The sequence below is a fragment of the Actinophytocola xanthii genome (assembly GCF_001921205.1).
Lineage (GTDB): Bacteria > Actinomycetota > Actinomycetes > Mycobacteriales > Pseudonocardiaceae > Actinophytocola > Actinophytocola xanthii.
Genome location: NZ_MSIE01000013.1, coordinates 56,907 through 114,577, shown reverse-complemented (window position 1 = coordinate 114,577; position 57,671 = coordinate 56,907). Strand labels below are relative to the sequence as shown.

The window sequence follows — 57,671 nt, the reverse complement described above, 5'->3', positions numbered from 1 at the left end:
AGGTAGACGCCGTTGGTGGTGGCCGCGCGCAGGCTCGCCCGCAGCGTCCCCCGGCTGGACGCGCGGTAGGTCTCCGCCGCGTTGTCCTGGGCGCCGATGCCGCGCAGCGCACGCACCCCCCGCACCAGGTCGGTGGCGAGCGCCGTGGTCTCGCCGGCGCTCTCCTGCGCGGCGGTGGACCGGCGGGTGAGCAGCGGGCTGAGCAGCTGGAGCCCGGCGACCAGCACGGGGACGCCGACGACCACGGTCAGCCCGAGCGGCACGTCCACGGTGAGCAGCGCCGTCGCCGACACGGCCAGGGCGACCAGCGCGGCCGCCCCCAGCGACACCCCGTGCACCACCTCCGCCGAGCGCTCCGCGTCGGACGTCGCGACCTGGAGCACCTCACCGGCCCGCATGCCGGTGCGGTGGCCGCGGGGGTCGAGCACCCGCTCCACCACCTCCACGCGCAGCTGGTGGGCCTCCCGCTGCTCGGCGACGACCAGGTGGCGGGTGCCGACCCGCCAGCACACGGTCAGCGCGCCGAACAGCGCGCACAACGCCAGCACCCACCAGACCAGGGCCGGCAGGTCGCCGGTGCCCACGGCCCGGTCGATGATCACCCCGATCATCACCGGGACCAGCGCCTCGGCGACCTGGTGCCCACACACCAGCACGGCGCCGCCGAGAAGGCGGCCCCGGTGCCGTGCCAGGGACCTGCGCAGCAGACGGCCACCGGTCAGCTCGCGCACGAGGTCCCCTTCCTGCCCGTTCCGGCCGACCGATCAGCTCGACCCCGCACATTCTGCGGGCCGTCGAGTACCGTCCGAAAGGCAGGTGCCGACGAACGAGGAGCATGCATGCCCGCCTGGTTGTCCGACGCCGTCCTCTACCAGATCTACCCGCAGAGCTTCGCGGACAGCGACGGCGACGGCATCGGCGACCTCAACGGCATCGAGTCCAAACTGGACTACCTGGCCTGGCTCGGGGTGAACACGGTCTGGCTCAACCCCTGCTTCGTCTCGCCCATGCTCGACGCCGGGTACGACGTCGCCGACTACTACCGGATCGACCCGCGCTACGGCAGCAACGACGACCTCGCCAAGCTGGTCGACTCCGCCGGCCGGCGCGGAATCCGGGTGCTGCTCGACCTCGTCCCCGGCCACACCTCCAACCAGCACCCGTGGTTCGTCCACTCGGCGAACGACCCCACCGACCACCGCTTCATCTGGTCGGACCGCCCGGAGCCGGGTTTCCAGCCCTCGCCGGGCAGCCGGGAGGGCTTCTACCTGCCGAACTTCTTCCCCGTGCAGCCCGCGCTGAACTTCGGCTACGGGCGGATGGACGAGTCGCAGCCCTGGCGGCAGCCGGTCGACGCCGAGGGTCCCCGGGCCAACCGGCAGGCGCTGCGCGACATCATGGACCACTGGCTGGCGACCGGCGTCGCCGGTTTCCGGGTCGACATGGCCTCGTCGCTGGTCAAGGACGACGCCGGCAAGGTGGAGACGGCGAAACTGTGGCGCGAGCTGCGCGGCTGGATCGACACCGCCCATCCCGAGGCGGTGCTGCTCAGCGAGTGGGCCCAGCCGCAGGTGTCGGTCCCGGCCGGGTTCCACGCCGACTTCTTCCTGCACTTCGGGTCCAGCCAGGCGTTCCGCTCGCTGTTCCACAACGGCGCCGTCTACGACGACACCTGGCGCACCCGGCCGTGCTACTTCGACCCGTCCGGGGCCGGCTCGATCGCCGACTTCCTCGCCGAGTGGGCGACCGCGACCGGCGTGATCGGCGACAGTGGGCACATCATCCTGCCCACCGCCAACCACGACTTCCCCCGACTGGTCGCCGGCAGCCGCACGGCCGACCAGGCCCGGGCGGCGATGGTGTTCCTGCTGACCTGGCAGACCCTGCCGGCCATCTACTACGGCGACGAGTTGGGCACGCCGTACCTGCCCGGGCTGCCCGACGTCGAGGGGAGCGTGCTGGGACCGCCGCGTGCCGGGTACAACCGGGCCGGGTCGCGGACCCCGATGCTGTGGGACGGCGGGGATCCGGAGGTCACGTACCTGCCCGCGCACCCGTCGGCCGAGCGGCCGAACGTGGCCGACGCGCGGGCGGAGCCGGGGTCGTTGCTGACGTTGACCCGTGAGCTGATCGCGTTGCGTCGGGCCCATCCGTCGTTGGGGGCGGGGGGCGCGGTGGAGATCGTGCACCCGGGGTATCCGTTCGTGTACCGGCGAGGTGGGGAGTTCACGGTGGCGGTGAACCCGAGCTTCGCGCCGAGGACGGTGGACGTTTCGGTGCCGGGAGAGCTGGTCCTGGGCCGGGACGTGCGACAGGAGAACGGGCGGCTGGTCCTGGACCGGTTCAGTTACGCGATCTACCGCCACTGATCCCGCGTCGTGGGACGTGATCGACGAGCGCCCCAGGGCACGTCCGCACAGCCCTCGATCGCGGTCTTCGCGCCCAGCCCGCCGCTGACCGCGTTGTCGGGACAGGCCAAGTACAACCCGGTACGAGGCCTGCCCTCCGCCTTGCCAGCGACGACCTGGATCACGAAGCCCATCGACCGGGACTGTGCGGACGCGCCCTAGGCTGGGGCGATGGTGAGCACGGCTGCGGCGACGGGAATCGCCCTGGTGGCGCTGGGGTTGGTGCTGACCCCGGGGCCGAACATGATGTACCTGGTCTCCCGGTCGGTCACCCAGGGTCGCCGGGCGGGCCTGATCTCGCTGCTCGGCGTGGCGGTGGGGTTCCTGGTCTACCTCGCGGCGGCGACGGCCGGGGTGACGGCGGTCCTGCTCGCCGTGCCGGCCGCCTACACGGCGCTGAAGATCGGCGGGGCGCTGTATCTGTTGTGGCTGGCGTGGCAGGCGGTGCGGCCCGGCGGCCGGTCGGCGTTCGCGGCGGCCGAGCTGCCGGTCGAGCGGCCGCGGCGGTTGTTCGTGATGGGGCTGGTGACCAACCTGCTGAACCCGAAGATCGCCGTGCTCTACGTGGCGCTGCTGCCCCAGTTCATCGACCACGGGCGGGGGTCGGTGGCGGCGCAGAGCCTGGTGCTGGGCGGGATTCAGATCGCGGTGGCGTTGGTGGTCAACGCGTTGATCGTGCTCGGGGCGGGGTCGCTCGCCCGGTTCCTGGCCAGGCGACCGCTGTGGCTGCGGGTGCAGCGGTACCTGATGGGCGGGGTGCTCGGCGTGCTCGCCGTCCGGCTCGCCGCGGACCGTTCTCCGGCAGCTGCCTGAGCTGGTTTCGCGCTCGACGGGGTCTTGGTGGTCCCGAGCCGCGGTGCTCTCCGGCTTTGGTGAGTGGCTCGGCTAGCGTGTTGCGCCATGGTGCAGACCGATCCGGCGGAGTTCGTCCGCCGCTTCGCCGACGCGTGGTCGGCGCCCACCGTCGAGGGGCTGATGGCCCTCACCCGGCCCGACGCCACGCTGACCCAGCCGCTGGCCGCGCCGGCCCACGGTCACGACCGGCTGGCCAACCTCTTCGACGAGTTGCTCCAGACGATCCCCGACCTGCGGGGCGAGGTGGTCTCCTGGGCGGCTGCGGACGAGCAGACGGTCTTCGTCGAGCTGAGGTTGGCCGGGACCTTCGGTCGGCGGCCGATCGAGTGGGTCACGGTCGACAAGATCGTGCTGCGGGACGGGCTGGTCGCGGAGCGGACGGCGCACTTCGACGGGTTGCGGCTGCTCGGCTCGATCGCCCGGCGCCCGCGGGGGTGGCCCGTATGGCTGCGTGCGAAACTCGACCGCTGAGCGAGTATCTGGGTGGACATTCGGCGCTCTTGTTAGTAACAATCAACGGGAAAAGTTCGATGAAACCGGTCAGCATCGGTAAGCGTCAGACGATTGTCAGAGCGAACCCGAACCGCACCGCACAGTATCGAGGAACATCATGTCCGTCCGCATCGCGCCACTGTCTGAAGGTCTGAACCACCGAGCCCTCTCCATGCTGCGCGCGGTCGTAGCCGGTCGGGCGATGATCAGCTGCAGCAGCGAGCCGGACCTGTTCATCGACGATGTTCCCTGCTGTGACCAGTACACCGCGCATACGCTGGCGCACGCCGGGCTGGTCGAGCCGGTGACCCGCGGTGCCATCGGCCAGCGCGTCCCGGCCCGCCTCACCGCCGCCGGAGAGGCCGCGATCGCGCCGGTCGCCGCCGCTGCCTGATCTTCCCCGCCGTCCCGAATGGGCGGCCATTCCGGTTCAACCGGATGGCCGCCCATTTTCGTTTCACTGCCAATTCGGTAGCAGTTCGGTAGCAGCCGAGTAGCGTCCGAGTAGTGTCTCGTACACGCTCCGTTGAACTTTATCTGGAGCGCTGGTCGAGTCTCAGTGGATGATTCTCAGGAATCTCGACGAGCACGATCCGCAGGCCGTCCGGGTCGGCGATCCACCCCTCGAGCAGCCCCCAGGGCTCCTCGCGTGGCTCCCGCACCAGCGGCACCCCGCGCTCGGCGAGCTCCCGAACAGTGGCGGCCAGGTCCCGGACCTGCAACCAGAGCACCACGTCGGCTCCCGGTCCCGCCTCGCCCTGTCCGGACACCTCCAGCAGGCCGTTGCCGAGGAAGAACACGGTCCCGCCGGGGAACTCCCGGTAGACCGCGAGACCGAGGGTGTCCCGGTAGAAGGCAAGCGACCGGTCCCGGTCCCGGGGACGCACGATGATCCGACTCCGCAGGAACTCCATCGGCCCAGCATGCCGGAGACGCAGCCCCCGGGAGGGGAGGCCGCCCCTCGCCCAGTCGAGCAGCGCGGCGACCGTGCCCGCGCCGGCGGTCCGCCCACCCGCGCGGATGGCGAACCCGAGCCCGACGTCCGTGCCACCGGCGTGCCGAGCCGCACGGTCAGCGCCGGCGTCAGGCGTGGCGGGTGTTCTCGTGGACGTCGAGCGTGGTCGCGTCCGCCTCGACATGCCCGCACCGGTAGCAGGTGTGGTGCAGCCGCTGCTCCCACTCGCGGAGCGACTCGCCCTCCCGGCGCTGCTGCCACGGCTTCAACCGCGCCTCGGCGAGCAGCTCCACCACGCGCTCACGCACGGCGGGCCTTCCGCGCGGCTCGGGCTTCCCGTCGCCGCGCCCGCTGCTGACAGGTCAGGCAGTGCCGGCGGTGCCGGTCCAACGCGTCCTCCCACCGCACCGACCAGTAGCCCAGCGGCGGCCCGACAAGCAGGCCACCAAGCGCGCCGAGTGCTCCGATGACGAGCAGCTCTTTCAGCATGGGGAAGCTCCTCCCTCCGTCCTGCGAGGACGTTAGGAGAGCGGCGGACCAGCACGGGGCACAGACTGTGCCCTCACTCGAGTGGGGCACCTACTGGCTAAGCGGCGATCCCGACCCGTTCGCACAGGTCACGGACATCGTCACGCAACCCGGTCGGCGGCCGGTCCCGCAGCTCGAGCAGCATCGCACGGGCGAAGCCGTTGTACCGGATCGTTTCGCTCGCGGTCCGTTCCGCCCTGTCGAGCAGCGCCCACACCGCGTCGCGCTCGTCGCGCTGGTGGTGCGCTCGGGCCACCTCGATCAGGTGTCGCGACTGTCGCGGCACCGACGCGATCGCGTCGGCGTCGACCGATCCCGCGGCCCGCAGCGCCTCGCCCGCTCGCCGCAGCTCAACCCCCAGCGTGGTCGCGTGCGCCGCGATCACCGGCACCGAGAACGAGGTTTGCACGTGCCGGTACCCAAGCCCGAGCCGACGTGCGACCGCCTCGGCTCGTTCGAGGTGTGCCCACGCCTCGCCATGCCGTCCACGGCGCGCGTGGACGAGAGCGATCTCCGCTTCGAGTGCGCCGAGCATGCCCCGCCAGTCGTCCGGAGCATCGGCGAGGTGTGGCCGAAGCTGCTGCGTGGCGTCGGTGGCGAGCCTGATCGCTTCCTCCCAGCGGCCGGCGTCGCGGAGCGCGCCGACCATGGCCCAGGTTCCACCGGCGACCGCGTACGGATCGTCCGCCTCCCGGCCCTCGGTCAACGCGCGGTCGGCGACCAGCCACACCAGTTCCGGTGCGGGCTGATAGGCGACGTAGAAGTCGGCGAGCTGGTACACGCCGGACAACACGCGGCGGGCGTTGCGGCGGTCCTCAGCGGCACGGGCGGCGTGCTGGGCGTCACGAACGAGGTCGGGCAGCAGCGCGCCCAACTGGGTCCGGTGGTCGGGGCTGGCGTGCCGCACTCGCCACGCCTGCTCCAGCCGGCGCGCCACGTGGTCGGCACGAGGTGTCTGCCCGGTCGGCGTCAGCTGGTAGTCCATGAGCGCGGCCCGCACAGCCCCGAGCGCGGCGTGCCGCTCACCGGCGAAGACACGCACCGGCACAGCCTCGCCGTTGCCGGTCAGCGCGGCGAGGTCGGCCAGCTCGAGCGCCTGCGCGAGCCGTAGCAGCATGTCGAGGCGCGGAACCAGGAGACGGCCCGTCTCGACCCCCTTGAGCCAACTGGCCGAGCGACCGACCCGGTCGGCGACGACCGTGCGGGACATGCCGGCCTGCCTGCGGTACCACTCGATGCGGCGTCCGACAGGAAGCTCGGGACCCGGAGTAGCCATGCCCACCTCATGTCCCCGGTGAAGAGGTACGTGGTCAGGCTACTCGGGATGCTCCGCCTCAGGCGACGAAGAGGTGCTCGGTGTCGTGGGAGGAGGCGGTGGTGCCGGTGAAGTCGCCCTGGAGGGCGTCGACGCCGATGGCGCGCCACCAGTCGTACTGGGCCTGACTGTCGACGTTGCCGACGATGACCGGGGTGCCGGAGTCGCGGATCAGTGGGACGAGTTGGCGGATGGACCTGGTGAACAGGGCGTTGTCGCCCTGGCGGGCCACTCGGCTGACGACCTTGCCGGCCATCTTCACCGCGTGGACGGGCAGGTCCTCCAGGCAGGCCAGGTCGCCGCGGCTGTTGCCGAACTCGTAGAGCACGACCTCCATGCCGAGGTCGGTGAGCACGTCGAGGTTGTCCTCGGCCAGGCCGTCGACCCGGCACAGCGCCTGGACCGGCATGCCCAGGCGCAGCCGCTCGGGCTCGAGGTGGGCGGCGGTGAGCACGCCGTGCACGGTGGCGATCAGGTCCGGGTCGCCGGCGAGCTCGGTGCTGAGCTCCACGTACAGCTTCGGCAGTGGCTCGTCGGAGCGTGCGGCCCAGCCGCTGAGCTGCGTACAGGCCTGGTCGAGCATCCAGCGGCCGATCGGCATGGCGAGGCCGGTCTCGGCGAGCGCTTCCAGGCAGCGGGTGTGGTCGAGCCGGCCGTAGTCGGGGTGGTTCCAGCGCAGCAGCGCCTGCAGCGCGACCGGCCGGCGGTCCGCCGCGGAGACCAGCGGCTGGTACTCCAGGGCGATCTCGCCGTTCTCCCAGGCGCCGGGCATCGAGCTGGCCAGCGAGAACAGCTCCCGGTCACGCTCGTTGGCCTCGGCGTCGACCACGCCCCACTGGCGGCGGCCGGTGGTCTTGAGCCGCTGCAGGGTGAGGTCGGTGGCCCGGAGGATCTCGGCGGGCAGCGCGTCGTGCGGGGGCCGGTGCATGACGGCGATGGTCGCGGTGGCCGCGACGCCGTGCTCGCCGATGTAGACCGGCTCGGCGAGCTCGTCGTTGATCCGGGCGGCCAGACTCGCGATGCTGGGGGTGGCGGGGGTGTTCTCGACCAGGACCGCGAACTCGTCGCCGTCGAAGCGGGCGACCGTCGCGCTCTCCTCGCCGAAGACCTCGCGCAGCCGGCTGGCGACGGTCTGCAGCAGGCGGTCGCCGGCATCCCGGCCGAGGCCGTTGTTGACCGTGCGGAACCCGTCCAGGTCCAGGTGGAACACCGTCACGTCGTCGTGGGAACAGCTGCCGCGTAACGCCTCTTCCAGCCGTCCGGTGAAGCGGGACCGGTTCGCCAGCCCGGTCAGCACGTCGTGGGTCGCCTGGAACTGCAGCTGCCCCTCGAGTAAGTGCTTGTCCGAGACGTCCTCCGCGGAGGTGACGAAGTAGCGCGGGGTGCCGTCGGGGTCGCGCAGCACCGACGCCGAGAGGAAGACCAGGGCCTCCTCGCCGTCCTCACGCAGCAGCCGCCGACGCTCACGGAACGGCAGCGAGTCGTCCTCCAGCAGCACCTGGTACCGCAGCCGCAGGTACTCCGCGTCCTCGGCGTGGAACAGGTCCTCCAGCCGCGCCGCCGAGAGCGGACCGCGGTGGCCGAGGATCGCGGCGAGGGCGCGGTTGGTGCGCAGCAGCGTGCCGTCCAGGTCGCTGATCGCCATGCCGACCGACGAGGTCGAGAAGATCTCCTCGAACCGGGCCTCGCTGTCCGAGAGCGCGCGCTCGGCGTTCTCCCTCGCCTGGATGAGCGCGCGGGTCAGCCCCTCCTGCTCGTCGAACAGCCGCTGGCGCATGCCGTCGCTGAAACCCCTCGCCATCGTGCTCAGCACGCGGACGAGCTTCTCGGCGGCGGCGTCGATGCCGTCCAACTCAGGCAGATGTGGCATGCCCTTACCCAGTACCTCGATCGACCTCTCGAGACTCTCGGAGCTGGTCAGGCCCAGCTCCACCAACCGCTCCGCCACGACCGCGGCTCGTTCCGGGCGGAACGGGTCGGCCGTCAGCGTACGAACGACATCGTCGAGCGCGCTGGTCAGCGCGTGTTCTATGTCGTCCCGGGACCGCGCGAGGTAGATGACCTGGTCCAGTTCCCGCGCCCACCGGGTGACCAGCTCAACGCGTCGCACCGGAGCCATCCGTAGGCCAAGTCATCGGGGTTTCTCGTCGTCCTTCGCCGTGAGTCGCGCGTTGACGTTACCAGTGCACTTGTCACGGGTTCTGCCTCCAAACGGGCGCTAGGCACCCGACTTGTTACCTACCCTAGGTGCTGAGCGCTAGCCCGAAAGAGTGAACTATTTTCGGTTAGGCCGTCTCGTATCCGCCTGAAACCAGAGAAAAGTCGTCACGGTATGCGACATCCGACGATTGGCGCCCTGCCAATAATACGAACGGGTTAACCATCGACGATGTGCTCCGGCCGGACCGGGGCTCGGGTCAACGCCCTCCCCGTCGCCGCCCGGATCGCGGCCACGATGGCCGGTGTCGAGGACAGGGTCGGCGGCTCGCCGACGCCGCGCAGGCCGTAGGGCGCGTGCGGGTCGGCGTACTCGAGGACCTCGACCGGCATCGGCGGGGTGTCGAGCACGGTGGGGATCAGGTAGTCGGTGAACGAGGCATTGCGCACCACGCCGTCGACGACCTGGATCTCCTCCATCACCGCGAGCCCGAGCCCCTGCACGGAACCACCCTGGATCTGGCCGACCACGGCGTCCGGGTTCATCGCCCGCCCGACGTCCTGGGCGCAGGCCAGCTCGACGACCCGGACCAGGCCGAGCTCGGTGTCCACGTCGACCACCGCGCGGTGGGCCGCGAAGGCGTACTGCACGTGCGCGAAAGCCCTGCCGGTCGCCGGGTCCAACGCCTCGGTGGGCCGGTGGCGCCACTCGACGGTCCGCTCCACGACGTCCTCGCCGAGCACCTCGACCAGGTCGGCGAGCACCTCGCCGGACGCCGAGACCACGGCCGCCCCGGCGAGCCCTGCGGCCCCCGGAACCCGCGCCAGCACCGCCTCGCGCACCGCCTCGCAGGCCGCCCGGACCGCACCGCCGGTGACGTAGCTCTGCCGCGAGGCCGAGGTCGACCCCGCGCTGCCGACGCTCGTGTCCGCCGGCAGGATCACCACCCGCGCCACGCCGAGCTCGGTCCTGGCGATCTGCGCCTGGAGCGTGACCAACCCCTGGCCCACCTCCGCGGCGGCGGTGTGCACCGACGCGACCGGCTCCCCGGCGGTCACCTCCAGCCGCACCCGCGCGGTGGAGTAGTCGTCGAACCCCTCGGAGAAACCCACGTTCTTCACGCCGACGCCGTACCCGACGCCGCGCACGACGCCTTCGCCGTGGGTCGTGTTCGACACCCCGCCGGGCAGCTCGCGCAGGTCCAGCGGACCGCCGCGCTCGGGCGGGAGCGGCCGGTCCCGGACCCGCTCGAGCAGCTCGGCGACCGGCGCGGCGGAGTCCACCACCTGCCCGGTCGGCATGACCGACCCCTGTTCGAGCGCGTTGCGCACCCGCACCTCGACCGGCGAGATCCCCAGTGCCTCGGCCAGCTTGTCCATCTGGGACTCGTAGGCGAAGCACGCCTGGACAGCGCCGAACCCGCGCATCGCCCCGCAGGGCGGGTTGTTCGTGTAGACACCGGTGCAGTCGATGTGGACATTGGGGACCCGGTACGGTCCGGCGCCGAGCGTCGCCGCGTTGCCGGTGACCGCGGCGGTGGTCGAGGCGTACGCCCCGCCGTCGAGGATGATCTCGGCCTGCACGTAGACCAGCTCGCCGTCGCGGGTCGCGCCGTGCTCGTAGCGGAGCACGGCCGGGTGCCGGTGCACATGGCCGAAGAACGACTCCTCCCGCCCGTAGACGATCTTGACCGGCTTCCCGGTCCGCAGGGCCAGCAGGCTGGCGTGGACCTGCATCGACAGGTCCTCGCGCGCCCCGAAGGCGCCGCCGACACCGGCGAGGTGCAACCGCACCTTGTCCGGGGCGAGCCCCAGCGCCAGGCAGACCTGGCGCTGGTCGGCGTGCAGCCACTGGGTGGCGACGTAGAGGTCGATCCCGCCGTCCTCGGCCGGGACGGCCATTCCGGACTCGGGACCGAGGAACGCCTGGTCCTGCATGCCGACCGTGTACTCGCCGGAGACCACGACCGGCGCGGTCGGCGCCGGGTCACCGAAGCGAATCCTGACCTGGCGCACCAGGTTCCCGCCCGGATGGTCCGGGTGCAGCACCGGCGCTCCGTCGGCGAGCGCCGCCTCCGCGTCGGTCACCGGCTCCAGCACCTCGTAGTCCACCCGCACCCGCGCCGCCGCGCGCCGGGCGGTCTCCGGGTCGTCGGCCGCCACGATCGCCACCGGCTCGCCCTGGTAGCGCACGACGTCGACGGCGAGCACCGGTTGGTCGGCGTGCTCGAGGCCGTAGCGGTTCTCCCCCGGGACGTCCTCGTGGGTGAGCACGACGTGCACGCCGGGCACGGTCAACGCCGGCCCGACGTCGATCGACCGGATCCGGGCGTAGGGGTGCGGGCTGCGCAGGGTCGCGCCCCACAGCATGTCCTCGTGCCACAGGTCCGAGGAGTAGGCGAACTCCCCGCGCACCTTCAGCGTGCCGTCCGGGCGCAGCGGGCTCTCGCCGACCCCGCCGGTGCCGGTCGAGGTCAGCGACTCCGTTCTCGTGTCGGTCCTGCTCATCGGCCGGCCTTCGCCAGCAGTCGGGCGCTCTCCCGCCGCAGCGCGGCCGCGGTGTCCTCTTCGGACACGGTGGCGCAGGCCCCGTCCTCGACCACGACCCGCCCGCCGACCAGCAGCGCGGCCAGCGGAGGCAGGGCGCCGAAGACCAGCGCCGCGACCGGGTCGGCGATGCCGGCGTGCTCGACGCCGTCGAGCCGCCAGACCGCGAGGTCGGCGAGCTTGCCGACCTCGAGGCTGCCGAGCTCGCCGGCCCGCCCGAGGCACTGCGCGCCGCCGAGCGTGGCCAGGCGCAGGGCGTCCCGTGCGGTCAGCGCGTCGGCCCCGCCCCGCAGCCGGGCGAGGTAGGTGGCCTGGCGCAGCTCGACACCCAGACCTCCGTCCTCGTTGGACGCCGCACCGTCCACCCCGAGGCCGACCGGCGCGCCCGCGGCGACGAGGTCGGCGACCCGCGCGATGCCGGAGCCGAGGCGGCCGTTGGACGTCGGGCAGTGGGCCACCCCGGTGCGGGTCGCGCCCAGCCGCGCCACCGCGTCGTCGGACAGGTGCACGCCGTGGGCGAGCCACACGTCGGCGCCGAGCCAGCCGGTCTTCTCCGCGTACTCCACCGGCGTGCACCCGAACTCCTCGAGGCACTGCCGCTCCTCGTCGAGGGTCTCCGCGAGGTGGGTGTGCAGCCGAACCCCCTTGTCCCTGGCCAGCTCCGCGGTGGTGCGCATCAGGTCGGTGGTCACCGAGAACGGCGAGCACGGGCCGATCGCCACCCGCACGGCGGCGTCGGGCGCGGTGTCGTGGTGGCGGTCGACGGCGTCGGCGGAGCCGGCGAGCGCGGCGTCGATGTCCTCGACAATCGAGTCCGGCGGCAGCCCACCCCGGGACTCGCCCCGGTCCATCGACCCACGGACCAGGTGAACACGGGCGCCGACGGAGGTCGCCGCGTCGATGACCGCCGCGGTCAGATCGCCGCCGGCACGCGGGTGCACGTAGTGGTGGTCAGCGACCGTGGTGCAGCCCGTGCGCGCCAGGCGCAGCACACCGGCCGTCGCGGCTGCCCGGGTGACCTCCTCGTCGAGCCCGGCCCAGATCGGGTACAGCTCGACCAGCCACCCGAACAGCGTCGAGTCCTGGGCCAGGCCTCGGGTCGCCCACTGGTAGAGGTGGTGGTGGGTGTTGACCAGGCCCGGGGTGACCAGGCAGCCGGTGCCGTCGATGCGCCGGTCGACCGGGCTGTCCGAGCGCGGCGCGGCGCCCGGCCCGACCGCCTCGATGAGCCCGTCCGCGACGACCACGTGCCCGGAGGCGTACTCCTCGCCGCTGACCGTGACGACCGCGGCGTTCTCGATCACGGTCCTCATGCGCGCTCCCCGGCGACCGTGCTCGCCGCGAGCCGAACAGCGTCCAGGATCTTCTCGTACCCCGTGCAGCGGCACAGGTTCCCGGCCAGCGCCTCGCGGATCTCCGCGTCGCTCGCGTGCGGGTTGCGGTGGACCAGGTCGTGCGCGGCGATGACCAGCCCGGGCGTACAGAACCCGCACTGCACGGCGCCGGTGCGGACGAACGCGTCCTGCACCGGGTCCAGCCGGTCCTCCCCGCCCAGACCCTCCACCGTGCGCACCGACCTGCCCTCCGCCTGGCCGGCGGCGACCAGGCAGGCGCACACCGGCGTGCCGTCGAGGTAGACCGTGCACGAGCCGCACTCGCCCTGCTCGCAGGCGTTCTTCGCGCCGGGCAGGCCCAGCCGCTCCCGCAGCACGTACAGCAGGCTCTCGCCCGGCCACACGTCGTCGGCGGTGTGCTGCTCGCCGTTGATCTCGAGGTTGACCCGCACCTAACGTCCTCCGCTCACGTCCTGCCAGGCCCAGCGCAGCGTGCGCCGGGCGAGCACGGCCAGCGCGTGCCGCCGGTAGGCGGCGCTGCCCCGCACGTCGTCGATGGGCCGTGCGGCCGCGGCGACCAGCTCCCCGAACTCCCGCGCGGTCGCCTCGTCCAGCGCCGCCGGCTCGTCCCAGGGCAGCGCCGCGGCGGCGAACTCCTCGGCCTCCGCCGCGCGCAGCGGAGTCGGCCCGGCCGAGCCGATCCCGGTGCCCACCGACCGGGCGGCCGTGTCCAGCGCGAGACCGAACGAACAGACCGCGATCACCATCGCGTTGCGCGTGCCGACCTTCGCGAACTGCTGCGGGCCGGCGGCCCTCGGCACCAGGACAGCGGTGATCAGCTCGTCCTCGGCGAGCGCGGACCGCTTGGGCCCCAGGAAGAACTCGCCGACCGGGACGGTCCTGGTGCCGCGGACCGAGGCCAGCTCGACCTCGGCGCCGGCGGCCAGCAACGGCGGGTGCGCGTCACCCGCCGGCGAGGCCGAGCCGAGGTTGCCGCCGACGCCGGCCCGGTTGCGGATCTGCGGTGAGCCGACCGTGCGTGCCGCCATGGCCAACCCCGGCAGGACCGTCCCCAGCTCCTCCACGATCCGGGTGTAGGACACGGTCGCACCGAGCCGCACGTGGCCGTTCTCCTCGCCCCACCGCGCCAGCTCGGCGACGCGCCCGAGGTCGAGCAGCGCCGGCGGGCGGCGCCGGTCGAAGTTGAGCTCCACCATGACGTCGGTACCGCCGGCGATCGGCACCGCGGCCGGGTTCTCGGCCTTCGCCGCCAACGCCTCCGCCAGGGAGGCCGGCCTCAGGAAGTCCACGGCTCACCACCAGGCCAGGCCGGGGTCCGGCGCTCCGTCGCGCAGGACTGTGCCCTCGATCAGGCCGTAGGGGCGGTCGGCCGCGAAGAAGACCTCGCCCGGGTTGTCCAGGCCGAACGGCTCCAGGTCGACGAGGAAGTGGTGCTTGTTCGGCAGCGCCAGGCGCACCTCGACCAGCTCCTCGCGGTGCCGCAGCACCCGCTCACCCATGGCGTGCAGGGTCTGCTGCAGCGACAGGGAGTGGGTGTCGGCGAACGCCTCGAGCAGGTGCCGGTGGGCCTGGCGGAACGACTCGGCCCAGGCGGCGTCGGCCCGGTCCGCCGGGTCTCCCCCGTGCCGCCAGCTCGCCGAGACCGCGGTGGCGAGGATGCGGTCGTCGGTCTCGGGAAGCGTGGTGAACCGGTCGCGGTGGAAGCCGTGGAACTCCGAGCCGGTGGTGTTGAGCAGGGTGAGGTCCGCGACGCCGGACACCACCCAGGCGGTCGAGCCGTCGTAGGCGACGGTGGCCGTCCGGGTGCCGGCCGCCCGCGCGAACGAGTGGTGCGCCGGCTGGCCGTCGACCGTGAGCCGCTCCCAGCGGTACTGCTCGAGCCGTACCCGGGCCCGGGTGATCGTGGGTGTCGTGTCCACGAAGTGCCGGGCCAGGCGCAGGCCGAACGCCTCGATCTCGCCGACGCCCTCGCGGGCGAACGCGTAGACGGTGTTCTTCTGCGTGTCGGTGGGCAGCACCCCGCTGTTGTCACCGGTGAGGTGCGTGGCCTCCAGGTCGCCGGCCAGCGTCGTGGTGACGTTGAGGTCGGTGACGGCGTGCCGCTCCGCGCCCCGGTCCACGCGGACCAGGCGCACCTCGGCCTTGCCGTACTGGTTCCCGCCCAGGTGGATGGCCACTTCAGCTCCCCCGGTAGGTCGTGTAGCCGTAGGGGCTGACCAGCAGGGGCACGTGGTGGTGCTCGGCCGGCTCCACGACCCGGAAGACCACACCCACCTCCGGGTAGAAGCTCTCCGCGCCGAGGTGGTCGCCGACGTCGAAGACCAGCCGGTAGACGCCCGCGGCGGGAACCTCCCAGCCGGCGAGGCGCCCGTCGGCGTCGGTCCGCCCCCGCGCGAGCGGCTCCCAGCCGTCGTCGCCGCGGGCCTCCAGGCGGACGGGCACGTCGGGGGCCGGCCGCCCCACGCTGGTGTCGAGGACGTGCGTGGACAGGCTCACGGAGCGAACGCCTTCCCCAACCGCAGGTCGACGATCTTGCCGAGCTCGGTCCGCACGACCGCCCGCTCGGTCTCCGGGTCGTTGCCCAGGCGCTCGCGGAGCCGGGTCAGCATGGTCTCGGCGGAGAGCCCGGTGGCACAGATCAGGAAGGCGTGTCCGAAGCGTTCCTCGTAGGCGAGGTTGCCGACGGCGAGGTCCTCGCGCACCTCCGGCCCGGCGTCGGCGGCGCCGGCCTGCTCGCCGCGGGACCAGCCGGCCTCCCGCCCGGAGCCGGCGGGCCGCTCGCCGATGCGGGGATGGGCGGAGAGGGCCTGCTCGACGTCGGACCAGTCCAGCTCCTCGAGCACCGCCGCCGAGACGCGGCGCAGACCGGGGAGGTCGGGGTAGGGGCGCCTGGCCAGCAGCTCACGCGCCCAGCGCACGGAAGCGCAGCAGGCCAGCAGCTCCCGCTCGGCCCGCTCCGGCTCGGCCCCGTTGAGCTCGTCGAGCGGTGAATCATCGGACATCCTGGAAACTGTACTGTGTTTTTTGGTCGCTCCCGCTCCTGCGCTAAGACACCGTCTTCCTCCGTCACGTCCTCGGCGCTGACGCGCCTGCGGGCGCTCCTACGTCCAGACGGTGTCCGCTCCGTCGCTCCCGCTCCTGGCGCTCCCGCTCCTGGCGCTCCCGCTCCTGGGAGGTGGCCGGGCCGGTGGCTCCGTTGCCACCGGCCCGGCCACCTGCTCATTCCTGGTCAGCCAGGAACGACGCGATCCAGGCGAGTGCCGAGTTCCAGTTGATCGCCACCTCGTTCGTCGAGTAGGACTGGATGTCGTCGACGTAGCAGAACTGGGGCGCGCAGCCGGCCAGCAGGTCGGCGGCGAACGGGTCCTGCAGGTTGCTGTTCGCCCCGCCGGCGAGGGAGCCCGACGGTGGGTTGGGCGAGTTCGGGTCGAGCTGCCGGGCGTAGATCCGGCTGTGCTGGTTCTGCGGGGTGACCGTGCCCCAGTCGGTGACGTAGGAGTGGTTGAGCGCGTTGCGGCCGAAGATGTAGTCCATCCCCTGCAGCGCGCCGTCCCGGTACCGCTTGTCGCCGGTGAGGTCGAAGGCGGTCGCGATCACGATCACGTTGTTGATGATGTTGCTGTTGCCGCCCCAGACGTAGTTCTCCGCTTCGCCCGGCATCGGCAGGCCGTACGCCTCGGCGTTGAGCGTCGCCAGGTACCGGTCGGCGGCACTGCGCACCGAGCCGCGCACCCAGTCCAGCTCGTGCTGGGGCAGGTCGCTGGGCACGGTGGCGAGGTTGAGCCGGGCGAGTCCCGCGGTCTCGGGCCAGGAGAACGCGGTGGTGCCGAGGGCCTCCTCGCTCCAGTGGTGCGGCGAGGCCATCAGGTCGTCGAGGTAGCCCTGCTCGCCGGTGGTCAGGTACAGCTCCACCGCCGCCCAGTAGAACTCGTCGCTGACGTCGTCGTCGTTGTAGGCGCCGCCGCCGGTGGCGTCGTTCGGGTCGGCCAGCAGGTTCGGGTTCGCCTCGGCCGCCGCGTAGGCCTCGCGGGCCGCCTCGAGGCAGGTCGCGGCGAAGTCCGCGTCGTAGGGGGCGTAGAGCCGGCCGCACTGCGCGGCGGTGGCCGCCAGGTTCAGCGTGGCCGCGGTGGTCGGCGGGTGCAGCTCGCGCGGCTCCGGGTCCTCGTGGGGCAGCAGCGGCAGGCCGGTCCAGTTCCGGTCGTGGATCTTGTGGTGCGCCATCCCGGCCAGCGGCTGACCGGCGGGAACCCGCATCCGCAGCAGGAACTCCAACTCCCAGCGCGCCTCGTCGAGCACGTCGGGCACGCCGTTGCCGCGCTCGGGCAGCCGCAGCGTGCTGTCGCCGAGGGCGCCGGGGGTCGCGCTGGGTGCGGTCAGGGTGCGCTCGTAGGTGCTGAGCAGCTGGGCGGTGGCGATGCCGCCGTTGACCACGTACTTGCCGTGGTCGCCCGCGTCGTACCAGCCGCCGCGCACGTCGAGCCGGTAGTCGCAGACCCCGGCCTGGCACGGGACGTCGATGTCACCCTGGTTCGGCGGCACGTTCAGGTGCCCCGCCGGGCGCGCGTACTCCTCGCCCACCAGGTCGCCGTCGATCTCGATGCCGCTGCGCTGCAGGTAGAAGAACTGCAGCGAGTCCGAGCGCAGCCCGCCGTAGAGGTTGCCGATGGTGAACGGGTAGCTGGTCTCCCCGTCGGCGGTCAGCGTGAAGCCGCTGCCCTCCGCGGTGACCGAGGAGAAGTCGATCGTGTGCACGTTCTGCTGCGAGGACGGGTCCACACCGCGCGGGGTGGATTGTCCCTCGGCGACGACGGTGCCGGACTCGTCGGCGAGCGTCCACTCGAACGGCTCGGTCGCCTCGGTCACGACGGTCGCGTTCTTCGGTCCGTCCGGCAGGTAGCCGACCTGGTTCACCCGGACCCGCGGCCCGGTGTCCGGCTCGTAGTCGGGGGGCTCGACGCCGCCGGTGAGCGAGACGTTGTCCAGGCAGAACGTCCACGGCTCCGCGCTCCCGCCGACCTGGAACGCGACCTGCTGGGCGGTGCTGTCGACCTCGGAGGTGAAGGTGTACGAGAAGTGCTGGAGCTCGGGACCGAGGATCGTGGGTTCGGACAGCTGCTCGGTCCAGGGCTCAACCTGCTCCTGGATCTTGGCGAGCACGCCCACCGGGATCGACGCCGACGCGTCGAAGGAGAGCTCGTAGCTCTCGCCCGCCTGCAGCGGGAGGTCGTTCTGGCCGATGATCGCGTCCCAGGGGTTCGCGGTCCCGCCGGGGATCTCGGCGCACAGTTGGCCGTCGACCACGGCAGCGGGCGCGTTCTCGGTCCACCACCACGGCGCGGTGGTGGTGTCGAAGGTGCCGTTGGTGATCAGCTCCTGTGGTTGGGCTGCGGCTGTCGGAGTGAGCACGGCGGCGGTGACAAGCGCCGCGGCGCCCGCCGCGACGAACGACGTCGAGCGGCGGTGGGGCTGGCGAGGCACGGCAGATCCTTTCCGTGGTGGCGACGATGACGCCCACGAGGCCGGAACATTGGGAGCGCTCCCAGATTTCAGCTACAGATAGTGGGCGCTCGGCTGCGAACTTGTCAAGCAGCCCGGGAATTCACCCTGGCATTCCGGGGCAACAGAGGGGTATTCTGGGAGCGCTCCCAGATTCGGCCCCCGGGAGCGGACGCGACGGAGCGGACACCGTCTGGACTGAGGAGCGCCCGCAGGCGCGCCAGCGCCGAGGACGCGACGAGGGAAGACGGTGTCTTAGCGCAGTCGCGTCCGCGACCATCAGATACAGCGCGGGACCTTCGGGGTCACGTGAACCGGGGGTGGCGACCCAACAACGGCGATAAACCCCCCGCAAGGCCGCGAACCCAACAGCACCACCCAACTCAGGAGCGGGAGCAGCCATCAAGTTCAGAAGTACGTTCGCACCAGGTCTACGACGGTCTCGTCCGCCACGATGGGGATCAACTGCCACTTGTCGAACGTGGTGCACGGGTGGGAGACGCCGAGGCCGACCCAGTCACCGACCCCGAGCCCCTCTGCCCCCTCGTACCGTACGAACGCGTGCTGGTCGTTCATCGCCGACACGCTGGCGGTGAACGGCACCGCGACGCCGTCCCGCCGCACCACCTCGGGCACCGGCAGCCCGTTGTCGTACGGCAGGTCGCGCCGCCCGGCGGTGAGCAGCGCGAGCCCCGGCTCGGGGCAGGACGTGACCTGTGCCCATGCCCGCAGCGCCGGCCGCAGCGGCGGCGCGTCGGCCAGCCGAGGGTGCGTGCCGAGCGGTGACTGGTAGGCGTAGATGCCGGAGTCGTGGGTGGCGTAGGCGCCGCCGCGCACCACCGGCAGCACTGCCGGGCCCGCGGGCCACGGCTCGCCGAGGACCTCGGCTACCAGGTCGAAGTAGGCGCTCCCGCCGGCGGTGACGATCACCCTGTCCAGCCCGTCGAAGTGCCCGCCCTCGGCCAGCTCGACCGCCAGCGCCCGCAGCTCGACCAGGTAGTCGCGCACCGCGGTCAGCGCCGCCGGGTCGGTCTCGTGGCTGACCGCGCCCTCGTAGCCGCTGACGCCGACCAGCCGCAGCGCCGAGCTCGCGGCCACCGCGGCGGCCACCTCGAGCGCGGCCGTGCGGTCGCGGACCCCGGTCCGTCCCCCGGCGACCCCCAGCTCCACCAGCACGTCCACCGGCCGTCGGGCGTCGGCCAGGGCGGCGGTCATCAGCTCGACGCCGCGTACGGAGTCCACCCAGCAGGCGAACTCGAACGTCGGGTCGCGGTCCAGCTCGGCGGCCAGCCAGCGCAGGGCGGCCGGGTCCACCAGCTGGTTGGCGAGCAGCACCGGGCTGACGCCGAACGCGCGGTAGACCCGCAGCTGCGCCGCGTTGGCGCAGGTCTGCCCCCATGCGCCATGGTCGAACTGCCGGGCGTAGAGCTGCGGTGCCATCGTGGTCTTGCCGTGCGGCGCGTGGGCGAGACCTCGCGCCCGGCACCAGTCGGCCATCGTCGCGAGGTTGTGCTCGAGGGCGGCGGCGTCGATGGTCATCACCGGCGGGGTGAAGCCGTCCTCGAACAGGTTCAGGCCCGCGTCCGCCACCTCGGCGATCGTCATGCCGGCGACGGAGGCCGGTAGGCCCTTGAACCGCCAGTCGACGCGTTCCTCCCGGATCGCGGCGACGGCGTCCCGGTCAACCCGCCCGGCCAATGGCCCTCCTACCGCGCTGTGGGCAACGCACCGGTGTGTAGCATCCCGCTGCCCGACCAGTCAAACGTGAGTCCGGATAGGACTCCTCGCGTGGAGGTGCCGGTGGACGTCCTCTGCCTCGGGGAGTCGATGGCGCTGTTCGTCCCGACCGAGGCGGGGCCGCCGGAGCGGGTGCGCATGTGGACCAGGACCGTCGGCGGCGCGGAGTCCAATGTGGCGTGCCATCTGGCCGGAATGGGCGTCGCCGCGGCCTGGGTGAGCGCGGTGGGCGACGACGCGTTCGGCCGGGCGGTCGCCGACTTCGTGGCGGGGTTCGGTGTGGACGTCTCGCGGGTGCGGGTGGACCCGTCCCGCCCGACCGGTCTGTACGTCAAGGAGAGCGACGCCGGCGGCAGCCCGGTGCGGTACTACCGGCGCGGGTCGGCCGCCTCGGCGATGGGGCCGGAGCTGGTCGCGGAGCTGCCGCTGGACCAGGTGCGGATCGTCCACACGAGCGGGATCACGCCCGCGCTGTCGGACAGCTGCCTGGCCCTGGTGCGTGAGCTGGTCGCCGCGCCGAGGCGGACCCACCTGCTCTCCTTCGACCTGAACTGGCGTCCGGCGCTCTGGCGCGACCGCGATCCCGCGGTGCTCCGTGAGCTGGCCGCCGCCGCCGACATCGTGCTGGTCGGCGCGGACGAGGCGTTGGCCGTCTGGGACGCGGACGGTCCGGCCGCGATCCGCGAGCTGCTGCCCGAGCCGGGCACGCTCGTGGTCAAGCAGGCCGAACAGGGCGCGACGCTGGTCGAGCGCGACCCCGACACCGGGCGTGACCGGCCCCCGGTGGTCCAGCCCGCGCTGCGGGTGGACGTGGTCGAGCCGGTCGGCGCGGGGGACGCGTTCGCCGCGGGCTTCCTCGCCGCGACCCTGGCCGGCGCACCGCCCCGACGCCGGCTTCGCGCCGGCCACCTGCAGGCCGCAGCCGTCCTGCGCACCACCGAGGACGTCTGCCCCCCGCTCCCCGCCGACCTGGTCACCCGCCTGACCGAGGCCGACGACGACGAGTGGGCGGCGGCGCACCTCCGCTGAACGCGCCGCCCCTGAGCCGCTCGTAGGCCTCACGGAGGTCCCTCCCCTCGGGCAACCCGCGTGCCGCCACGGCCTCGACCACCTCGGCGGCCCGCCAGTGGTTGGACGGCACCACGCGACCGGACCCGATGGCGCGGTACGCCGCCGCACACGCCTCGTCCAGCCGTCCGGTCACCAGCAGCGCCAACGCGAGGTCGAGGTTTGCCACGGCAACCCGACGCGTCCAGCCGTCGCCGCGCTCGGCCGGGGCGAGCCGGGCGATGACCTCCCGCGCGCAGCCCTCCGCCGCCGGATCGCCCACCCACGCCAACGTCGTGGCGAGGTAGGCGAGGGACTTGTCGGGGTCGTAGCGGTAGTGGTGCTCGGGTCGTTCCGGCCGTGCCAGGGGCGAGACGAGGCGCTCGACCTGGCCGAGCACCCGGTAGGTCTCCCGGGTTTCGCGAAGCCGCGCCCAGCCACGCCCCTCCTGCGCGGTGGCCTGGACCGCGACCGAGCTGCCTGCCGGCGCGAGCTCCTGCGCGGCACGGGCCAGCTCGACGGCGCGCCGGTAGTCGCCGTCGGTCAGCACCCGCCAGGCCTCGGTCTTCGAAGCACCAGGCGCGGATCTCGTCGTGCCCGGCCTGCCGCGCGAGCCCTGCTGCCGTCCGCAGCCGCGCGGTGGCGGCCGCCGTTTGCTTGAGATCGACGTGCACCGTCGCCGCGAGCAGCGACAGCCACGCACCCACCACGATCAACCGCCTCCGCTCCCCCAGCGTCATCCGCGAGTCGACCAGCGCCTCGACGTAGGACAGGTGGGTCCGCAACCGCTCCAGCAACTCCGCCGGCGGCGTCACCGGGTAGGCCATCGCCAGCTCGTCGAAGGCCAGCTCCAGCCGGGTCAGCGTCTCGTCACCGACGTCGCTAGCCACCCTCACCCTCTGGCTTTGAGGACGCTCCCTAGCGGCAACCCGGCGGGCCAGTTCGACGGCCGCCAGCTCGTCGTCCTGCCCCTGTGCGCGGGTGCCCCGACCGGTCAGCGGCGCACCGCGCAGACCGTCCACCTCGGCTCGCGCCGCGGCGAGCTCGTGCGAGCGGACATCCGCCTCGTACTCGCGCCTGGCGGCCTCGAGCCGGTGGAACGCGTCGAGGAGTTGGCCCCCGGCGCCGGCGAGATCGTCCGCCGTCCGCCAGAACGCCTCACCGCCCCGCGCCCGGCCTCGCTCGATGTGGGAAACGGTAGTGCGGTCGAGATAGGCGCTCGAGGCGAGCCGTGCTTGTGTGACCTCGGCCGCCTTGCGGAACGTCGCCAGCCGTTCCCCCAGTACCCGCTGGAACTCGAGGATCTCCGGGGGTTCCCCGGCCGTCTGCCGCACACTCCCATTGTCGCCGTTTCCGCACAGGGCGCCAGGTGACAACCGATGTGGGAAGCGCACCCACCCGGTTTCGCACCCTGGCGGTGCCGAGGTCTCCTGGTCCCGCCACACCCCAGACACAGCGGGAGACCAACCATGCAGAACGAAGGACTGACACGAGATGGCCGGTGAGCCGCATGCGGCGGTCTGGCTCGACATCCCCGGCAGCTGCCAGCTGCGGGCCACGTTCACCGGCGACATGGACGTCCATGTGATGATCGGACAGCCGACCGACGAGCTGAACATCCTCATCGCCCGTCCCGCTCTGGCGCGGCTGGTGGAGATCGCCATCGAGTTGCTGGCGGTGCCCGTGCCCGACAACCCCGAGACCGAGCTGCCGGGGCTCACGGACGCGCCCGGACAGCACCGGCCACCGAGGTGACGGGTCCGGTCGGCGGTCAGAAGCCGGTGCAGGTGGCCATGGCGAAGGGGCCGGACGCGGTGCCGGTCTCGGTCTCCTTGCCGTCCACCAGGACGCGGCAGGTGATCTTGCCGCCGGACTCGCCGGTCGTTGCCAGCAGGGAGCCGCCCTTGAGCAGGCCCTTCGCGGTGACCTTCTTGGTCCAGGGGACCTTGGCGCCGTTCTCCGCGTGGCTCTCGACGCCGTCGTCGCTGTAGGTGCTGTACTCGATGTCGGCGGTGGCGGTGTCGCCGGTGACCTCGTAGGTGATCTCGACCTCCCGGGCGGCCTCCTCCTCGAGGGTGTTGTCGGCCGTGTTGATCACGAAGCTCCAGAGCACGCACGCCCCGAGGCCCACGATCGACACGACCAGGCCGGCGATGGCGAGGCCCTTGTTCGACGCGGCCCCGCGGCGGACCCGCGCGATGCCGACAGCGGAGAAGATCACGCCCAGCACCACCAGGGGCCAGGCGAGAACCCCCAGCAGGGGGATCAACGCGATAAGGAGGCCGACCAGGCCGAGCACGAAACCGGCGGTGCCGAGGCCGTTGCGCTGTTCGGTGGGAGCGAGCTGGTTCACGGAACGTGTCCTTTCAGGTCGTTGTCGATGCGGCGGAATACAAGCAACGGCAACCGCCTCCGCACGTCGCCCGAACAGATCGCCTGGGGTCAACCGAAAGTCGTCAATCCCGGCCGAAAGGATGCGACCCGCGGTCGGGGCGTCTGCCCGTACGCTCTGCGGCCATGGGGCGAGCAGTGCGCGAGGTCGTGACGACCGTCTGCGTTGTGACGGCGAGCGTGGTGAGCAGCCTCTACGCGGTCGGCGCGGAGGGCTACGTACCGGGCCAGACGATGACCCGGATGAGCGCGCTGGCCTGGTTCGCCCTGCTCGCCGCGCTCGGCGCGGCGGTCATGCTCTGCTGGCGGCACCGCAGACCCGAGCTGGTCACGATCATCGCGCTCGTCCCGCCGCTGCTGGGAGCGGACTCGTTCGCCGCGCTCGCCGCGCTCGCCGCGCTGGCCGCCGGCCGCCAGGGACACCTCGTGCGGGCCGCGACGACGCTGGTGTTCGGGGTGACCGCGCTCGCGGTGTGGCGGGACACCGGGTACAACCAGGACATCACGATCGCCGGCCGGCTCATCGACGCCGAGAACACCGCGGTGCGGGTGGTCGGTGTCCTGGTGATCGCCGCCGTGCTGACCGCGATCCCCGTCGTGTTCGGCATCATCCGGCGCACCCGCCAAGCGCTCGCCGGGCAGGCCGCGCGAGAACGGGTGTTGCGCGAGGAGATGGCGCGGCGCGAGGAGCGGTCCCGCATCGCCCACGAGATGCACGACGTGCTGGGGCACCGGTTGTCGCTGCTGTCGTTGCAGGCGGGCGCGCTCGAGGTGAGCGAGGACGCCGCGGTGGGAGAGGCGGCGCGCAACGTCCGCACCTCGGCGAAACAGTCCCTCGAGGACCTCCGGCAGGTGATCGGCATGCTGCGGGACGGGCGCGCGATACCGCTGCGGGACGACAACGCGGCCGAGAGTCCGAGCACGACCCTCGGCGACCTGCCGGACCTGGTGGGACGCACCCGCGCGGCCGGTGCGCCGGTGACCGCCACGATCATGGTGGACCGTCCCGGGCAGGCGCCGGGGGCGCTGGGCACCGCCGTCTACCGGATCGTGCAGGAGTCGCTGACCAACGTCGTGCGGCACGCCCCGGGCAGCGCGGCCGAGCTGGTCGTGCGCGGCGGCCCGGGCACCGGGGTGGCGATCGAGGTCAGCAACCCGCTGTCCGACGCGGCGGAACCATCGCCCGGCTCGCGCTCCGGGCTCGCCGGGATGACCGAACGGGCCGCCGTCCTGGGCGGACACGTGAGCGCGGGGCCGACCGACCGGGGAACGTTCGTGGTCCGGGCCTGGCTGCCGTGGGAGTCACCGGACGAGCCCTGAGGGAACCGCATCGACTCCTGGTGCGACAACGCGGCCAGGCCGCCCGGGCGCGGACCGCGCGGCCGGAGATCCACCAGACGTGCCCTAGCATGTCCCGGTGGTCCAGGTCCGGGTGTTGCTGGTCGACGACGATCCGCTCGTCCGCACCGGGCTGTCCATGATCCTCGGCAGTGCCGAGGACATCGTGGTGGTCGGGGAGGCGGGCGACGGGGACGAGGTGCTCCCGGCGGTGGCCGCGCACGCCCCGGACGTCGTGATCATGGACATCCGGATGCGGCGGATGAGCGGGCTGGCCGCGACGGCGGCGGTGATGACGCTCCCCCGCCCGCCCAAGGTCCTCGTGCTCACCACGTTCGACCTGGACGAGTACGTGTTCGACGCGCTCACCGCCGGCGCCAGCGGCTTCCTGCTCAAGGAGGGCTCGCCGCGGGAGATCATCGAGGCGGTCCGGGTCGTCGCCGGCGGCGAGATGATGTTGTCGCCGCGCACCACGACAACGCTCATCGGACACTTCGTGGCCGGGCGGCTCGACCCGCGGCGGGAGCGGGCGAGGACCCGGCTCGCCGGGCTGAGCGAACGGGAGCGCGAGGTGGTCCGGGAGGTCGCACGCGGACGGTCCAACGCGGAGATCGCCGCGGCCCTGTTCCTCAGCGAGGCGACCGTCAAGACCCACATCACCCGCTCGTTCGCCAAGGTCGACGTCAGCAACCGGGTCCAGCTCACGATCTTCGCCTACGAGGCCGGCCTGGTCCCCGCCTGACACCTCGGATCCGGCCCAAGTGGTCGAACTCCCCTCGGCGCGCCTCGGGAAAGCCCTAACCTGTGCGGGGTGAACGCAAGACTGCTGCGGGTCGCGGGCTTCGGGCCCGGCTATCGGGACATCGGCTCGGCCGTGCGCGACGCCAGACCGGGGGATGTCGTGGAGGTCGCGGCCGGGACCTACCCGGGTCCGGTCGTGGTCGACAAGGAGATCGAGCTCCGTGCCCAGAACGGACCGGGCGGGGTGTGCCTCGTCGGCAACACCGACCACGCCGCCCTGACCCTGACCGCGTCCGCGACGGTGCGCGGCCTGGAGCTGCGCGGCGAGGGCTGCTGGACGGGCACCGTGGTGATCACCGGCGACGGGATCACCCCGGTCCTCGATGGCTGCTCGGTCACCGGCACCGGGGACAGCGGGATCAGCGTGGCCGAGCGCGCGACGCCGCTGGTGCGGGACTGCCACGTCACCAACGAGAACGGGGCGGGCATCAAGGTCGACGGTGCGGGCGGGACCTTCGAGCGGTGCGCGGTCCTCGACGCCGGCATGGCGGCGCTCGAGGTGGACGGGGGCGCCACGCCGACGCTCACCGCGTGCCGGCTGAGCGGCCCGAGCGGGTACGGGGTGGAGGTCCGCGGACGGGGAGCGGTCGTCGTCCTGCGCGACAGCGAGATCCTGGACACCGACCTCGCCGGGGTCTACCTGGAACGCGGTGCCAAGGCGGTGCTGACCGGGACCACCGTTCGCGGCACCGGCGGCAACGGCGTCTGGCTGGACGGGCGGGACGCGGTCGCCGAGCTGAGCGGGTGCACGATCGCCGAGAGCTCCGGCTCCGGGTGCGCTGTGTCCGCCGGCTCGGCGTCCATCATGGACTGCCGCTTCGTCGACATCGACATGGGCGCGGTCGAGGTGACCGGTCGGAACTCCGCCGCGTCGCTGCTCAGAACCGAGATCACCGGCGGCGGTGGCTACCCCGCGGTGTCGATGGGCAGCGGGGCCCGTGCGACGGTCGCGCACACGCGGATCCAGGACGTGTCGGGGAACGGGTTCAGCGTGGCCGACCGGGGAACCACGCTGGCCGCCGAGGACTGCGTGATCGAGAAGGCGTCGGACACCGGGATCACCCTCTACGGCGGCGACGCCAAGTTCGTCCGCTGCCGGGTCAGCGACGTCGACGACCACGGCGTGGTGGCCTTTTCCGAGTCGACCTCGACGTTCGAGGACTGTGTGGTCAGCGGCGCGAGCCGACACGGCTTCGACATCCACGGCGACCGGGCGACGCTGACCAGGTGCCGCGCGTTCGACAACGGGTACACCGGTTTCGAGCTGGCCGGCAGCCCGTCGGTCCAGGCCTGCTCCTCCTACCGCAACGGGGAGGACGACCAGGTCGGCCTCCCGCCGGGCACGGGGGACGCGGCGGGGGCGGGCGAGCCGTCCGCGCCCGCCGGCCCCGCCTCGGTCGCCGAGCTCCTCGGCGAGCTCGACGCGCTGATCGGGCTCGCCGAGGTCAAGGAGGAGGTCCGGACGCTGGTCGATCTCATCATGGTGGGTCAGCGCCGGGCCGAGGCCGGGCTGCGGACCCCGCCGTTGAGCCGGCACCTCGTGTTCACCGGCAACCCGGGGACGGGCAAGACCACCGTGGGGCGGCTGTACGGGCGGATCCTGGCCGCGCTCGGCCTGCTCGAGGCCGGGCACCTGGTCGAGGTGTCCCGGGTGGACCTGGTCGGCTCCTACGTCGGCCACACCGCTCCCAGGACCAAGAAGCAGTTCGACCGGGCCAGGGGCGGCGTGCTGTTCATCGACGAGGCATACGCGCTCACACCCGACCACGGGGGCGCCGACTTCGGCCGGGAGGCGATCGACACGCTGGTCAAGCTGATGGAGGACCACCGGGACGAGGTGGTGGTGATCGTCGCGGGGTACACCGCCGAGATGGCTCGCTTCGTCGCCGCCAACCCCGGCCTGGAGTCCCGCTTCAGCCGCACGATCGAGTTCCCCGACTACACCTCCTCCGAGCTCGTCCGCATCACCGAGCTGCAGGCCACGGCGCACGACTACCGCCTCGCCGAGTCCACCCGGACCGAGCTGCTGGCCTACTACGACAGCCTCGAGCGGGGACGAAGCTTCGGCAACGGCCGCACCGCCCGCCGCACGTTCGAGACCATGGTCTCCGAGCACGCCGTCCGGCTCGCCCGGTCGACCACCGCCACGGTCGAGGACCTCACGCTGCTCGTGCCGGAGGACCTCCCGGACGAATGGACCAACCGCGGCATGACGGAGGCAACGCGCGGCGCGTGACCCGGTGGTGAACTGTCCTGGCAGTGCTCGCGCCCGTCGCCCTCACACTTCTTGCACGGCAGGCGTAGCGGCCCCCGAGGCACAGTCAACCCGAACACCCTTCCTTCTCTTTGTGCTCCTGCAACCGCCGATCGGCATCGCGAGCGTCAACCCCGAACACCCAGGACTTGCAGCGGCACCGACGTGGGACTCGAACCGGATCGGGCACCGGGGGACATGGCGTACTGAGCCACGCCCGCATGGTTGCTCCCCGGACCCTGTCCGGTTTGTACCTGCTCATCGTTTGCCCCGCTGGTTGCTCCGATCCCGCTTGTCGGCCCTCCCGGCTGCGAAGATCAGGAGACCGGAGACAACGACGATGGAGCCGAGCCACAGCATCGAAACCCACCACGGTTGACCAGCCATGGACCGAGCATCGTCCCAGATATTGACGCGCTCGACGTCCTATCGCGTCACTCGAGTTGACGCCTCACGTCAAACCCGGCACCGTGCGGGTTATGTCGCGTGTAGATCGATCTGTGAGACAGCTCCGACAGCGGGAAGCACTAGAGATCAGGTTGGCTGGTCTTCGCGAGGGTGCCCACGTAGAGGACATCGCGGACCGGATCGCACGTCTCGACGATGTCCATCCGTTGCTCGCCTGGCGTTGGGCATGGTTGGAGTCGGTCAGAGCTGTCCGCTCGGATCGATGCGGCCTACGAGCAAGACGGACTAGCTCCGCCGAACCTCACCGACCCTGAGATCCTGCGATGGGAACACGGCCAACGCCGGCCGAACGATGAGCGGATCGACTACCTGTGCCGGGTGTACCGGACGAGGCCCGATCGGCTCGGCTACGGAGAGGATCACTCGGTGCCTGAGATCACCCACCTGGAACGTGCCGGCCTGACCGATATCTACGCACGCACCGACGATGAGAGCATGCGGGACCTGTTCGGCCGGATCGCATCCGCTCGACACCGTGTGAACGTGTTCGGGTTGACCCGCAACTTCTACGCCCGAGACCACGTGCTGCCGATGATCGAAGCGAAAGCCCGCACGATCCCGGTCCGCATGTACATGATGGATCCGACCACCGACTCACGACGAGACCGCTACCGCCTGGAGCCAGGCGAGGCAGCGATGGAGAACCCGGATCGCTACCTCCGGGAGGTGCTTCGGCCGTTGGTGGCTGCCGAGGAGCGCCTAGCCGACTTCACCGAGCGGGGAGGCGGGTTGCAGGTGTGGCTGTACAACTTCCCCTGCTCGTTCGCGATCGAGGAGATCGACGACCACTACCGCGTGATGCTCTACGGCCACGGCAAGCGGGGTACAGATGGACCGATCCTGATCTTCGGGCAGGACACCCCGTACACGGAGTACTTCGCGTCCCAGATGCGGTGGGTTGAGCGTCTCGCCGTCGAACCGTGGGAGCCCTGGACGTCCAAGGGGCTTGAGGTCTATCGGGCTGCCGACGTGATCGAGCCCGTGACCTGACCTCGAGTCAGGCGGGGGCAGCGAGTGTCGATTGGGCCTGCGGACCATCAGATGGCTGCCCCCGCATCGAGCGTACGCATCCTGACCAGTCGCTCTCGGCCGGGAGGAGGCGACGCGCGGCGCGTGACCCGGTGGCATACCGTCCCCGTGACAACGCCCTCCCCCCAGGCCACCAGGAGACCGCCCGTGAACCTGCTCGCCGAGCTCACCGTACGCCGTGCGCTGTGCATCATCCGGGCTCCCGCCATCCCCGACCCGGTCGGGCTGGCCGGCACGCTGGTCGAGGCCGGGCTGCCCGTCGTCGAGTTCGCGCTGACCACGCCGGAGGCTCCGCGCCTGATCGAACAGGCGTCCTCAGTGGACGGATTGATCCTGGGCGCGGGAACGGTGATGTCGGCCCAGGACGCGCGGGACGCCATCGCCGCCGGCGCCTCGTTCCTGCTCACCCCCGGCCTGCGGCCGGACGTCGCCGCGGAGGCCGCCAAGCGCGACGTGCCGCTCGTCCTGGGCGCGATGACCCCCACCGAGGTGGCCGCCGCGGTCGACCTCGGCTCCACCGCGGTCAAGGTGTTCCCCGCCGCCCGGCTCGGCCCCGCCTACTTCGGCGACCTGCACGGCCCGTACCCCGACGTGCCGCTGGTGGCCACCGGCGGGATCACCACGGAGAACGCGGCCGACTTCCTCGCCGGCGGAGCCCTCGCGGTCACCGCCGGCAGCGGCGTGGTCGCCCCCGCGCTGGCCGCCGAGTCCCGCCTGTCCGACATCGCCGAACGTGCGCGTGGCTTCGTCGCGGCGGTCGCCGGCGCGGGCTGACCTCGCGCGCGGCGGGCCGGTCCCGGGGTCGGGGATCAGCTCGTGGCGTTGAGGCCGCGGATGCGGCCGGGAACCCCGGGCCTGGTCTGCCAGGGCCGCGGACCGCCGCGGGGGCGGTACTCCACGCCGAGCGCGTCCAGCCTCGGCAGGTGGTGGCGCTCGAGGCGGCGTTCGAACTCCTCGAGCGAACGGCCCTCCGGCGCGGACCAGACGACCTCGGCGAACGCGGCGAGCCGGGGGAACGCCGCGTAGTCCACCCGCCTGGGGTTGTCCAGGTGCTCGGTCCACACCTGCGCCTGCGCCCCGAGCACCCGGGGCACGGCCGACGCCGGCATCGCGGCCGGGATCGGCTCGTAGGCGTAGACGTCGGCCAGCGTACGGCGGAAGCCGACCGGGATCGGCTCGTCGGTGTGGTCGGACTGGCGGTGGTCGAGGTAGGTCTCCTGCTCGGGGCACATCACGACGTCGTGCCCGGCCAGGGCGGCACGAACGCCGTGCTGCTCGCCGCGCCAGCTCGCGATGATGGTCTCCTGCGGCACCTCTCCGCTGTCGAGCAGTTCGTCCCAGCCCAGGGCGCGGCGGCCCAGCGCGGCGAGGTGCGCGGTGATCCGGCCGACGAACCAGCCGGGCAGCTGCGCGGCGCTGGACAGGCCGAGCTCCTCCATCCGCCGGCGGGCGGCCGGACTGTGCGCCCACTGGGTCAGCGGCACCTCGTCCCCGCCTACGCAGATCACCGGCGCCGGGAACACCGCCGCCACATGCGTGAACACCCGCCGGTAGAACTCGATGGTCTCGTCGGAGACGTTGAGCACGTTGTCGCTGATCCCCCAGCGGGTCAGCACCTGCAGGGCGGCGCCGGTCACGCCCAGCTCGGGATAGGACGCGATGGCCGCCTGGCTGTGGCCCGGCACGTCCACCTCGGGCACGACCGTGATGTGCCGGTCCTGGGCGTAGGCGACGATCTCCCGCAGGTCGTCGGTGGTGTAGTACCCGCCGTGCGGGCGGCCGTCGTGCTCGGCGGTGCCGTCCGGCTGGCGGCCGACCCAGGAGCCCTGCCGCCAGGAGCCGACCTCGGTGAGCCGCGGGAACTCCGGCACCTCGATGCGCCAGCCCTGGTCGTCGGTGAGGTGCAGGTGCAGGATGTTGAGCCGGTGCACGGCCATCAGGTCGATGAACCGGAACACCCCGGCCTTGGGCATGAAGTGGCGGGCCACGTCCAGCAGGCACCCGCGCCAGGAGAACCTGGGGTGGTCCTCGACCTGCCCGCACGGCAGCAACCACGGCCCGCCGTGGATGTTCGCGGCGCGGAAGGCGTCCGGGCCGAGCAGCTGGCGCAGCGCGGCCTCCGCGTAGTAGGCGCCGGCGGAGTCGGCGGCCAGCGTGGTGACCCCGGTCGGGGTGATCGTGATCCGGAACCCCTCCGGGTTCGGCACCCGGATCGGGTCGACCCGAAGGACGGTGGAGACCCTGGCCGGGATCTCGGGGCCGTCGATGCGGTAGTGGCCGGTGGCGGGACGGACCCGCACCGGACGGGGCAGGAGACCGTCGAGCGCGGTCATCCCTTCACCGAGCCACCCAGTCCCGAGACGAGGTGTCGCTGCACCGCGACGAAGAAGACAAGCACCGGAATAGTCATCAACGTCGCCCCTGCCATGATCGCCCCCCAGTCCTGTTCCTCCGGTTTGAAGAATACGAGCAGACCGAGCGGAAGGGTACGGGTTTCGGTGCCGGAGATCAGGAAGGTCTTGGCGAACAGGAAGTCGTTCCAGGCGTGCACGAACGACACCACGCTCGCGGCCACCAGGCCCGGGGCGACCAGTGGGAACAACACCTGCCAGGTGAACCGGAACCGGGAGGCGCCGTCCAGTGCGGCCGCCTCCTCCAGCTCCGCCGGGACCGCGGCGGTGAACCCGCGCAGCATCCAGATCGCGAACGGCAGGCTGAACGCGAGGTGCACCACCACCAGCGAGCCGAGCTGGTTGAGCCCGACGGCGGGTACGACGTCGCCGTAGAAACGCACCAGGAAGAACAGCGGGATCGTCAGGGCCTCGACCGGGACCATCTGCGCCACCAGCAGCATCACCAGCAGCACGGTCCGCCCGCGGAAGCGGAGCCTGGTCAGCGCGACCGCCGCGAGGAACGACGCCACCAGCGAGAGGGCGACCACGACGACCGCGACGAGGAGGCTGTTGAGGAAGTAGCGCCCGAAGTCCTGCGCGGTCAGCACCCGGCGGAAGCTGTCCACAGTGGGCGCGAGGGTCCACGGGCGCGGGTCGGCGGCCTGGATCTCGCCGGCCGGCCGGAGTGCCGAGAGAACCATCCAGTAGAGCGGGAACGCGACGACGAGCGCGACGGCCAGGCAGGCGACGTCGGCCGCACGGCGCCTCACGGCCGCCACCGCTGGGCTCGCACGTACAACCCGGTCACGGCGAGCAGCAGCACGGTCATCACGACCCCGATCGCCGCGCCGAGCCCGTACTGCTCACCCGCGAACGCCTTCTGGTAGGCGAAGACGTTGAGCACCAGGTTCTGCCCGGCGACGCCACCGCCGCCGGTCATCACGTAGATCTGGGTGAACACCTTGAAGTCCCAGATGATCGACTGGATCGTGGCGATGGCCAGCAGCGGCCGCAGGATCGGCAGGACCACCGAGGTGGCGGTGCGGACGGCCGAGGCTCCGTCCAGCGCCGCGGCCTCGACCACCTCCCGGGGGATCGCGGTGATCCCCGCGTACACCGTCACCATGACGAACGGGAACGAGCACCAGACGATCTCCGCCGCGACCAGCCCGAACGCGGAGAGCCGCTCGAAGGTCCAGGAGTGGCCGGACAGCGGCAGCCCCAGGCTCGACAGGACCTCGTTGACCAGCCCGAAGTCCTGGTCGAACAGGAACAGCCAGACGTAGGAGCCCGCCATCGTGGGGGTGGCCCAGGCGCCGAGCGCGGCGAGGAACAGCAGCGTGCGGGGCACCGGACCGGCCCGGCTCGCCAGCACCGCGAGCGCCGTGCCGACCAGCATCGTGGCGACCACGCAGACCGCGGCGAACACCACCGTCGCCGCCAGCACGTCCCAGAACTGCGGGTCGCCGAGCAGCGTGCGGTAGTTCTCCAGGCCGAGGAACACCAGCGGTGCCGCGCCGGAGGCCTGCGCCTGCCCGTAGTCGTGCAGCGAGATCACCACGAGCTGGTAGATCGGGTAGGCCATCAGCGCGAGCAGCACGACCGCGGCCGGGGCCAGGTAGAGCAGCGCGGCCCGGCCGTCGTCCCGGTGGGGCCCCTGCCGCGCCGATCGGGTGCGGTCGGCCGGCGCGGCAGGGGTGACTGGGGGCAGGGCCATCCGGGGGTGGCTCCCTAGCCGGCGAAGGCCGCGTCCATCTCGGCGGCCGCGGCCGAGGTCGCGGTGTCGACGTCCTGGCTACCGGTGGCCACCTGCTGCACGGCCGTCGGCAGCACCGCCTGGGCGTCGATCCTCGTCCATGCCGGTGTGGCCGGGACGAACCGGGTCCCGGCCTGGACCGTCTCGATGAACGGCCGCAGGAACGGGTCGGCGCCGGCGACCGCGTCCTGGACGTCGGTGAACGTGGGCATCGTGCCCATCGCGTCGTACAGCGCGCGCTGGTACTCCTTGCCGCCGAGCAGGCGGACGAACTCCCAGGCCAGCGTGCGGCGGTCGGTGGAGGCGAACACCCCGAGCAGGTTGCCGCCGGCGAACGCGGGGGCGATCTCGCCCGGCGCCGTGCCCGGCAGCGGCACGACGGCGAAGCGGTCCCCGACCGCTCCCTCGGTGACCGCCGCACGGTTGAAGTCGCCGCCGATCGTCATCGCCGCCTTGCCGCCGGCGAACGCGGCCACCGACTGGCTGCCGGTGAGCTGCGCGCACTGCTGGGGCGGGCAGATGTCCGGGGCGATCAGCTCGGTGTAGCGGGCGAAGCCCGTGCGCGCCGCCGGGCTGTCGATGGTGGCCGACCACGTCTCGCCGTTCCGTTCGGCGATGTCGCCGCCGTGGGCCCAGATGAACGGCAGCAACGCGAACAGGTACTTGCCGCCGACCGAGATGCCGTACAGGTCGGATCTCGCCGCGCGGATCGCGCGCGCCGTCTCGGTCAGCTCGGCGAGCGTGGTCGGCGGCTTGAGCCCCAGCTCGGTGAACACGTCGGTGCGGTAGTAGAGCGCGCGGGTGCCGGTGAACCAGGGGACGCCGTAGGTCCGTCCGTCCACCCTGGCCGTGTCGAGCACCTCGGGCACCAGGTCGGCGCCGTCCGGCCACCGTTCGAGGTCGTCGGTGAGGTCGGCGAACCCGTTGGAGGCGGTGTAGCCGGCGAGGTCGGTGTTGCCGAACTCGGCAACGTCCGGGGCGCTCTCGGGGTCGTTGAACGCGCCGTTGAAGCGGCTGGCGCGACCGTCCACCGGCAGGTACTCGACGTTGACCGTGACGCCCTCGTGCGCGGCCTCGAACTCGGCCACCGCCTCCTCGACGACGGCCTCCTTCGGCTCGTTGCTGGCTTCCTGGAAGAGCCAGACACGCAGCTCGCCGGTGGTCTGGTCGGAGCGCTGTCCCTGGTCGCCGCTGTTCGCCTGGGGTGGTGCGCAACCGAGCGCGGCGCCGGCGAGCGAGCCGAGAACCGCCGCGGCGACCGCACGTCTGAACCTCATCGGACCCCCGTCGCACGAACCGCACCGGCCTCTCGGATGCTAGGGGTGCGACGGGGGAACGCACAAGGTCTAAACCAATCTCGGCGGCCGGTGGTCGCCTCTGGCGTAGCGCACGAGCCAGCCGCGCGGGGTCAGCACGATGGTCCTGCGGCGCTTGTCGTTCTCGTGGTTGTCCAAGGTGGTGACGAGGTTCTGCGTCTCGAGCGCGGCGAGGTGGGTACGCATCGCGTCCCGCGTGTGGAAGCCGAAGTCCTCGAAGTCGCCCGTGGAGCACCGGCCGCGGCGGGCAGCGAGCTGGTCGAACACCTGCCAGGCCCGGTTGCCCAGCTCGGTCTCCCGGCGGTGCAGGTCGGCCCGGCCGGCAAGCCAGGCCTCGAACAGGGCGTCGAGCTCGCCGGGCGTGCCGGCCGTCTTCTCCCTGCTGTACAACCAGATCGAGAAGGCCTCGGCGTAGGTGAACGCCTCGCGGAGGTCGCGGCCGAGCACCTCGTAGAGCGTGCGGAACGAGGACGGGCCGATCGGTGCGGTGGCGTCGTCGGACGTCCGGTACCGGCGCAGCCGCCGCTCGACCGCCGCCTCGACGTCCTCGTCCGCAAGCGGCCCGAGCTCCAGTGGTGCGCCGAGGCGGGCGGGGAGCCGTGCGGACGCGCGCAGGCCCCCCCGCGCGCCACAGAGGACCCAGCGCAGGCCGCACCGGTCGAGCAGGGGGCCGCCGATCGCCTCGAGCAGGGTTCTCGCGCCGTGCGCCGTCTCCAGCGCCGCCAGGTTGTCGGCCACGCAGACGAAGCCGCCGGACCGCGGGCCGGGGAACAGCTCGTGGAGCCACCGGTCGACGGTCCCCAGGAGCCCGGCCACGGTGTCCCCCGGCGAGGTGTTCACACCCGCCCCCCAGCCCCTGACGATCGGCGACCGCAGCCAGTCCCGGACCTCGGCGGCGTCGGGCACCCGCAGCCCGCGGCGGCGCAGGGTCTCGCGCTCGCCGAGAATCGTGGTCGCGACCCGCAGGTAGACCCGCTCGACGAACAGGTCGACCGAGTGGCCGGCCCGCGGCTGGACCGGCTCCCCCAGCAACGGGAGGAACACCGGGGAGCTCGCCCCCTGCTCGACCTCGCTGCGCAGCCGGTGGCAGACGACCGAGACCAGGCTGGTCTTCCCGACGCCGTCGTCCCCCTCCACGGTGGGATGCGCGCCGGCGGCGCGGACCCGCGCCAACAGCTCCTCGAGCTCCGCGTCCCGGCCGGCCAGGAGCTGGTCGCCCTCCTCGCTCGGCGGGATCGGGTCGGTGGCGTAGGGGTTCGCGGCGAGACCGAACTCCGCCCACATCACGCCCACTCCGCTCGTCGGCGAAGACACCGAAACGAGCCGAGTATAGGTGCCGAACACGACGCCGCCGTGACCCCGCCAGGGTCACGGCGGCGGTTCACGGCGGCGGTTCACGGCGGCGGTTCACGGCGGCGGGGTCGCGCGGTGGGCTACTCGAAGATCTCGCCCTTCTCCGCCTTCGCCACCAGCGAGGCCGGCGGCCGGAACTGGTCGCCGTAGCGCTGCGCCAACTCGTTGGCGCGGGCCACGAACCCGGCCGGGCCGCCCGGGTAGTTGTTGATGTACTGGATCACGCCGCCGGTCCACGGCGGGAAGCCGATGCCCATGATCGAGCCGATGTTGGCGTCCGGCACCGAGCGCAGCACGCCCTCGTCGAGACACCTGACCGTCTCCAGCGCCGGGGCGAAGAGCATGCGCTCCTTCATGTCCTCGAACGGGATCTCGGCGCCGTCCTTGGTGAAGTGCTCGACCAGGCCCGGCCAGAGGGTGGTCCGCTTGCCGTCCTGCCCGTAGTCGTAGCAGCCGGCCCCCGAGGAGCGGCCCCGGCGGTCGAACTCGTCCACCATGCGGTCGATCAGGGGCTCGGCCGCGGGCACGACCCAGGTACCGCCCTCGGCCTCGATGCCGGCCCTGGTCTCCCGGATGATCTTCTGCGGCAGGGTCAGCGTCAGCTCGTCGAGCAGCTGCAACGGCGGGGACGGGAACCCGGCCTGCGCGCCGGCCTGCTCCACCGAGGCGGGGTGCAGCCCCTCGGCGACCATCGAGAGCGCCTCGATCATGAACGTGCCGATGACCCGGCTGGTGAAGAATCCGCGGCTGTCGTTGACGACGATCGGGGTCTTCTTGATCTGCTGCGCGACGTCGAACGCCTTGGCCAGCGCGGCGTCGCTGGTTTGCTCGCCGACGATGATCTCCAGCAGCGGCATCTTGTCCACCGGTGAGAAGAAGTGCAGGCCGATGAAGTCCTCCTGCCGCTTCACCCCCTCGGCGAGACCGGTGATCGGCAGCGTCGAGGTGTTCGAGCCGAGCAGCGCGTCCGGCGCGACGATGTCCTCGATCTCCGCGAACACCTTGTGCTTGAGCTCGGGGCTCTCGAACACCGCCTCGATCACCAGGTCGCAGCCGGCGAGGTCCTCGGGGCTCGCGGTCGGGTGGATCCGGGCCAGCGTCTCGTCCGCCTTCTCCCGGGTGGTCCTCCCGCGGGAGACCGCCTTGTCGAACAGCGCGACCGAGTAGTTCCTGCCCTTCTCCGCGGCCTCGAGCGAGACGTCCTTGAGCACGACCTCCATCCCGCCCCGGGCGCACACGTAGGCGATGCCCGCGCCCATCATGCCGGCGCCGAGCACGCCGACCTTGCGGGCGGTGTACTTCTCGTGGCCCTCCGGGCGCGAGCCGCCGGAGTTGATGTGCTGCAGGTCGAAGAAGAACGCCTTGATCATGTTCTTCGCGACCGGACCGGTGAGCAGCTCGATCAGGTAGCGGGACTCGATGACCAGCGCGTTGTCGATGTCCACCTGGGCGCCCTCGATGGCGGCGGCCAGGATGGCCTTGGGCGCCGGCATGTTCGCGCCCTTGAGCTGCTTGCGCAGGTTCGCCGGGAACGCGGGCAGGTTGGCCGCGAACGCGGGGTGCGAGGGGGTGCCGCCCGGGATCTTGAAGCCCTTCACGTCCCACGGCTGCGCCGCGTCCGGGTTGGCCCTGATCCACTCCTTGGCCTTCGGCAACAGCTCGTCCACGGTAGCCACGACGTCGTGCAGCAGGCCGAGGTCCTTCGCCGCGGCCACCTTGTGCCGCTGGCCCTGCAGCAGCACCGACAGCAGCGCGGTCTGGATGCCGAGCAGCCGCACGGTGCGGGTGACGCCGCCACCGCCGGGCAGCAGACCGAGCGTGACCTCGGGCAGTCCGATCTGCGAACCCTTGACGTCGGCGGCGATCCGGTGGTGGCAGGCGAGCGCGATCTCCAGGCCGCCGCCGAGCGCGGTGCCGTTGATCGCCGCGACGACCGGCCGGCCCAGCGTCTCCAGCCGGCGCAGCTGGGCCTTGATCGTGGTGATGTAGTCGAACATCTCCTGGGCGGCCTCGGGGGTCGCCTGGATCATCTCCTTGAGGTCGCCACCGGCGAAGAAGGTCTTCTTCGCCGAGGTGACGACGACACCGGTGATGTCGTCCTTCTCCGCCTCGAGCCGGTCGACCGCCCTGCCCATCGACTCGACGTAGGCGCGGTTCATCGTGTTGGCCGACTGGTTCGGGTCGTCCAGGGTGAGCACGACGATGCCGTCGGGGTCCTTCTCCCAGCGGATGGTGTCGGTCCCCGTCGATGTCTCGGTCATTGAGTGTCTTTCCTCGTTGCTCGGGAGTGTCGCTTCGGGAGTTCCGGGTCTCAGACGCGCTCGATCAGGGTCGCGACGCCCATGCCGCCACCGATGCACAGGGTGACCAGCGCACGGCGCGCGTCGCGGCGCTCGAGCTCGTCGACCATCGTGCCGAGGATCATGGCGCCGGTGGCGCCGAGCGGGTGGCCCATGGCGATCGCGCCGCCGTTGACGTTGAGCTTCTCGCTGGGGATGTTCAGCTTCTTCTGGTAGTTCAGCACGACCGAGGCGAACGCCTCGTTCAGCTCGAACAGGTCGATGTCCTCGACGCCGAGCCCGGTGCGTGCGAGCAGCTTCTCCGTGGCCGGAATCGGCCCGGTGAGCATGATCGTGGCGTCGGCGCCGGAGGTCGCGGTGGCGACGATCCGCGCCCGCGGGGTCAGCCCCATCGCGGTTCCGGCCTCCTCGCTGGCAACCAGCACCAGAGCCGCGCCGTCGACGATGCCGGAGGAGTTGCCGGCCGAGTGCACGTGGTTGATCGCCTCGACGTGGTGGTACTTCTGCAGCGCCACCGCGTCGAACCCGCCCATCTCGCCGATCGCGGCGAACGACGGCGGGAGCTTGCCGAGGGTCTCCACCGTCGACTCCGGACGCATGTGCTCGTCGCGGTCGAGGACCGTGATGCCGTTCTGGTCGACCACCGGCACCACCGACCGGTCGAAGTAGCCGCCGGCCCAGGCCTTGGCCGCCCGCTGCTGCGAGGAGACCGCGTAGGCGTCGACGTCCTCGCGGGAGAACCCCTCCATCGTGGCGATGAGGTCCGCGCCGATGCCCTGCGGGACGAAGTAGGTGTCGTAGGCGGTGACCGGGTCCATCGCCCATGCGCCGCCGTCCGAGCCCATCTTCACCCGCGACATCGACTCGACGCCGCCGCCGATCACCACCTCGTCCCAGCCGGCACGCACCTTCTGGGCGGCGATGTTCACCGCCTCCAGGCCCGAGGCGCAGAACCGGTTGAGCTGCACGCCGCCCACGGTGTCGGGGAGCCCGGCGGCGATGGCCGCGGTCTTGGCGATGTCGCTGCCCTGGTCGCCGACGGGGGTGACCACGCCCAGGAGCAGGTCGGAGACCCGGTCCAGGTCCAGCGTGGGGTTGCGCTTGCGCAGCTCGTCGAGCAGGCCCACGACAAGCGAGATCGGCTTGGTTCCGTGCAGCGACCCGGTGTTCTTGCCCCGGCCGCGCGGGGTTCGGATGGCGTCGTAGACGAAGGCTTCGGTAGGCACGCTCGGCGGTCCTCTCCTGGTGCTAATCCTGGTTAACATCGTGGCACCAGTTCTTCGGTTGTCAACGGTCCATCCCCCAAATGGTGGCGCATCCCACGCCGACACCGAGTACGCGAATCCCCGTTCACTTCCTGTGCCGAGTTGGCTGATTGCCAACGTGTTGGCGCTGGTCTACCGTCGCTGGTGCAGCTCACGCCGGGAGGATCTCGTGACGGGTACAGAACGCGTACCGGCCCGGCGGCCACGCAACCGGAAGGCGCAGCTCGCGGACTCGGCCGCGGAGTTGTTCCGCCGGCACGGCTACCACCAGGTCGGCGTCGCCGACATCGCCGCGACAGCGGGGGTCACCGGGCCCGCGCTCTACCGGCACTTCCGGAGCAAGCAGGACATCCTGGCCCACGTCCTGCTCTCCAGCATGGACGCGTTCGGCCTGGTCACCGAGGAGGCACTGGCCCGCCCTGGCACCCCGGAGGAGCAGCTCACCGCGTTGCTGGAGGCGGTCGCGGCGTTGGCGGTCGACCGCCGCGAGGTCACCGCGCTGTGGCGCTGGGAGGGTCGCCATCTCGACCGCGCCGACCAGACGAAGATCCGCCACCGGAGCGGTGAGCTGATGGCGCGGTGGGGCACCGTCCTGCGCGACGTTCGACCGGATCTCGAGCCGCGCGACGCCGAACTGCTCTGCTGGGCGGCGCTCAGCGTGTTCGGGAGCGTCTCGCTGCACCACGTGAACCTGCCCCGGCGCCGGCTCGAGGCGTTGCTGGCCACCCTCGCGCGGGCGGTGCTGGACTGGCCGGTGCCCGACACGGCGGCCGCGCCGGAGCCTGCGCGGCTCGCGTCCTGGCAGCTGCCCAGCGTCTCCCCGTCCCGGCGCGAGGAGCTGCTCACCGCCGCCACCCGACTGTTCCGCGACCGGGGCTACCACGCGGTCTCGATGGAGGACATCGGCGCCGCGGCCGGCATCGCCGGCCCGAGCATCTACCGGTACTTCCCCGGCAAGGCGGCGATCCTGGTCGCCGCCGGCTACCGGATGGCCGACCGGCTGGCCCGCACCGCGGAGGCGGCGGTCGGCGACGCGGTCGACCCCGCCGACGCCCTCGCCCGCCTCGCTGAGTCCTATGTGGATACCGTGCTGCGGTCGGACAACATCATGGCCACGTTCGCCAGCGAGCTCGCCAACCTGCCGGACCGGGACCGCAAGGAGCTGGTCCGCGTGCAGCGGAACTACGTCGCCCGGTGGACCGGCCTGGTCCGAGCCGTGTCGCCGGAGCTGTCCGAGGCGGACGCGAGGACGACCGTGCACGCCGCACTGACGGTGGTCAACGACCTCGCCCGCACGCCCCGTATCGTCGCTCGCCCCCGGATCGCCGCCGAGCTCACCTCGCTCGCGGTGACCGTGCTGTCCGCCAGGAAGTAGGTGCCGCGAATGTCCGCCGTGCTCAACGCTCCCTACACCGTCGACAAGAACCCGCTCGACGAGTGGCTGATGCGCCGCGAGTGGCCGCGCCGGGCCCTGGCCGCCCCGCCGCCCAGCAGCACGCTCAAGCCGGTCCCCGGCGACGGCGGCTTCCCCCTGCTCGGGCACAGCCTGGAGATGCTGCGGCTGGGCATCGACTACGCGATGGAGCGCTACCGCACGCACGGCCCGGTGTCCTGGGCGAACGCGTTCGGGGTGCGCGTGGTCTCGGCCTCCGGCCCGGACGCGACCCAGGCCGTCCTGGCGAACAAGGACAAGGCGTACTCCCAGAAGGGGTGGGAGTACTTCATCGGCCCGTTCTTCAACCGCGGCCTGATGCTGCTGGACTTCGAGGAGCACCTCTACCACCGCCGGCTCATGCAGCTCGCCTTCACCGCCGAGCGCCTCTCCGGGTACATGGGCCAGGTCGGCGAGGTCGTCCGCGCCGGGCTGGGCCGGTGGGCGGTTCGCGAGGGCTTCCCGGTCTACCCGGCGCTCAAGCAGCTCACCCTGGACGTCGCGACGAAGATCTTCATGGCGTCCTCGACCGGTGCCGACGCCGACCGACTGACCAGGGCGTTCGTCTCCACCGTGCGGGCGGGCACCGCGCTGGTCCGCCTGCCGGTGCCGGGTGGCCGCTGGGGAGCCGGCCTGCGCGGGCGGCGGATGCTCGAGGACTACTTCCGGGCCAGCCTGCCGGCCAAGCGCGCCTCGGACTCCGAGGACCTGTTCGCCGCCCTCTGCCACGCGAAGACCGACCAGGGCGAGGTGTTCAGCGACGACGACGTCGTCAACCACATGATCTTCCTGATGATGGCGGCCCACGACACGGCCACGATCGCGACCTCGTCGGTGGTCTACTACCTCGGCAAGCACCAGGACTGGCAGGCCCGCGTGCGCGAGGAGTCGCTGGCGCTGGGCGAGGCGCCGCTGACCGTCGACGCGCTCGCCGAGCTGCCCACCCTGGACCTCGTGCTCAAGGAGTCGATGCGGCTGGTGGCGCCGGTTCCCTGGATGATGCGCAAGACCGTCCGGGACACCGAGCTGCTCGGCCACCACCTGCCGGCCGGCGTGTTCGTCACCACGCTGTCGTGGATCAACCACATGCTGCCCGAGTACTGGACCGACCCGTACCGCTTCGACCCCGACCGCTTCGGCGAGGACCGCCGCGAGGACAAGTCCCACCGCTTCGCCTACATGCCCTTCGGCGGTGGGGTGCACAAGTGCATCGGCATGCACTTCGGCACCTACGAGGTGAAGACCCTCGTCCACGAGCTGGTCCGCCGCTTCGAGTGGTCGGTGCCGGCCGACTACGAGGTCCGCTGGGACCCGACCGCGCTCCCCGTCCCGCGTGACGGCCTCCCGGTCGCCCTGCGCCCGCGCTGAGTCGCCCGGGCGCGAGGGCGACCGGCGTCAGCGAACCGCCACCTCCGCGTCGAGCCGGCGCAGCCCGTCCAGCACCGCCGGCAGCGGCTCGGTGTGCACCACGCCGAGCCGCTGGGTGGCCCGGGTGAGCGCGACGTAGAGGTCGGCGACCCCGGCCGGCTCGGCGGCCAGGACGCGCTGCGGCTCGACGATGATCACCACGTCGTACTCGAGTCCCTTGGCCTGGCGCGGGGTCAGCACCGGGTGGTCGACGTCCAGCTCGAGGCCCTCCGGGACGAGCACGGCCAACGTGCCCTCCTCCGGCCGCTCCGCGCCGGCGAGCGAGGCGACGACCGAGGACAGCTCGTCGGGCTCGCAGGCGCGGGCCCACGGCAGCTCCCCCGCGTGCCGGACCGAGCGCGGCACCGGCAGCGTAGAGTCCATTGTGGACAGAACTCGGCCGGCTACCTCCATGATCTCCGCGGGCATCCGGTAGTTGATGGTCAGCCGGCGGTAGGTCCACCGCCCGGGGACGTAGGCGTCCAGCATCGACGCCCACGTCCGCGCCCCGGCAGGCGACTCGCGCTGGGCCAGGTCGCCGACGATCGTCATCGACCGGCTTGGGCAGCGCCGCATCACCACCCGCCAGTCCATCTCGGACAGCTCCTGGGCCTCGTCCACGACGACGTGGCCGTAGGTCCACTCCCGGTCGGCGGCGGCGCGTTCGGCCAGCGTGCGGTGGTCGCGCTCCTCCTGCCGCTCGGCCAGCCGCTCGGAGTCGATCAGGTCGACCGCGCGCAGCACCTCGCCGTCGGGGTCCTCGTCGGTGTCCAGGATGGTGAGCACGTCCCGGGCGTAGCGCCGCTCGGCCCGGCGACGCATCCGCTCGGTGACACCGTCGGCGGGGGTCAGCGGGCCGATCAGCTCGACCGCCTCGTCGAGCAGTGGAACGTCGGAGACCGTCCAGGCCGACCCGGCCTCCCGGTACAGCGCGTCCCGGTCGGCCGGGGTCAGGATGCCGTCACAGGCCGCGGCCAGCCGCTCGGGCGAGCCGTAGAGCTCCACCAGCAGGCCGTAGGGGGTCAGCCGGGGCCAGAGCCGGTCCACCGCGACCGACAGCGTGCGGCTGCGGGACAGCTCCGAGCGCACGTCGGCGGCCAGGTCGCCGGCCAGCTCGGGCACCTCGCGGGCGTCGAGCCAGTCGCCGCCGATCCGGTCCACCGCCTGCTCGGCCAGCTCCAGGATCAGCGAGTCCCGGAACACCGGCCGGGCCTGGTTGTGCCGCACGCCCGCGGCCCGCGCCCGCGCCCTGGCCCGCCCAGCGACCTCGGCGTCGATGGTGACCGTGACGTCGTCCAGCTCGATCTCGATCGGCGTCTCGGGCAGCTCCTGGCGGTCGGCCACCGCCGCGGTGAGCACGTCGACCATCGCGAGGCCGCCCTTGACCCGGCGTGCGTCGGGCGGGTCGGCGGCCGAGGTCTCCAGACCGGGGTGGAGCTCGCCGGGCGTGGCGAACACCGCGTCGGTCTCGCCGAGCGAGGGCAGCACGTCGCCGATGTAGCGCAGGAAGCCGGTGTTCGGCCCGACGATCAGCACGCCGCGCCGGGACATCCGCTCGCGGTGCGCGTAGAGCAGGTAGGCGACCCGGTGCAGCGCGACGACCGTCTTGCCGGTGCCCGGACCGCCGTCGATGACCACCACGCCGGTGTGGCCCAGCCGGATGATCTCGTCCTGCTCGGCCTGGATGGTGGCCACGATGTCGCCCATCGTGTCCGCCCTCGGCGCGTTCAGCGCGGCCAGCAGGACCTCGTCGCCGTCGGCCACGCCGTGGTCGAGAACGTCGTCGTGGAAATCGAGCACCCGCCGGTGCCGCGTGCGGAAATGGCGTCGCCGGGTGACCCCTTCCGAGTTCGCCGCGGTCGCCGTGTAAAATGGCCGTGCGACCGGGGCGCGCCAATCCGTCAGCAGCGGCCGGTAGTCATCCTCTTCGTCGAACAATCCGATTCGACCGATATAGAGCACCTCGCCGGAGTCCCGGTCGAGCCGGCCGAAGCACAGCCCGCTGTCGGCCACCCGCAGCCGGCCAATCCTGGCCGACAACGCGCTGGTTGCGACCTCGCGTTGCCACAGGTCCTCGGTGGTCTCGGTCGAGGCGTCCCGCAGTACCCCGCCCAGCTCCCCGGTGGCCGCCGCGCGTTCCGCGTCCAGTCGCCGGTAGAGGAACGCGATGTACTCGCGTTCCGCCGCCAACTCCGTGGCATACCGCGCCTTCGAATTCGCTGCCTTTGACAAATCCGTCCCTCATCCGGTATAATCGCCTCACTCGACAATTCCCGTGCAATACGGAATAAGTCGAGCAATTGATTATTGCTCGGATGTCAAGTCACGCCTTCGACGCCTCGGCGAGTGCCGCGTCGAGCATGGACGCCCACTGCCGCAGCACCCGCTCGCGCCGCCGGCTGTCGTCGCTGAGCAGGTTCGCCAGGGCCAGTCCGCGGGCCAGGTCCAGCGTCGCCTGCACGGCCTCGCGCACGCCGGCGACCGACTCGTCGACCCCGAGCAGCTCCAGCGCGACCCGGTGGGTCTCCCGGCCGACCTGGGCCTCGAGCACGAGCACGCGCTCACGCAGCCGCTCGTCGGAGGAGGCGGCGACCCAGAGGTGGATCGCGGCCCGGAACAGCGGCCCGGTGTACATGTGCTCGACCATGTCGATCACCGCGCGGATGCGCTCGGGGCCCGTCGGCAGGTCGGCGGCGTGCTCGCGCAGCTGGGCGAGCCGCTCCTGGGAGACGAACTCGACGGCCGAGAGGACGAGGTCCTCCCTGGTCGGGAAGTGGTGCTGGGCGGCGCCGCGGGACACCCCGGCCCGCTCGGCGACTACCGCGACCGTGCTCCCCGACCACCCCACCTCGGCCAGGCACTCGATCGCGGCCTCCAGCAGCCGGCGCCGGGTCGCCCGGCTGCGGTCCTGCCGGGGCTCCCGCAACCCGGGCCCCGGGTCGGGCTCGCTCATCAGTACGACTTCGGCAGGCCGAGGGTGTTCTGCGCGACGAAGTTGAGGATCATCTCCCGGCTGACCGGCGCGATCCGGTTCACCCGGGAGGCCGCCACGAGCGCCCCGACGCCGTACTCGGCGGTCAGCCCGTTCCCGCCGTGGGTCTGCACGGCCGCGTCGACGGCCTTGATCGAGGCCTCCGCCGCGGCGTACTTGGCCATGTTCGCCGCCTCGCCGGCCCCCGCGTCGTCCCCGGCGTCGTAGAGCGCCGCGGCCTTCTGGGTCATCAGCTCGGCCAGCTCCAGCTCGATCTTCGCCACGGCGAGCGGGTGCGCGACGCCCTGGTGCCCGCCGATCGGGGTGTTCCACACCTGCCGGTCGCGCGCGTAGTCCACGGCCTTGCCCAGGGCGTAGCGGCCCATGCCGATGGCGAAGGAGGCGGCCATGATCCGTTCCGGGTTGAGCCCGGCGAACAGCTGCATCAGCGCGGCGTCCTGCGAGCCGACCAGCGCGTCGCCCGGCAGCCGCACCCCGTCGAGGAACACCGTGAACTGCTTCTCCGGCGAGACGAGGTCCATCTCGATCGGCTGGTACTCCAGGCCCGGCGAGTCGGTCGGCACGATGAACAGCGCCGGGCGCAGCTTCCCGGTCCTCGCGTCCTCGGTGCGGCCGACGACCAGCACCGCGTGCGCCTCGTCCATGCCGGAGATGTAGACCTTGCGCCCGTCCAGGATCCAGCCGTCGCCGTCGCGGCGGGCGGTGGTGGTCAGCTTGTGTGCGTTGGACCCGGCGTCGGGCTCGGTGATCGCGAAGGCCATCCGCACCGAGCCGTCGGCGAAGCCGGGCAGCCAGGCACGCTTCTGGTCCTCGGTGCCGTACCGCGTGATGATCGTGGCGCAGATCGCCGGCGACACGACCATCAGCAGCAGCCCGCACCCGGCGGCGGCCAGCTCCTCGCAGACCGCGGCGAGGTCGCCGATGCCGCCACCGCCGCCGCCGTACTCCTCGGGCACGTTCACCCCGAGGTAGCCGAGCTTGCCCGCCTCGGTCCACAGCTCCGTGGTCTTCTCCCCGGCCCGCGCCTTGCGCTGGAACCAGGTACCCCCGTAGCGCCGGCCGAGGTCGGCCACCGCCGCACGCAGCGCCCGACGCTCCTCGGACTCGGTGAAAGCGTTCACGACTCCTCCTCCGCACTCGTGACGACCGCGAGCACCCGGCCGACCTCGACCTGGTCCCCGGCGGCCACCGCCAGCTCCGTGACGACCCCGGCGCCGGGGGCGTCGACCTGGTGCTGCATCTTCATCGCCTCGAGCCACAGCAGCGGTTGCCCCTGTTCGACCCGCGCTCCCCGTTCCACGGCGACCCGGACCACGGTGCCGGGCATCGGTGCGAGCAGCGACCCCGCGGCCACCTGCGAGGAGGGGTCGGCGAACCGCTCCAGTGGCACGAGCGAGACCGAGCCGAGCGGGGAGTCCACGACCGACAGACCGGGGTGGACGGAGACCTCGAACCGCCGGCGCAGACCCTCGACGTCGAGCAGGACGTGGTCGGGATTCGCGGCCACCAGCACCACCCCGGCCGGCTCGGTCCCGTTCACCGCGACCTCGGCGAGGCCGTCGCGGGTGTGGCGGTAGGTCACCTCGTACTCGGTCTCGCCGTGGGCGAAGCGTTTGCGCTGCGGGTGGGCCGCGACGTTGCGCCACCCGCTGGGGATCCTGCCCTGGACCCGCGCCCGCGCCCGGTTCGCCGCGGCGTCGGCCAGCGCGGCGGCGAGCACCGCGAGCGCCACCGTGTCCGGATCGGCCAGCGGCGCGGCGAGCGCGGCCAGGTCGTGCCGCTCGAAGAACGCCGTGTCGGTGTCCCCGGCGAGGAACGCGTCGTGGGTCAGCACGCGCACGAGCAGGTCGCGGTTGGTGGTGACGCCGTGGATCCTGGCCTGGCGCAGCGACGCGGCCAGCGCCCGCGCGGCCACGTCACGGGTGGGTGCCACGGACACCACCTTGGCCAGCATCGCGTCGTAGTGCGGGCTCACCACCGACCCGTCGTCCACCCCGGAGTCCAGCCTGATCCCGGTGCCGAGCGGGACGGTGAACTCCGCGGACACGCCGGGCACCTCGAACCGGTGCAGGGTGCCGGTGTGCGGACGCCAGCCAGCGGCGGGGTCCTCCGCGTAGAGCCGGACCTCGATGGCGTGCCCCAGCGAGGGCGGCGGACCGGCCGGCAGCGGCCGGCCCTCCGCGACCCCGAGCTGCAGGCCGACGAGGTCCAGCCCGGTCACGCACTCGGTGACCGGGTGCTCGACCTGGAGCCGGGTGTTCATCTCCAGGAAGTAGAACCGGCCGGTCTCGTCGGCGAGGAACTCGACGGTCCCCGCGCCGGTGTAGCCGATCGCCCTGGCCGCCGCGCGGGCCGCGTCGAACAGCTCCTCGCGCATCTCCGGCCGCCGGTCGACCAGCGGCGACGGTGACTCCTCGACGATCTTCTGGTGCCGGCGTTGGATCGAGCACTCGCGTTCCCCGACCGCCCACACCGAGCCGTGCTCGTCGCACACCACCTGCACCTCGATGTGCCGGCCGGTGGCCAGGTAGGGCTCGACGAACACCGTGTCGTCGCCGAAGGCCGAGGCCGCCTCGGCACTGGCCGCGTCCACCTCGTCGGCCAGCACGTCGAGCGAGCGCACGACCCGCATGCCGCGACCGCCGCCGCCCGCGGACGCCTTCACCAGCACCGGCAGGTCCTCGTCGGTGACCGTCGCCGGGTCCAGCCGGGGCAGCACGGGCACCCCCGCGTCCGCCATCATCTGCTTGGCGCCGACCTTCGAGCCCATCCGTTCGATGGCATCGGGTGGCGGACCGACCCAGGTCAGGCCAGCGGCGATGACGGCCCTGGCGAACTCGGCGTTCTCGGACAGGAAGCCGTAGCCGGGGTGGACCGCGTCCGCGCCGGCCGAGCGCGCGGCCGCGACGACCAGGTCGGCCCGCAGGTAGGTCTGGGCGGGGCTGTTCCCGGGCAGGCGCACCGCGGCGTCGGCCTCCCGCACGTGGGGTGCGTCGGCGTCCGCGTCGGAGTACACGGCGACGGTGGCGATGCCGAGCGTGCGGCAGGTGCGGAAAACCCGGCGGGCGATCTCGCCGCGGTTGGCGACCAACAACGTGGTGATCACGGCGTCACATCCGGAAGACGCCGAAGCCATCGGCGCCGCTGATCGGTCCGTTGTGGATGGTCGACAGGCAGATCCCGAGCACCGTCCTGGTGTCCCTCGGGTCGATGATGCCGTCGTCGTAGAGCATTCCGGACAGGAACATGGGCAGCGACTCCGCCTCGATCTGGTTCTCCACCATGGCCCGCATGGCCGCGTCGTGCTCCTCGCTGTACTCCTGCCCCCGGCTCGCCGCGGCCTGCCTGGCCACGATCGAGAGCACCCCGGCGAGCTGCTGCGGGCCCATCACCGCGGACTTGGCGCTGGGCCAGGCGAACAGGAAGCGCGGGTCGTAGGCGCGCCCGCACATGCCGTAGTGGCCGGCGCCGTAGGAGGCACCCATCAGGACCGAGATGTGCGGGACCGTCGAGTTGGACACCGCGTTGATCATCATCGCGCCGTGCTTGATGATCCCGCCCTGCTCGTAGGACTTCCCGACCATGTAGCCGGTGGTGTTGTGCAGGAACAGCAGCGGGGTGTCCACCTGGTTGGCCAGCTGGATGAACTGCGCCGCCTTCTGCGACTCCTCGCTGAACAGTACGCCGCGGGCGTTGGCGAGCACGCCGACCGGGTAGCCGTGCAGCCGCGCCCAGCCGGTGACCAGGCTGGTGCCGTAGAGCGGCTTGAACTCGTCGAAGTCGGAGTCGTCGACGACCCGGGCGATCACCTCGCGCGGGTCGAACGGCGTCCTGAGGTCGGCCGGCACGATGCCGAGCAGGTCCTCGGGGTCGTACCGGGGCTCGGCGTAGTCGGGCGCCGGCGGCGTCCCCTGCTTGCGCCAGTTCAGCCGGGAGACGATCCGGCGGCCGATGCGGATCGCGTCCCGCTCGTCGACGGCGAGGTAGTCGGCGAGGCCGGAGGTGCGGGCGTGCATCTCGGCGCCGCCGAGGGACTCGTCGTCGGACTCCTCGCCGGTCGCCATCTTCACCAGGGGCGGCCCGCCGAGGAAGACCTTCGCCCGTTCCCGCACCATCACCACGTAGTCGGACATGCCCGGCAGGTACGCACCACCGGCGGTGGAGTTGCCGAACACCAGCGCCACGGTCGGCGTTCCGGCCTTCGAGGCCCGGGTGAGGTCGCGGAAGATCCGGCCGCCGGGGATGAAGATCTCCTTCTGCGTCGGCAGGTCCGCCCCGCCGGACTCGACGAGGTTGATCGTCGGCAGTCGGTTCTGGGCGGCGATGTCGGCGGCGCGGTAGGACTTCTTCGCCGTCCACGGGTTGCTCGCGCCGCCCTTGACCGTGGGGTCGCTGCCGCAGATGAGGCACTCGACGCCCTCGACGACGCCGATGCCGGTGACCACGCTGGCGCCGACGCGGTAGTCGCTGCCCCAGGCGGCGAGCGGGGAGAGCTCGAGGAACGGCGAGTCCGGGTCGAGCAGCAGCTCGATCCGCTCGCGGACCAGCAGCTTGCCCCGCCCGCGGTGCCGTTCGACGTACTTCTCGCCGCCGCCGGCCACGGCCTTGGCGTGCTCGGCCTCGATCTCCGCGAGCTTCTCGAGCATCGCGTCCCGGTTCGCGCCGAACTCGGCCGAACCGGTGTCCACGGTGGACCGAAGGGTCGTCATGCGCTGTACCCCAACATTTTCGCCGCCAGGCCGGTCAGTATCTCGGTCGTGCCGCCGCCGATGCCCAGTATCCGCATGTCCCGGTAGTGCCGCTCCACCTCGGACTCCCGCAGGTAGCCGAGCCCGCCGTGCAGCTGGACGGCCTGGTCGACCACCCACTCGCCAGCCTCCACGGCGGTGTTCTTGGCGAAGCAGGCCTGGGCGAGGACCTCCTCGCCGGCGGCGTGCCGGGCGGCGACCGCGCGGGTGTAGGTGCGGGCGACGTCGGTGCGCCGGGCCATCTCGGCGAGGGTGTGCCGCACCACCTGGCGGGAGATCAGCGGCCGGCCGAACGTCTCGCGCAGCCGGCACCATCGCACGGTCAGGTCCAGCGCCCGCTGGGCGGTGGCGTGGGCCTGCGTGGCGAGCGCGAGCCGCTCGGTGACGAAGTGGGTGGCGAGCTGGGCGAAGCCGCTGCCGGGCTCGCCGACCAGGTTCTCCACCGGGACCCGCGCGTCGGCGAAGGACAGCTCGGCGGTGTCCGAGCAGTGCCAGCCCATCTTCTCCAGCCGCCGGCCCACGGTGAAGCCGGGTGTGCCGCGCTCGACGACCAGCAGCGACAGCCCGCCGGCGCCGGGACCGCCGGTGCGCACGAGCGTGGTGACGAACTCCGCCCGGCTGCCGGAGGTGATGAAGGTCTTCGCGCCGTTCACGACGAAGTGGTCCCCGTCGCGCCGGGCCGTCGTGCGCGCGCTCGCGACGTCGGAGCCCCCGTCGGGCTCGGTGACCGCGAGCGAGCAGACGAGCTCGCCGGCGAGCGCCGGCCGCACCCAGCGGTCGACCTGGCGGGGATCACCGGCGGCGACGAGGTGCGGCAGCGCGATGCCGGTGGTGAACAGCCCCGCCACCAGCCCGCCCGAGCCGCCCGCGAGGTGCACCTCCTCGGTGACGGTCAGCGCGTCCACCAGGTCGCCACCTCCACCGCCAACCGACTCCGGGAACGCCACGCCGAGCAGCCCGAGGGCCCCGGCGGCGCGGTGCAGCTCCAGGGGCAGCTCGCCGGCCCGCTCCCACGCGTCGAGGTGCTCGAGCACCTCCTGCTCCACGAACCGCCGAGTGGTCTCACGCAGAGCCAACCGTTCCGGCGTGGCGAACGGGTCCATCACGGGGCTCACAGTTCCGCCACCCCGGAATCCGAACCGTTGGTCACCTTGGGAGCCGAGGGGTCGGCCTGGGAACGTACTTGTGGCTGAGTTGCGTCGCGTTCCCCTGAGGCGCCGGTTGCGGAGGTGGATCCTTCGTGTGTCACAGCAGGGTCTCCGGGATGTCGGCGTGGCGGGAGCGCAGCCATTCGCCCAGCGACTTGGCCTGGGGGTCGAACCGGGTGGAGGCGGCCACGCCGCGGCCGAGCAGCCCGCGCAGGACGAAGTTGACCGCGCCGAGGTTGGGCAGCGGGTACCGCGTGATCTCCAGGTCCCGCGCCTCGGGGAGCAGCTCGCGGAGGCGGTCGACGGTCAGCTCCGCGATCAGCCACGGGTAGGCGGCGGGGTCGCGGACCCAGACGCCGAGGTTGGCGTCGCCGCCCTTGTCCCCGGAGCGGGCTCCGAGGACCCGGCCCAGCGGCACCCGGCGGGTCGGGCCGTTCGGGCGCTCGCCGGAGCGCTCGGCCGGCGGCTCGTCGGCGGTGGGGCCAAAGGCGGTGGGGCCAAAGGCGGTGGGGCCAAAGGCGGTGGGTGGCGCGATCGGCCGGCGCTCGCCGCTGGGCAGCACGGCGACCTGCTCGACCACTTGCTGCGGCACGTACTCCGGGCGGTAGACCCCCACGGGCGTGGGGTCGCCGGGCGGGGAGGTGAACGCGGCGCCGGGGTAGGAGGCCAGCGCCAGCTCGACCGCCGCACGGGAGAACGCCTTGGCCCGCCCGGCCTCCGGGGTCATGATCGTCGCGTGCAGCAGCGCGCTCGCCGCCTCCTCGGTGTCCGCGTCCGAGTGGTCGGTGCGGGCGAGTGTCCAGTGCAGACCCTCGGCGCCGACCGCGGCGGTGAGCTGGCGTCGCACCAGTGCGGCCTTCTCCTCGATGTCCAGTCCGCACAGGACGAACGTCATCCCGTTGCGGAACCCGTCCAGGGTGTTCACGCAGACCTTGGCCGTCTCCGGCGGCGCCTCCCCCCGCACGCCGCCGATCCCGACCCGGTCCTTGCCCAGCTGCGTCAGGGTGATCGTGTCGAAGCGGGCGGTCACGTCCGGGCCGAGGTAGCGCGGGCCGGCGATCTCGTAGAGCAGCTGGGCGGTGACCGTCTCCACGGTGACCGCGCCGCCGGTGCCCGCGTGCTTGGTGACCACCGCCGACCCGTCCGCGGCGATCTCGGCGATCGGGAAGCCGGGGCGGTCGAGGTCGTCCAGCTCGGTGAAGAAGGCGAAGTTGCCGCCGGTGGCCTGCGCGCCGCACTCGATGACGTGCCCGGCGACCGTCGCGCCGGCGAGCGCGTCGAGGTCCTCGCGGCCCCAGCCGTGGTGCGCCGCCGCGGGCCCGACGACGAGCGAGGCGTCGGTGACCCGGCCGGTGACCACGACGTCGGCTCCTGCCCGCAGGCACTCCGCGACGCCCCAGCAGCCGAGGTAGGCGTTGGCGGTCAGCGCACCGGGAAAGCCGTGCCCGAGCAGGTCGTCGCCCTCCACGTGGGCCACCTTGGCGTCGAGCCCGAGCCGACCGGCCAGCTCGCGCACCGCCTCGGCGAGCCCGGCCGGGTTCAGCCCGCCGGCGTTGGCGACGATCCGCACGCCCCGGTCGAGCGCGAGCCCCAGCCCTTCCTCGAGCTGGCCGAGGAAGGTCCTGGCGTAGCCGCGCGCGGGGTCCTTCATCCGGTCCCGACCGAGGATGAGCATGGTCAGCTCGGCGAGGTAGTCGCCGGTCAGCACGTCGAGCTCGCCGCCGGTGAGCATCTCGGTGAGCGCCTCGAAGCGGTCTCCGTAGAAGCCGGAGGCGTTGCCGACCCTGACCACGCCTGGGCCGGAGGTCACCGCACGGCCCTTGCCTCGCGGCCGGTGCCGGGCGGGCCGGCGAAGGCCTGGGCGATGTCCAGCCAGCGGTCGGCATCGGGGCCGGTGGCGCGCAGCGCCGTGTCGGCCCGGTTGATCCGCTGGGTGGCGAGCAGGCAGAGGTCGAGGGCGGGCCCGGTGACCCGCTGGGCGGCGTCCTCCGGCCCCCAGGTCCACAGGTCACCGTCCGGGGCGGTCAGCTCGACCCGGAACGGCTCGCCCGGAGCCGGCAGCGTCCGCACGGCGAAGGCCCAGTCGCGGGTGCGCACGGCGAGGTGCGCGACGTGCCGCAGCCGGGCGGTGGGGGTGCGCGGCGTCCCGGTGGCGTCGGCGATGTCGTTGCCGTGCGCCCAGGTCTCCATGAGCCGCGCGGTGGCCATGGACGCCGCGGTCATCGGTGGGCCGTACCAGGGCAGCCTGGTCCCGTCCGGAACGCCCAGGATCGCCTCGGCCAGCTCGGCGCGCCCGCGCCGCCACCGCTCGAGCAGCTCCGCGGGCGGCGTCCTCGCCCCCTCCTCGGCGGCCTCGTCGACCAGCGCGTCGATCCGCTCCAGCGGCGTGGTCGAGGCCAGCTCGGTCAGCTCGGCCTGGAAGGCGGCCGGGTTGGTGACCGCGAGCAGCGCCCGCTGGTCGGTCCAGGCGAGGTGGGCCACCTGGTGGGCGACGGTCCACCCGGCCGCCGGCGTGTCCGCCGACCAGCCCGACGCGGGCAGGCCCGCGACCAGGCCGTCGATCTCGTCCCCCTCGGCGCGGAGATCCGCGACGAGCGCGTGCAGCTCGACCACGGATCCACCCTGGCATGGGCCGACGGACAAATCAAGCACGCATGCTTGTTTTCGCCCCGGGAGTAGACCTGCTTCCGGGGCGGCACGGGTCAGGCCCGGCGCTCGCCCCTGGCGCGCTGCCAGTCCGAGACCGTGGCCAACCCCGCGGAGATCTCCTCGTCGAGCAGTGCGACGCGGGCGTCGACCATGTCGTCGCCGAGCAGGGACCGGGCCAGTGCCGAGCCGTCCAGGGCGTCGCGGGCCGACCAGGGGGTGTCGTGCAGCCGGGCGCCGGCCGGCGGGCGCGGGTCGTGCTGGATGCCGTACAGGCCGGCGGCGAGCAACGCGGCGACCACGAGGTGCGGCTGGGCGTCGGCGCCGGCGAGCCGGACCTCCACGCGCAGTGAGTCGCCGGAGCCGGCCAGCCGCAGCGCCGCCGTGCGGTCGTCCGGGGCGCACCGCAGCTCGCGAGGGGCGAACGGGCCGGTGCGCAGCCGGACGAAGGAGTTCCAGGTAGGCGCCCAGACCGCGGTCAGGTCGGGGGCGGCGGCCAGGATGCCGGCCACGAACCGGTCGAGCAGGCCCGGCTCGTCGAAGCGCGGGCGGCCGAACCGGTCGGACAGCGAGATGTGCACGTGGCAGGAGCTGCCGGTGCCGGTGGACTCGGCGGCGAGATAGCCGGCCCGGACGTCGCTGGCCGCGGCGGCACGGCGGATCACCAGCTGCTGCAGCATGGCGTCGTCGCAGGCCGCCAGCGCGTCCCGGTGGCCGAGCACGCTCTCGTACTGGCCGGGGTGGCACTCCCCCCGCCGGGACTCCACGCCGAGCCCGAGCTGGTCGACGTCGGCGTTGACCGCGGCGAGCAGCGGGCGGAGCGGGTCGAGGGTGGCGTAGTCGAGCCCGCCCGTGGTCAGCGGCCTCCCCGCCGGGTCGGTGAACGTCACCTCGTGCTCGATGCCCACCGACGGGACCAGGCCGAGCTCCTCGGCCGCGGCGAGCTGGGCCCGCAGGGCCGTGCGCGGCGCGATCGGCACCGCCCGACCGTCGGGCCACTCGACGTCGCAGACGACCAGCCAGGTGCCGGCCTCGCCCGGCAGCGGGGCCAGCGTGGCCAGGTCGGGCCGCATCAGCAGGTCGCCGTAGAAGGTGGTGTAGGGCTCGAAGACGGGGGCGACGACGGCCTCCCGGGCGGGGTCCCAGGCGAAGACGTAGCTGCACACCCCGTACCCCGCGTCGAGCACGGTGTCGGCGAAGAACCGGGCGCTCAGCTCGACCGCGGCGAAGCGGGCGTGCGGGTCGGGCACCAGCAGCAGGACCGAGCGCACCGAACCCCCGGCCACCTCGGCACGCAGCGCGGCGGCCAGCTCGGCCCAGGTGGCGGTGCGCGCGCCGAGGGTGCGTGGGCCGCGCGGGCGGTGGTGCGGGATCACCAGGAACCGTCCGGGGCGGGGCCGGCCAGGGGGTTGGCGGCACGGCCGTAGCGGACGTCGAACTCGTCGTCCCGGTTGACCTTGTCGAAGCCCTGCCCGGCGAGGTGCTCGCGGTTGAGCGTCACCCGCTCCACGTCCGGCGCGAACAGCCGGCAGGAGTCGAAGCGCGCCGCGAGCTCGGGGTGCTCGTCCCGGTAGCGGCCGACGACCTCCCGCACGGTTTCCCACAGCCGCGCCCGGGGCAGGCCGAGGTCGTCGAGCAGGACCTCGGCCCAGAACCGCAGCTGGCCGGCGAACACCGAGCTGAACAGCGACTGGGCCAGCAGGTGGCCCGGCCAGCGCAGCATGTCGGCGTTCGCCTCCGGGGCGAGCGAGGCGTACTCCGGCAGCTCCTCGTCGAGCAGGTCGACGCCCTGGGCGAAGTCCTTGATCGCGACCCGCAGCGGGGTGCCCCGCTCGTCGGTGACCAGGATCAGGTTCTGGCCGTGCGGGCAGAAGCCCACCCCATAGCTCAGCAGCCAGTGCAGCAGCGGGGTCAGCAGCAGGTCGAGCAGGCGGTGCAGCCAGGCCTGAGCGTCCATTCCGGACAGCTGGATCAGCCGGACGAGCACCGCCTCCCCGTCCGGGCCGCGGTAGGGCAGCGCCGCGAAGGAGACGGCTCGCTCGCCGGACGCGATCCTGGCGCGGACCGGCTCGCGCCAGAGCGCGCCGAGCGTCTCGTGGAAGCGGTAGGGCAGCTCGTCGAGGTGGCCGAGCAGCGGGTGGCGCACCGAGACGCTGGCGACCTCGCCGAGCAGCTCGAACCGGTACCGCTCGGACAGCAGCGGGTCGGCCGCGCTGAGCTCGCGCAGCCACGTGGTGACGGCGGGTGCGGCCAGCGTCGCCGCCTGTGCCAGTCCTCGGTAGACCAGCGTGTTGCGCACCGACACGGCGGTCTTCACGTCCCTTCGGTCTGGCCGGGACGCGTTCGCCAGCGTCCGGATCGTCTGGTGTGGACGGTACCGGTCGCGGCTCTCGCCGAGCGGGACGAGGACACCCTCGGCGAGCTCGCCGGCGTAGAGGGTGCCGAGGATCTCGTCGGCCTGCCACGGGTGCACCGGAACGAGCACGAAGTCGTCCGGATCGGACAACCGGGCGCGGAACTCACCCAGCTGGTCCCCCAGCTCCTCGCTGAGCAACCGCTCCTCGGTCAGCTCGGCCACACAGCGGAACGAGGCGTGGTCGCGGTGCACGGCGAACCAGCGCAACGGGAACTCCCGGCCGGCCTCCGGCGCGTAGTTCGCCCGGTCGGTGGCCGAGAAGCCGACCCGCCCCTTGTTCAGCACGAGCCGCGGATGGCCGGTGAGGTGCCCGTCGGCGGTGTTGTAGTCCATCGCGAGCAGCTCGGCGGCGGTGGGCGCGTGCTCGAGCCGGGCCGCCTCGTTGGCGACGGTCGCGGTGAGCTCGGACAGCACGTCTGCCAGCCGGAGCCCGGTCAGGCCCAGCCGCTCGCGGGCGTCCACGACCAGCCGCCGCGGGTCGACCGCCGCCTCGCCGTCGCGGGTCGCGCTGCCCGGCTCGACGTGCCAGGACTCGAACGCGCCGCGCCGGGCGCGGAACCGGTAGGCGACGCCGCCCGGCAGCTCGAGCAGCCACCCGTCCCCGTCGGGAACCGGCTCGAGCAGACCCTCGTAGCTCAGCTCGCCGAGCATCTTGTGCACCACCAGCGCGCCGGCCGAACGCCAGCGTCGCGCCGTCCCCGGATCGTGGCTCACTGATCTCCCTCCAGACCGAAGGTGGTGAACGCGGTGCGGTCCGGGAGCGGGTAGACCGCCCGTCCGCACACCGTGTTCAGGATGCGGGCCGAGCGCCACGCGGCCAGCCCGAGGTCGGGCGCGCCGACCCCGTGCGTGTGCCGCTCGGCGTTCTGCACGAACAGCGAGCCGCCGGCGTCCAGCGCGACCCGGTAGTCCTCGTCGACCACGAGACGTCCGGCGTCGTCGCGCTCGAGCCGGTCGGCGAGCGGGCCGAGCAGGCCGCTCAGGTCCCGCTCGCGGTAGCCGGTCGCGCACACCACCGCGTCGGTGGACACGCTCGCCGTCCGGCCCTGCTCGACGTGGCGCAGCTCGAGCTCGACCCGGCCGCCCCGCCCGGCGGCCGAGGTGACCTCCACCCCCGGCACGAGCGCGACCTCGGGCCAGCCCCCGCCGACCGTGCGCTGGTAGAGCTCGTCGTAGATCTCGGCGATGGTGTCCACGCTGATCGCCTTGTACAGCTGCCACTGGGCCGGCACCAGCCGGTCGCGGGTCGCCTCGTCCAGGCGGTGGAAGAAGCGCACGTAGTCCGGGGTGAACTGCTCGAGGCCGAGCTTGGAGTACTCCATGGGT

Annotated in this window: 50 protein-coding genes (2 of these 50 cut by a window edge); 14 read left to right on the top strand and 36 right to left on the bottom strand. The window is 72.5% G+C overall.

The features are described 5' to 3' along the window. A protein-coding gene (locus tag BU204_RS09090; protein WP_075125147.1) for an ABC transporter ATP-binding protein crosses the window boundary here: on the bottom strand, window positions 1-731 show its beginning. It extends 958 nt beyond the left edge of the window; 731 of the gene's 1,689 nt are visible here — the first part of the coding sequence; the start codon lies at window positions 729-731; its stop codon lies off the left edge, out of view. A gap of 108 nt (window positions 732-839) precedes the next feature. Here BU204_RS09090 and BU204_RS09085 point away from each other — a divergent pair, with 108 nt between their 5' ends. Continuing rightward, window positions 840-2,369: an alpha-amylase family glycosyl hydrolase gene (locus BU204_RS09085; protein ID WP_075125146.1), complete on the top strand. Its 1,530-nt coding sequence runs from the start codon at window positions 840-842 to the stop codon at window positions 2,367-2,369. On the opposite strand, the gene BU204_RS38975 is transcribed toward BU204_RS09085, so the two are convergent. Then, window positions 2,357-2,542, bottom strand: coding sequence for a hypothetical protein (locus BU204_RS38975; protein ID WP_143229390.1), 186 nt, complete (start codon window positions 2,540-2,542; stop codon window positions 2,357-2,359). The two genes, BU204_RS09085 and BU204_RS38975, sit on opposite strands and share 13 nt — an antisense overlap. A 37-nt stretch (window positions 2,543-2,579) precedes the next feature. Between BU204_RS38975 and BU204_RS09080 the strand changes: the two genes are divergently transcribed. From BU204_RS09080 to BU204_RS09070, 3 genes are all read left to right on the top strand, one after another. Beyond that, window positions 2,580-3,221, top strand: a complete 642-nt coding sequence (locus BU204_RS09080) for a LysE family translocator (RefSeq protein ID WP_075125145.1) — start codon at window positions 2,580-2,582, stop codon at window positions 3,219-3,221. 87 nt (window positions 3,222-3,308) lie between these two features. Further along, a complete protein-coding gene (locus tag BU204_RS09075; RefSeq protein WP_075125144.1) occupies window positions 3,309-3,734 on the top strand; it encodes a nuclear transport factor 2 family protein in 426 nt (141 codons plus the stop codon). A gap of 139 nt (window positions 3,735-3,873) precedes the next feature. After that, window positions 3,874-4,149 (top strand): hypothetical protein, encoded by a 276-nt coding sequence (locus tag BU204_RS09070; RefSeq protein WP_075125143.1) that lies wholly within the window; start codon window positions 3,874-3,876, stop codon window positions 4,147-4,149. 139 nt (window positions 4,150-4,288) lie between these two features. Here BU204_RS09070 and BU204_RS09065 read toward each other — a convergent pair whose 3' ends face one another. The 14 genes from BU204_RS09065 to BU204_RS09000 form a co-directional block, all read right to left on the bottom strand. Continuing rightward, window positions 4,289-4,669, bottom strand: coding sequence for a VOC family protein (locus tag BU204_RS09065; protein WP_075125142.1), 381 nt, complete (start codon window positions 4,667-4,669; stop codon window positions 4,289-4,291). 169 nt (window positions 4,670-4,838) lie between these two features. After that, the gene (locus BU204_RS09060) at window positions 4,839-5,018 is read right to left on the bottom strand and encodes a hypothetical protein (RefSeq protein ID WP_075125141.1); all 180 of its coding nucleotides are present in this window, start codon (window positions 5,016-5,018) and stop codon (window positions 4,839-4,841) included. Then, a complete protein-coding gene (locus BU204_RS09055; RefSeq protein WP_075125140.1) occupies window positions 5,011-5,199 on the bottom strand; it encodes a hypothetical protein in 189 nt (62 codons plus the stop codon). Before BU204_RS09055 ends, BU204_RS09060 begins: the two co-directional genes overlap by 8 nt. A 97-nt stretch (window positions 5,200-5,296) precedes the next feature. Continuing rightward, window positions 5,297-6,514, bottom strand: a complete 1,218-nt coding sequence (locus BU204_RS09050; protein ID WP_075125139.1) for a helix-turn-helix domain-containing protein — start codon at window positions 6,512-6,514, stop codon at window positions 5,297-5,299. A 58-nt stretch (window positions 6,515-6,572) separates the two neighbouring features. Further along, on the bottom strand, window positions 6,573-8,663 hold the full coding sequence (locus BU204_RS09045; RefSeq protein WP_158073422.1) for a putative bifunctional diguanylate cyclase/phosphodiesterase: 2,091 nt from the start codon (window positions 8,661-8,663) through the stop codon (window positions 6,573-6,575). Between the two features lie 266 nt (window positions 8,664-8,929). Further along, window positions 8,930-11,218 (bottom strand): xanthine dehydrogenase subunit D, encoded by a 2,289-nt coding sequence (pucD, locus tag BU204_RS09040; RefSeq protein WP_075125137.1) that lies wholly within the window; start codon window positions 11,216-11,218, stop codon window positions 8,930-8,932. Continuing rightward, a complete protein-coding gene (locus tag BU204_RS09035; protein ID WP_075125136.1) occupies window positions 11,215-12,570 on the bottom strand; it encodes an 8-oxoguanine deaminase in 1,356 nt (451 codons plus the stop codon). The genes pucD and BU204_RS09035 overlap by 4 nt, the downstream gene beginning before the upstream one ends. After that, window positions 12,567-13,043 carry a (2Fe-2S)-binding protein gene (locus tag BU204_RS09030; protein WP_075125135.1) on the bottom strand — a complete coding sequence of 159 codons (477 nt, stop codon included), beginning with the start codon at window positions 13,041-13,043 and terminating at the stop codon, window positions 12,567-12,569. The genes BU204_RS09035 and BU204_RS09030 overlap by 4 nt, the downstream gene beginning before the upstream one ends. Continuing rightward, window positions 13,044-13,901: an FAD binding domain-containing protein gene (locus tag BU204_RS09025; RefSeq protein ID WP_075125134.1), complete on the bottom strand. Its 858-nt coding sequence runs from the start codon at window positions 13,899-13,901 to the stop codon at window positions 13,044-13,046. Between the two features lie 3 nt (window positions 13,902-13,904). Then, complete coding sequence (pucL, locus tag BU204_RS09020) at window positions 13,905-14,789, bottom strand: factor-independent urate hydroxylase (RefSeq protein ID WP_075125133.1); 885 nt, start codon at window positions 14,787-14,789, stop codon at window positions 13,905-13,907. Between the two features lies 1 nt (window position 14,790). Next, window positions 14,791-15,108, bottom strand: a complete 318-nt coding sequence (gene uraH, locus BU204_RS09015) for a hydroxyisourate hydrolase (RefSeq protein ID WP_075125132.1) — start codon at window positions 15,106-15,108, stop codon at window positions 14,791-14,793. Further along, the gene (uraD, locus tag BU204_RS09010) at window positions 15,105-15,614 is read right to left on the bottom strand and encodes a 2-oxo-4-hydroxy-4-carboxy-5-ureidoimidazoline decarboxylase (protein ID WP_075125131.1); all 510 of its coding nucleotides are present in this window, start codon (window positions 15,612-15,614) and stop codon (window positions 15,105-15,107) included. The genes uraH and uraD overlap by 4 nt, the downstream gene beginning before the upstream one ends. 217 nt (window positions 15,615-15,831) lie before the next feature. Beyond that, window positions 15,832-18,090, bottom strand: coding sequence for a glycoside hydrolase family 9 protein (locus tag BU204_RS09005; protein WP_075125130.1), 2,259 nt, complete (start codon window positions 18,088-18,090; stop codon window positions 15,832-15,834). 426 nt (window positions 18,091-18,516) lie between these two features. Continuing rightward, a complete protein-coding gene (locus BU204_RS09000) occupies window positions 18,517-19,806 on the bottom strand; it encodes an alanine racemase (protein WP_075125129.1) in 1,290 nt (429 codons plus the stop codon). Window positions 19,807-19,896: 90 nt separating this feature from the next. Here BU204_RS09000 and BU204_RS08995 point away from each other — a divergent pair, with 90 nt between their 5' ends. After that, window positions 19,897-20,874, top strand: a complete 978-nt coding sequence (locus BU204_RS08995; protein WP_269844634.1) for a sugar kinase — start codon at window positions 19,897-19,899, stop codon at window positions 20,872-20,874. Here BU204_RS08995 and BU204_RS40665 read toward each other — a convergent pair. After that, the gene (locus tag BU204_RS40665) at window positions 20,819-21,442 is read right to left on the bottom strand and encodes a hypothetical protein (RefSeq protein WP_075125128.1); all 624 of its coding nucleotides are present in this window, start codon (window positions 21,440-21,442) and stop codon (window positions 20,819-20,821) included. The two genes, BU204_RS08995 and BU204_RS40665, sit on opposite strands and share 56 nt — an antisense overlap. Before the next feature lie 355 nt (window positions 21,443-21,797). On the opposite strand from BU204_RS40665, the gene BU204_RS40660 reads away from it, so the two are divergent. After that, complete coding sequence (locus BU204_RS40660; protein WP_198942811.1) at window positions 21,798-22,265, top strand: hypothetical protein; 468 nt, start codon at window positions 21,798-21,800, stop codon at window positions 22,263-22,265. 121 nt (window positions 22,266-22,386) lie between these two features. Continuing rightward, the gene (locus tag BU204_RS08980; protein ID WP_075125126.1) at window positions 22,387-22,647 is read left to right on the top strand and encodes a hypothetical protein; all 261 of its coding nucleotides are present in this window, start codon (window positions 22,387-22,389) and stop codon (window positions 22,645-22,647) included. A gap of 16 nt (window positions 22,648-22,663) precedes the next feature. On the opposite strand, the gene BU204_RS08975 is transcribed toward BU204_RS08980, so the two are convergent. Then, window positions 22,664-23,245, bottom strand: a complete 582-nt coding sequence (locus tag BU204_RS08975; RefSeq protein WP_075125125.1) for an MmpS family transport accessory protein — start codon at window positions 23,243-23,245, stop codon at window positions 22,664-22,666. Between the two features lie 164 nt (window positions 23,246-23,409). Between BU204_RS08975 and BU204_RS08970 the strand changes: the two genes are divergently transcribed. From BU204_RS08970 to BU204_RS08950, 5 genes are all read left to right on the top strand, one after another. Continuing rightward, window positions 23,410-24,603, top strand: coding sequence for a sensor histidine kinase (locus BU204_RS08970; RefSeq protein ID WP_075125124.1), 1,194 nt, complete (start codon window positions 23,410-23,412; stop codon window positions 24,601-24,603). A 112-nt stretch (window positions 24,604-24,715) separates the two neighbouring features. Beyond that, window positions 24,716-25,363 carry a response regulator gene (locus BU204_RS08965; protein WP_075125188.1) on the top strand — a complete coding sequence of 216 codons (648 nt, stop codon included), beginning with the start codon at window positions 24,716-24,718 and terminating at the stop codon, window positions 25,361-25,363. 69 nt (window positions 25,364-25,432) lie between these two features. Continuing rightward, window positions 25,433-27,658: a right-handed parallel beta-helix repeat-containing protein gene (locus tag BU204_RS08960; protein ID WP_075125123.1), complete on the top strand. Its 2,226-nt coding sequence runs from the start codon at window positions 25,433-25,435 to the stop codon at window positions 27,656-27,658. Window positions 27,659-28,279: 621 nt separating this feature from the next. After that, a complete protein-coding gene (locus BU204_RS08955; protein WP_143229389.1) occupies window positions 28,280-29,134 on the top strand; it encodes a helix-turn-helix domain-containing protein in 855 nt (284 codons plus the stop codon). A 186-nt stretch (window positions 29,135-29,320) separates the two neighbouring features. Continuing rightward, on the top strand, window positions 29,321-29,947 hold the full coding sequence (locus tag BU204_RS08950) for a bifunctional 4-hydroxy-2-oxoglutarate aldolase/2-dehydro-3-deoxy-phosphogluconate aldolase (protein WP_075125121.1): 627 nt from the start codon (window positions 29,321-29,323) through the stop codon (window positions 29,945-29,947). A 35-nt stretch (window positions 29,948-29,982) separates the two neighbouring features. Here the strand turns inward: BU204_RS08950 and BU204_RS08945 are convergent, their stop codons facing one another. The 7 genes from BU204_RS08945 to BU204_RS08915 form a co-directional block, all read right to left on the bottom strand. Next, window positions 29,983-31,506 (bottom strand): beta-N-acetylhexosaminidase, encoded by a 1,524-nt coding sequence (locus BU204_RS08945; RefSeq protein WP_075125120.1) that lies wholly within the window; start codon window positions 31,504-31,506, stop codon window positions 29,983-29,985. Next, the gene (locus tag BU204_RS08940) at window positions 31,503-32,336 is read right to left on the bottom strand and encodes a carbohydrate ABC transporter permease (protein ID WP_233159817.1); all 834 of its coding nucleotides are present in this window, start codon (window positions 32,334-32,336) and stop codon (window positions 31,503-31,505) included. The genes BU204_RS08945 and BU204_RS08940 overlap by 4 nt, the downstream gene beginning before the upstream one ends. Then, entirely contained in the window at window positions 32,333-33,283 is a 951-nt protein-coding gene (locus BU204_RS08935; protein WP_075125118.1) for a carbohydrate ABC transporter permease, read from the bottom strand. Before BU204_RS08935 ends, BU204_RS08940 begins: the two co-directional genes overlap by 4 nt. Window positions 33,284-33,297: 14 nt before the next feature. After that, window positions 33,298-34,599, bottom strand: coding sequence for an extracellular solute-binding protein (locus BU204_RS08930; RefSeq protein WP_075125117.1), 1,302 nt, complete (start codon window positions 34,597-34,599; stop codon window positions 33,298-33,300). Window positions 34,600-34,668: 69 nt separating this feature from the next. After that, window positions 34,669-35,925 (bottom strand): MarR family winged helix-turn-helix transcriptional regulator, encoded by a 1,257-nt coding sequence (locus tag BU204_RS08925; protein ID WP_143229387.1) that lies wholly within the window; start codon window positions 35,923-35,925, stop codon window positions 34,669-34,671. Window positions 35,926-36,071: 146 nt separating this feature from the next. Next, complete coding sequence (locus BU204_RS08920) at window positions 36,072-38,252, bottom strand: 3-hydroxyacyl-CoA dehydrogenase NAD-binding domain-containing protein (protein WP_075125115.1); 2,181 nt, start codon at window positions 38,250-38,252, stop codon at window positions 36,072-36,074. Window positions 38,253-38,302: 50 nt separating this feature from the next. After that, window positions 38,303-39,556, bottom strand: a complete 1,254-nt coding sequence (locus BU204_RS08915) for an acetyl-CoA C-acetyltransferase (protein WP_456297878.1) — start codon at window positions 39,554-39,556, stop codon at window positions 38,303-38,305. Window positions 39,557-39,725: 169 nt separating this feature from the next. Here BU204_RS08915 and BU204_RS08910 point away from each other — a divergent pair, with 169 nt between their 5' ends. Together BU204_RS08910 and BU204_RS08905 are read left to right on the top strand one after the other, a co-directional pair. After that, complete coding sequence (locus BU204_RS08910; RefSeq protein WP_075125113.1) at window positions 39,726-40,931, top strand: TetR/AcrR family transcriptional regulator; 1,206 nt, start codon at window positions 39,726-39,728, stop codon at window positions 40,929-40,931. A 9-nt stretch (window positions 40,932-40,940) separates the two neighbouring features. Further along, a complete protein-coding gene (locus BU204_RS08905) occupies window positions 40,941-42,356 on the top strand; it encodes a cytochrome P450 (RefSeq protein ID WP_075125112.1) in 1,416 nt (471 codons plus the stop codon). Between the two features lie 27 nt (window positions 42,357-42,383). Here the strand turns inward: BU204_RS08905 and BU204_RS08900 are convergent, their stop codons facing one another. The 11 genes from BU204_RS08900 to BU204_RS08850 all read right to left on the bottom strand — a co-directional run. Beyond that, window positions 42,384-44,585, bottom strand: coding sequence for an ATP-binding domain-containing protein (locus tag BU204_RS08900; protein WP_075125111.1), 2,202 nt, complete (start codon window positions 44,583-44,585; stop codon window positions 42,384-42,386). A gap of 133 nt (window positions 44,586-44,718) precedes the next feature. Then, window positions 44,719-45,348: a TetR/AcrR family transcriptional regulator gene (locus BU204_RS08895; RefSeq protein ID WP_075125110.1), complete on the bottom strand. Its 630-nt coding sequence runs from the start codon at window positions 45,346-45,348 to the stop codon at window positions 44,719-44,721. Beyond that, window positions 45,348-46,508, bottom strand: a complete 1,161-nt coding sequence (locus BU204_RS08890) for an acyl-CoA dehydrogenase family protein (RefSeq protein WP_075125109.1) — start codon at window positions 46,506-46,508, stop codon at window positions 45,348-45,350. The genes BU204_RS08895 and BU204_RS08890 overlap by 1 nt, the downstream gene beginning before the upstream one ends. After that, window positions 46,505-48,493 (bottom strand): ATP-binding protein, encoded by a 1,989-nt coding sequence (locus BU204_RS08885; protein WP_075125108.1) that lies wholly within the window; start codon window positions 48,491-48,493, stop codon window positions 46,505-46,507. The genes BU204_RS08890 and BU204_RS08885 overlap by 4 nt, the downstream gene beginning before the upstream one ends. Before the next feature lie 4 nt (window positions 48,494-48,497). After that, a complete protein-coding gene (locus BU204_RS08880; RefSeq protein ID WP_075125107.1) occupies window positions 48,498-50,096 on the bottom strand; it encodes an acyl-CoA carboxylase subunit beta in 1,599 nt (532 codons plus the stop codon). Then, window positions 50,093-51,241: an acyl-CoA dehydrogenase family protein gene (locus BU204_RS08875; protein WP_075125106.1), complete on the bottom strand. Its 1,149-nt coding sequence runs from the start codon at window positions 51,239-51,241 to the stop codon at window positions 50,093-50,095. The genes BU204_RS08880 and BU204_RS08875 overlap by 4 nt, the downstream gene beginning before the upstream one ends. A gap of 139 nt (window positions 51,242-51,380) precedes the next feature. Then, on the bottom strand, window positions 51,381-53,075 hold the full coding sequence (locus BU204_RS08870) for an acyclic terpene utilization AtuA family protein (RefSeq protein WP_075125105.1): 1,695 nt from the start codon (window positions 53,073-53,075) through the stop codon (window positions 51,381-51,383). Window positions 53,076-53,089: 14 nt separating this feature from the next. After that, window positions 53,090-53,896: a TIGR03084 family metal-binding protein gene (locus tag BU204_RS08865; protein WP_075125104.1), complete on the bottom strand. Its 807-nt coding sequence runs from the start codon at window positions 53,894-53,896 to the stop codon at window positions 53,090-53,092. A gap of 89 nt (window positions 53,897-53,985) precedes the next feature. Further along, window positions 53,986-55,305 carry a type I glutamate--ammonia ligase gene (locus BU204_RS08860; RefSeq protein WP_075125103.1) on the bottom strand — a complete coding sequence of 440 codons (1,320 nt, stop codon included), beginning with the start codon at window positions 55,303-55,305 and terminating at the stop codon, window positions 53,986-53,988. Then, the gene (locus BU204_RS08855) at window positions 55,302-56,996 is read right to left on the bottom strand and encodes an IucA/IucC family protein (RefSeq protein ID WP_143229401.1); all 1,695 of its coding nucleotides are present in this window, start codon (window positions 56,994-56,996) and stop codon (window positions 55,302-55,304) included. The genes BU204_RS08860 and BU204_RS08855 overlap by 4 nt, the downstream gene beginning before the upstream one ends. A gap of 59 nt (window positions 56,997-57,055) precedes the next feature. Next, window positions 57,056-57,671, bottom strand: the 3' end of a protein-coding gene (locus BU204_RS08850; RefSeq protein ID WP_075125101.1) for a lysine N(6)-hydroxylase/L-ornithine N(5)-oxygenase family protein. Its footprint extends 686 nt past the window's final position; the window shows 616 of its 1,302 coding nt (coding positions 687-1,302); its start codon lies off the right edge, out of view; it ends in the stop codon at window positions 57,056-57,058.

Coding starts and splice junctions, on each gene's coding strand:
- BU204_RS09085 (WP_075125146.1), top strand. CDS start 840: ATGCCCGCCTGGTTGTCCGACGCCGTCCTCTACCAGATCTACCCGCAG.
- BU204_RS38975 (WP_143229390.1), bottom strand. CDS start 2,542: ATGGGCTTCGTGATCCAGGTCGTCGCTGGCAAGGCGGAGGGCAGGCCT.
- BU204_RS09080 (WP_075125145.1), top strand. CDS start 2,580: ATGGTGAGCACGGCTGCGGCGACGGGAATCGCCCTGGTGGCGCTGGGG.
- BU204_RS09075 (WP_075125144.1), top strand. CDS start 3,309: ATGGTGCAGACCGATCCGGCGGAGTTCGTCCGCCGCTTCGCCGACGCG.
- BU204_RS09070 (WP_075125143.1), top strand. CDS start 3,874: ATGTCCGTCCGCATCGCGCCACTGTCTGAAGGTCTGAACCACCGAGCC.
- BU204_RS09065 (WP_075125142.1), bottom strand. CDS start 4,669: ATGGAGTTCCTGCGGAGTCGGATCATCGTGCGTCCCCGGGACCGGGAC.
- BU204_RS09055 (WP_075125140.1), bottom strand. CDS start 5,199: ATGCTGAAAGAGCTGCTCGTCATCGGAGCACTCGGCGCGCTTGGTGGC.
- BU204_RS09050 (WP_075125139.1), bottom strand. CDS start 6,514: ATGGCTACTCCGGGTCCCGAGCTTCCTGTCGGACGCCGCATCGAGTGG.
- pucD (WP_075125137.1), bottom strand. CDS start 11,218: ATGAGCAGGACCGACACGAGAACGGAGTCGCTGACCTCGACCGGCACC.
- BU204_RS09035 (WP_075125136.1), bottom strand. CDS start 12,570: ATGAGGACCGTGATCGAGAACGCCGCGGTCGTCACGGTCAGCGGCGAG.
- uraD (WP_075125131.1), bottom strand. CDS start 15,614: ATGTCCGATGATTCACCGCTCGACGAGCTCAACGGGGCCGAGCCGGAG.
- BU204_RS08980 (WP_075125126.1), top strand. CDS start 22,387: ATGGCCGGTGAGCCGCATGCGGCGGTCTGGCTCGACATCCCCGGCAGC.
- BU204_RS08970 (WP_075125124.1), top strand. CDS start 23,410: ATGGGGCGAGCAGTGCGCGAGGTCGTGACGACCGTCTGCGTTGTGACG.
- BU204_RS08955 (WP_143229389.1), top strand. CDS start 28,280: ATGTCCATCCGTTGCTCGCCTGGCGTTGGGCATGGTTGGAGTCGGTCA.
- BU204_RS08945 (WP_075125120.1), bottom strand. CDS start 31,506: ATGACCGCGCTCGACGGTCTCCTGCCCCGTCCGGTGCGGGTCCGTCCC.
- BU204_RS08935 (WP_075125118.1), bottom strand. CDS start 33,283: ATGGCCCTGCCCCCAGTCACCCCTGCCGCGCCGGCCGACCGCACCCGA.
- BU204_RS08930 (WP_075125117.1), bottom strand. CDS start 34,599: ATGAGGTTCAGACGTGCGGTCGCCGCGGCGGTTCTCGGCTCGCTCGCC.
- BU204_RS08920 (WP_075125115.1), bottom strand. CDS start 38,252: ATGACCGAGACATCGACGGGGACCGACACCATCCGCTGGGAGAAGGAC.
- BU204_RS08915 (WP_456297878.1), bottom strand. CDS start 39,556: ATGTTAACCAGGATTAGCACCAGGAGAGGACCGCCGAGCGTGCCTACC.
- BU204_RS08905 (WP_075125112.1), top strand. CDS start 40,941: ATGTCCGCCGTGCTCAACGCTCCCTACACCGTCGACAAGAACCCGCTC.
- BU204_RS08895 (WP_075125110.1), bottom strand. CDS start 45,348: ATGAGCGAGCCCGACCCGGGGCCCGGGTTGCGGGAGCCCCGGCAGGAC.
- BU204_RS08880 (WP_075125107.1), bottom strand. CDS start 50,096: ATGACGACCCTTCGGTCCACCGTGGACACCGGTTCGGCCGAGTTCGGC.
- BU204_RS08855 (WP_143229401.1), bottom strand. CDS start 56,996: ATGCTCGGCGAGCTGAGCTACGAGGGTCTGCTCGAGCCGGTTCCCGAC.